General features: G+C 71.4%; 59 protein-coding genes and 1 pseudogene (2 of these 60 only partly in view). 21 read left to right on the top strand and 39 right to left on the bottom strand.

What is annotated here, in order from left to right; translation table 11 throughout:
- The 3 genes from BJ982_RS02595 to BJ982_RS02605 form a co-directional block, all read right to left on the bottom strand.
- Positions 1–55, bottom strand: partial view of an NADH-quinone oxidoreductase subunit A gene (locus tag BJ982_RS02595; protein WP_036325316.1) — the start only. 305 nt of this gene lie to the left of the window's left edge; only the first 55 of its 360 coding nucleotides appear in the window; the start codon lies at positions 53–55; the stop codon falls past the left edge of the window.
- Between the two features lie 93 nt (positions 56–148).
- Positions 149–1423 carry a geranylgeranyl reductase family protein gene (locus tag BJ982_RS02600; RefSeq protein ID WP_184876195.1) on the bottom strand — a complete coding sequence of 425 codons (1275 nt, stop codon included), beginning with the start codon at positions 1421–1423 and terminating at the stop codon, positions 149–151.
- A gap of 127 nt (positions 1424–1550) precedes the next feature.
- Positions 1551–2282 (bottom strand): demethylmenaquinone methyltransferase, encoded by a 732-nt coding sequence (locus tag BJ982_RS02605; protein ID WP_184876197.1) that lies wholly within the window; start codon positions 2280–2282, stop codon positions 1551–1553.
- Positions 2283–2360: 78 nt separating this feature from the next.
- Here BJ982_RS02605 and BJ982_RS02610 point away from each other — a divergent pair, with 78 nt between their 5' ends.
- Positions 2361–3653, top strand: coding sequence for a delta-60 repeat domain-containing protein (locus BJ982_RS02610; RefSeq protein ID WP_184876199.1), 1293 nt, complete (start codon positions 2361–2363; stop codon positions 3651–3653).
- Here the strand turns inward: BJ982_RS02610 and BJ982_RS02615 are convergent.
- Positions 3650–3850 (bottom strand): DUF4229 domain-containing protein, encoded by a 201-nt coding sequence (locus tag BJ982_RS02615; RefSeq protein WP_184876201.1) that lies wholly within the window; start codon positions 3848–3850, stop codon positions 3650–3652. The genes BJ982_RS02610 and BJ982_RS02615 overlap by 4 nt on opposite strands.
- A 292-nt stretch (positions 3851–4142) precedes the next feature.
- Here BJ982_RS02615 and BJ982_RS02620 point away from each other — a divergent pair, with 292 nt between their 5' ends.
- Positions 4143–4382, top strand: coding sequence for a BldC family transcriptional regulator (locus BJ982_RS02620; protein ID WP_184608804.1), 240 nt, complete (start codon positions 4143–4145; stop codon positions 4380–4382).
- A 276-nt stretch (positions 4383–4658) separates the two neighbouring features.
- On the opposite strand, the gene BJ982_RS02625 is transcribed toward BJ982_RS02620, so the two are convergent.
- Both BJ982_RS02625 and BJ982_RS02630 read right to left on the bottom strand, forming a co-directional pair.
- Positions 4659–4907 (bottom strand): hypothetical protein, encoded by a 249-nt coding sequence (locus tag BJ982_RS02625; RefSeq protein WP_184876203.1) that lies wholly within the window; start codon positions 4905–4907, stop codon positions 4659–4661.
- Between the two features lie 10 nt (positions 4908–4917).
- The gene (locus BJ982_RS02630) at positions 4918–5994 is read right to left on the bottom strand and encodes a hypothetical protein (protein ID WP_239123585.1); all 1077 of its coding nucleotides are present in this window, start codon (positions 5992–5994) and stop codon (positions 4918–4920) included.
- Between the two features lie 122 nt (positions 5995–6116).
- Between BJ982_RS02630 and BJ982_RS02635 the strand changes: the two genes are divergently transcribed.
- Positions 6117–6425 carry a PLDc N-terminal domain-containing protein gene (locus tag BJ982_RS02635; RefSeq protein ID WP_203959407.1) on the top strand — a complete coding sequence of 103 codons (309 nt, stop codon included), beginning with the start codon at positions 6117–6119 and terminating at the stop codon, positions 6423–6425.
- Positions 6426–6539: 114 nt separating this feature from the next.
- Here BJ982_RS02635 and ccsB read toward each other — a convergent pair whose 3' ends face one another.
- From ccsB to BJ982_RS02700, 13 genes are all read right to left on the bottom strand, one after another.
- The gene (ccsB, locus tag BJ982_RS02640) at positions 6540–7529 is read right to left on the bottom strand and encodes a c-type cytochrome biogenesis protein CcsB (RefSeq protein WP_184876207.1); all 990 of its coding nucleotides are present in this window, start codon (positions 7527–7529) and stop codon (positions 6540–6542) included.
- Positions 7519–9108, bottom strand: a complete 1590-nt coding sequence (resB, locus tag BJ982_RS02645) for a cytochrome c biogenesis protein ResB (RefSeq protein WP_184876209.1) — start codon at positions 9106–9108, stop codon at positions 7519–7521. Before resB ends, ccsB begins: the two co-directional genes overlap by 11 nt.
- Entirely contained in the window at positions 9108–9839 is a 732-nt protein-coding gene (locus BJ982_RS02650; RefSeq protein ID WP_184876211.1) for a cytochrome c biogenesis CcdA family protein, read from the bottom strand. Before BJ982_RS02650 ends, resB begins: the two co-directional genes overlap by 1 nt.
- Before the next feature lie 33 nt (positions 9840–9872).
- A complete protein-coding gene (locus BJ982_RS02655) occupies positions 9873–10454 on the bottom strand; it encodes a TlpA family protein disulfide reductase (protein WP_307784661.1) in 582 nt (193 codons plus the stop codon).
- Positions 10455–10551: 97 nt separating this feature from the next.
- The gene (locus BJ982_RS02660) at positions 10552–11193 is read right to left on the bottom strand and encodes a histidine phosphatase family protein (RefSeq protein ID WP_184876213.1); all 642 of its coding nucleotides are present in this window, start codon (positions 11191–11193) and stop codon (positions 10552–10554) included.
- Positions 11194–11206: 13 nt separating this feature from the next.
- The gene (locus BJ982_RS02665; RefSeq protein WP_184876215.1) at positions 11207–12136 is read right to left on the bottom strand and encodes a LysR family transcriptional regulator; all 930 of its coding nucleotides are present in this window, start codon (positions 12134–12136) and stop codon (positions 11207–11209) included.
- Between the two features lie 48 nt (positions 12137–12184).
- A complete protein-coding gene (gene hemL / locus BJ982_RS02670; RefSeq protein WP_184876217.1) occupies positions 12185–13498 on the bottom strand; it encodes a glutamate-1-semialdehyde 2,1-aminomutase in 1314 nt (437 codons plus the stop codon).
- A 44-nt stretch (positions 13499–13542) separates the two neighbouring features.
- A complete protein-coding gene (locus tag BJ982_RS02675) occupies positions 13543–14196 on the bottom strand; it encodes a bifunctional DNA primase/polymerase (RefSeq protein ID WP_184876219.1) in 654 nt (217 codons plus the stop codon).
- Between the two features lie 92 nt (positions 14197–14288).
- Positions 14289–15278: a porphobilinogen synthase gene (hemB, locus tag BJ982_RS02680; RefSeq protein WP_184876221.1), complete on the bottom strand. Its 990-nt coding sequence runs from the start codon at positions 15276–15278 to the stop codon at positions 14289–14291.
- Positions 15279–15354: 76 nt separating this feature from the next.
- On the bottom strand, positions 15355–16887 hold the full coding sequence (locus BJ982_RS02685; RefSeq protein WP_184888366.1) for a bifunctional uroporphyrinogen-III C-methyltransferase/uroporphyrinogen-III synthase: 1533 nt from the start codon (positions 16885–16887) through the stop codon (positions 15355–15357).
- A gap of 161 nt (positions 16888–17048) precedes the next feature.
- The gene (gene hemC, locus BJ982_RS02690; protein WP_239123580.1) at positions 17049–17984 is read right to left on the bottom strand and encodes a hydroxymethylbilane synthase; all 936 of its coding nucleotides are present in this window, start codon (positions 17982–17984) and stop codon (positions 17049–17051) included.
- On the bottom strand, positions 17981–19321 hold the full coding sequence (locus BJ982_RS02695; RefSeq protein ID WP_184876223.1) for a glutamyl-tRNA reductase: 1341 nt from the start codon (positions 19319–19321) through the stop codon (positions 17981–17983). Before BJ982_RS02695 ends, hemC begins: the two co-directional genes overlap by 4 nt.
- The gene (locus BJ982_RS02700) at positions 19318–20013 is read right to left on the bottom strand and encodes a redox-sensing transcriptional repressor Rex (RefSeq protein ID WP_184876225.1); all 696 of its coding nucleotides are present in this window, start codon (positions 20011–20013) and stop codon (positions 19318–19320) included. The genes BJ982_RS02695 and BJ982_RS02700 overlap by 4 nt, the downstream gene beginning before the upstream one ends.
- A 231-nt stretch (positions 20014–20244) precedes the next feature.
- Here BJ982_RS02700 and BJ982_RS02705 point away from each other — a divergent pair, with 231 nt between their 5' ends.
- Entirely contained in the window at positions 20245–20493 is a 249-nt protein-coding gene (locus tag BJ982_RS02705) for a glutaredoxin family protein (RefSeq protein WP_184876227.1), read from the top strand.
- A gap of 57 nt (positions 20494–20550) precedes the next feature.
- On the opposite strand, the gene BJ982_RS02710 is transcribed toward BJ982_RS02705, so the two are convergent.
- The gene (locus BJ982_RS02710) at positions 20551–22185 is read right to left on the bottom strand and encodes a putative quinol monooxygenase (RefSeq protein WP_184876228.1); all 1635 of its coding nucleotides are present in this window, start codon (positions 22183–22185) and stop codon (positions 20551–20553) included.
- A 172-nt stretch (positions 22186–22357) separates the two neighbouring features.
- Between BJ982_RS02710 and BJ982_RS02715 the strand changes: the two genes are divergently transcribed.
- The 3 genes from BJ982_RS02715 (at position 22358) to BJ982_RS02725 (ending at position 24767) form a co-directional block, all read left to right on the top strand.
- A complete protein-coding gene (locus BJ982_RS02715) occupies positions 22358–23011 on the top strand; it encodes a sigma-70 family RNA polymerase sigma factor (RefSeq protein ID WP_184876230.1) in 654 nt (217 codons plus the stop codon).
- A 162-nt stretch (positions 23012–23173) separates the two neighbouring features.
- A complete protein-coding gene (locus tag BJ982_RS02720; RefSeq protein ID WP_184876232.1) occupies positions 23174–23818 on the top strand; it encodes a DUF5667 domain-containing protein in 645 nt (214 codons plus the stop codon).
- An 82-nt stretch (positions 23819–23900) separates the two neighbouring features.
- Positions 23901–24767 carry an HAD family hydrolase gene (locus BJ982_RS02725; protein WP_184876234.1) on the top strand — a complete coding sequence of 289 codons (867 nt, stop codon included), beginning with the start codon at positions 23901–23903 and terminating at the stop codon, positions 24765–24767.
- A 31-nt stretch (positions 24768–24798) separates the two neighbouring features.
- Here the strand turns inward: BJ982_RS02725 and BJ982_RS02730 are convergent, their stop codons facing one another.
- The 10 genes from BJ982_RS02730 to BJ982_RS02775 all read right to left on the bottom strand — a co-directional run bounded on the left by BJ982_RS02730 (position 24799) and on the right by BJ982_RS02775 (position 34649).
- Positions 24799–25695: a lysophospholipid acyltransferase family protein gene (locus tag BJ982_RS02730; protein ID WP_184876236.1), complete on the bottom strand. Its 897-nt coding sequence runs from the start codon at positions 25693–25695 to the stop codon at positions 24799–24801.
- A 53-nt stretch (positions 25696–25748) separates the two neighbouring features.
- A complete protein-coding gene (locus tag BJ982_RS02735; protein ID WP_184876238.1) occupies positions 25749–26789 on the bottom strand; it encodes an NAD-dependent epimerase/dehydratase family protein in 1041 nt (346 codons plus the stop codon).
- Between the two features lie 98 nt (positions 26790–26887).
- Complete coding sequence (locus BJ982_RS02740) at positions 26888–26986, bottom strand: 30S ribosomal protein bS22 (RefSeq protein ID WP_018654693.1); 99 nt, start codon at positions 26984–26986, stop codon at positions 26888–26890.
- A gap of 361 nt (positions 26987–27347) precedes the next feature.
- The gene (locus BJ982_RS02745; RefSeq protein WP_114029719.1) at positions 27348–27551 is read right to left on the bottom strand and encodes a helix-turn-helix domain-containing protein; all 204 of its coding nucleotides are present in this window, start codon (positions 27549–27551) and stop codon (positions 27348–27350) included.
- 321 nt (positions 27552–27872) lie between these two features.
- Positions 27873–28685: a phosphatase gene (locus BJ982_RS02750; RefSeq protein ID WP_184876240.1), complete on the bottom strand. Its 813-nt coding sequence runs from the start codon at positions 28683–28685 to the stop codon at positions 27873–27875.
- An 88-nt stretch (positions 28686–28773) separates the two neighbouring features.
- Positions 28774–29937, bottom strand: a complete 1164-nt coding sequence (locus BJ982_RS02755) for an acetoin utilization protein AcuC (RefSeq protein ID WP_184876242.1) — start codon at positions 29935–29937, stop codon at positions 28774–28776.
- 149 nt (positions 29938–30086) lie between these two features.
- On the bottom strand, positions 30087–31271 hold the full coding sequence (locus BJ982_RS02760) for an ABC transporter permease (protein ID WP_184876244.1): 1185 nt from the start codon (positions 31269–31271) through the stop codon (positions 30087–30089).
- Positions 31268–31978, bottom strand: coding sequence for an ABC transporter ATP-binding protein (locus BJ982_RS02765; RefSeq protein ID WP_184876246.1), 711 nt, complete (start codon positions 31976–31978; stop codon positions 31268–31270). The genes BJ982_RS02760 and BJ982_RS02765 overlap by 4 nt, the downstream gene beginning before the upstream one ends.
- Positions 31975–33393: an efflux RND transporter periplasmic adaptor subunit gene (locus tag BJ982_RS02770; protein WP_184876248.1), complete on the bottom strand. Its 1419-nt coding sequence runs from the start codon at positions 33391–33393 to the stop codon at positions 31975–31977. Before BJ982_RS02770 ends, BJ982_RS02765 begins: the two co-directional genes overlap by 4 nt.
- Before the next feature lie 65 nt (positions 33394–33458).
- A complete protein-coding gene (locus BJ982_RS02775; protein ID WP_239123575.1) occupies positions 33459–34649 on the bottom strand; it encodes an MFS transporter in 1191 nt (396 codons plus the stop codon).
- Between the two features lie 261 nt (positions 34650–34910).
- Between BJ982_RS02775 and BJ982_RS02780 the strand changes: the two genes are divergently transcribed.
- Positions 34911–35129 carry an EF-hand domain-containing protein gene (locus BJ982_RS02780; protein WP_184876252.1) on the top strand — a complete coding sequence of 73 codons (219 nt, stop codon included), beginning with the start codon at positions 34911–34913 and terminating at the stop codon, positions 35127–35129.
- Between the two features lie 30 nt (positions 35130–35159).
- Here BJ982_RS02780 and proC read toward each other — a convergent pair whose 3' ends face one another.
- On the bottom strand, positions 35160–35954 hold the full coding sequence (gene proC / locus BJ982_RS02785; protein ID WP_184876254.1) for a pyrroline-5-carboxylate reductase: 795 nt from the start codon (positions 35952–35954) through the stop codon (positions 35160–35162).
- A 183-nt stretch (positions 35955–36137) separates the two neighbouring features.
- Between proC and BJ982_RS02790 the strand changes: the two genes are divergently transcribed.
- The 10 genes and pseudogenes from BJ982_RS02790 (at position 36138) to BJ982_RS02835 (ending at position 48063) form a co-directional block, all read left to right on the top strand.
- Positions 36138–36563 carry a hypothetical protein gene (locus tag BJ982_RS02790; RefSeq protein WP_239123574.1) on the top strand — a complete coding sequence of 142 codons (426 nt, stop codon included), beginning with the start codon at positions 36138–36140 and terminating at the stop codon, positions 36561–36563.
- A 239-nt stretch (positions 36564–36802) separates the two neighbouring features.
- A complete protein-coding gene (locus BJ982_RS02795) occupies positions 36803–38365 on the top strand; it encodes an alpha/beta hydrolase (RefSeq protein WP_203959406.1) in 1563 nt (520 codons plus the stop codon).
- 130 nt (positions 38366–38495) lie between these two features.
- On the top strand, positions 38496–38960 hold the full coding sequence (locus BJ982_RS02800) for a hypothetical protein (protein ID WP_184876258.1): 465 nt from the start codon (positions 38496–38498) through the stop codon (positions 38958–38960).
- 303 nt (positions 38961–39263) lie between these two features.
- Positions 39264–41138, top strand: a complete 1875-nt coding sequence (gene dnaK / locus BJ982_RS02805) for a molecular chaperone DnaK (protein WP_184876260.1) — start codon at positions 39264–39266, stop codon at positions 41136–41138.
- Positions 41135–41788, top strand: a complete 654-nt coding sequence (gene grpE, locus BJ982_RS02810) for a nucleotide exchange factor GrpE (protein WP_184876263.1) — start codon at positions 41135–41137, stop codon at positions 41786–41788. The genes dnaK and grpE overlap by 4 nt, the downstream gene beginning before the upstream one ends.
- Before the next feature lie 35 nt (positions 41789–41823).
- Complete coding sequence (gene dnaJ / locus BJ982_RS02815; RefSeq protein ID WP_184876265.1) at positions 41824–43008, top strand: molecular chaperone DnaJ; 1185 nt, start codon at positions 41824–41826, stop codon at positions 43006–43008.
- A 19-nt stretch (positions 43009–43027) separates the two neighbouring features.
- Positions 43028–43280, top strand: a pseudogene (locus BJ982_RS02820) (heat shock protein transcriptional repressor HspR); the annotation flags it as partial.
- Positions 43281–43562: 282 nt separating this feature from the next.
- Entirely contained in the window at positions 43563–46154 is a 2592-nt protein-coding gene (clpB, locus tag BJ982_RS02825; protein WP_184876268.1) for an ATP-dependent chaperone ClpB, read from the top strand.
- A gap of 168 nt (positions 46155–46322) precedes the next feature.
- Positions 46323–47534 carry a cytochrome P450 gene (locus BJ982_RS02830; RefSeq protein ID WP_184876270.1) on the top strand — a complete coding sequence of 404 codons (1212 nt, stop codon included), beginning with the start codon at positions 46323–46325 and terminating at the stop codon, positions 47532–47534.
- Between the two features lie 145 nt (positions 47535–47679).
- Positions 47680–48063 (top strand): hypothetical protein, encoded by a 384-nt coding sequence (locus tag BJ982_RS02835; protein WP_184876272.1) that lies wholly within the window; start codon positions 47680–47682, stop codon positions 48061–48063.
- Positions 48064–48127: 64 nt separating this feature from the next.
- Here the strand turns inward: BJ982_RS02835 and BJ982_RS02840 are convergent, their stop codons facing one another.
- A complete protein-coding gene (locus tag BJ982_RS02840) occupies positions 48128–48673 on the bottom strand; it encodes a tetratricopeptide repeat protein (protein ID WP_203959405.1) in 546 nt (181 codons plus the stop codon).
- Between the two features lie 166 nt (positions 48674–48839).
- Here BJ982_RS02840 and BJ982_RS02845 point away from each other — a divergent pair, with 166 nt between their 5' ends.
- Positions 48840–49079 (top strand): hypothetical protein, encoded by a 240-nt coding sequence (locus BJ982_RS02845; RefSeq protein WP_184876274.1) that lies wholly within the window; start codon positions 48840–48842, stop codon positions 49077–49079.
- 40 nt (positions 49080–49119) lie between these two features.
- On the opposite strand, the gene BJ982_RS02850 is transcribed toward BJ982_RS02845, so the two are convergent.
- The gene (locus tag BJ982_RS02850) at positions 49120–49962 is read right to left on the bottom strand and encodes an alpha/beta fold hydrolase (RefSeq protein ID WP_203959404.1); all 843 of its coding nucleotides are present in this window, start codon (positions 49960–49962) and stop codon (positions 49120–49122) included.
- A 135-nt stretch (positions 49963–50097) separates the two neighbouring features.
- On the opposite strand from BJ982_RS02850, the gene BJ982_RS02855 reads away from it, so the two are divergent.
- Positions 50098–50556, top strand: a complete 459-nt coding sequence (locus BJ982_RS02855) for a MarR family transcriptional regulator (RefSeq protein ID WP_239123572.1) — start codon at positions 50098–50100, stop codon at positions 50554–50556.
- A 10-nt stretch (positions 50557–50566) separates the two neighbouring features.
- Here BJ982_RS02855 and BJ982_RS02860 read toward each other — a convergent pair whose 3' ends face one another.
- Positions 50567–51262, bottom strand: a complete 696-nt coding sequence (locus tag BJ982_RS02860) for a TetR/AcrR family transcriptional regulator (RefSeq protein ID WP_239123571.1) — start codon at positions 51260–51262, stop codon at positions 50567–50569.
- Between the two features lie 80 nt (positions 51263–51342).
- Positions 51343–52476, bottom strand: coding sequence for a CapA family protein (locus BJ982_RS02865; RefSeq protein WP_184876276.1), 1134 nt, complete (start codon positions 52474–52476; stop codon positions 51343–51345).
- 219 nt (positions 52477–52695) lie between these two features.
- On the opposite strand from BJ982_RS02865, the gene BJ982_RS02870 reads away from it, so the two are divergent.
- Positions 52696–54144, top strand: a complete 1449-nt coding sequence (locus tag BJ982_RS02870) for a catalase (protein ID WP_184876278.1) — start codon at positions 52696–52698, stop codon at positions 54142–54144.
- Between the two features lie 59 nt (positions 54145–54203).
- Here the strand turns inward: BJ982_RS02870 and BJ982_RS02875 are convergent, their stop codons facing one another.
- The 4 genes from BJ982_RS02875 to BJ982_RS02890 all read right to left on the bottom strand — a co-directional run.
- Positions 54204–55148, bottom strand: a complete 945-nt coding sequence (locus tag BJ982_RS02875; RefSeq protein ID WP_311772217.1) for a helix-turn-helix domain-containing protein — start codon at positions 55146–55148, stop codon at positions 54204–54206.
- 225 nt (positions 55149–55373) lie between these two features.
- Complete coding sequence (locus BJ982_RS02880; protein WP_311772218.1) at positions 55374–55610, bottom strand: DUF397 domain-containing protein; 237 nt, start codon at positions 55608–55610, stop codon at positions 55374–55376.
- Between the two features lie 49 nt (positions 55611–55659).
- A complete protein-coding gene (locus BJ982_RS02885) occupies positions 55660–55848 on the bottom strand; it encodes a DUF397 domain-containing protein (RefSeq protein WP_184876284.1) in 189 nt (62 codons plus the stop codon).
- A gap of 58 nt (positions 55849–55906) precedes the next feature.
- Positions 55907–56417, bottom strand: partial view of a helix-turn-helix domain-containing protein gene (locus BJ982_RS02890; protein ID WP_184876286.1) — the 3' portion only. The gene runs 350 nt beyond the window's last position; 511 of the gene's 861 nt are visible here — the last part of the coding sequence; its start codon lies off the right edge, out of view; the stop codon is at positions 55907–55909.

The raw sequence follows: 56417 nt of genomic DNA on the forward strand, positions 1-56417 counted from the left end.
CGGCGAATCCCGCCGCGAGGACCGCGAGCACCAATATTGGTACGTACAGTTCCATCGCTATGCGTCCCCTCTGAGCGCTGGCGCGTCGGTCAATCGGTTGCTGAGTCTAGGCAGGGCGATCATCGATCTTCGTTCCGGGTGCTGGATGTCATGCCGGTGGCGTGACCTTGGACAGGGCGTTGATGATCCGGTCTGACGCATCGCCCCGCCGGTCCGTGAGATTAGCAAGGAGTTTCAGAGCGAACCGCATCAGAGTGGGATGTGGCAGGCCGTGCCGCGTGAGAAAGCCCATCACGCCCGGCTTGCCGATGGCCTCGACGAACAGCCGCCCCAGAGTGAAGTAACCGCCGTAGGCGTCCTTGAGCGTCTTCGGGTAGGCGCGCAGCACGCGCTCGCGGCCCGCGGGGGCCGCGGCGGAGAGGGCGGTCGCGATGACGTCGGCCGCGATCCTGCCGGTCTCCATGGCGTAGGCGATGCCCTCGCCGTTGAAGGGGTTGATCATGCCGCCGGCGTCGCCGACGAGGACGAGGCCGCGGGTGTAGTGAGGCTGCCGGTTGAAGGCCATCGGCAGCGCCGCGCCGCGCACGGGGCCGGTCATGTTCTCTTCCGAGAACTCCCACTCGGCGGGCATGTTCCTGACCCACCGGCGCAGCAGGTCGCGGTAGTCGAGGTTCTGGAACGCCTCGCTGGTGTTGAGCAGGCCGAGCCCGACGTTGCTGGTGCCGTCGCCGACGCCGAACACCCAGCCGTAGCCCGGGAGCAGGCGTGCCGAGCCGTCCGGCTCGGTGTCCCACAGCTCCAGCCAGGACTCCAGCCAGTCGTCGTCGTGGCGCGGGCTGGTGAAGTACGTGCGCACGGCCACGCCCATCGGGCGGTCGTCGCGCTTGCGCAGGCCCATCGACAGCGACAGGCGCGAGGAGTTGCCGTCGGCGGCCACCACCAGGCGGGAGCGGGCGGTGAACGACTCGCCGTCCCGCTTGGCGGTCACGCCGGTGACGTGGCCGCTGCGCGCGTCCAGCACGGGGCCGGTGACGTTGACGCCCTGCAGGAGCCGGACGCCGCCGCGCTCGGCGTTGGACGCCAGGATCTGGTCGAAGTCCATGCGCGTGCGGACCAGGCCGTAGCCGGGGTAGCTGGACAGCTCGGGCCAGGCCAGTTCCAGGCGCATGCCGCCGCCGACGACGCGTAGGCCCTTGTTGCGTATCCACCCGGGGCCGTCGACGTCGACGCCCATGGCGATCAGTTCCTTGACGGCGCGCGGCGTCAGACCGTCCCCGCACACCTTCTCGCGCGGGAACCGGGTCTTCTCCAGGAGCAGGACGTCGTAGCCGGCCTGCGCGAGGTAGAAGGCCGTGGTCGAACCCGCGGGTCCGGCGCCGACGACGATGACGTCGGCGTCCGCCGCAGGGGTTGACTCGCTCACGGGACCTGTCCTGTCCTAGGTGCCGAGGGCCTGGGGACCGGGGCCTTCGTTCCTTTGTGAACCACTTCACAAACTTGTCGGCGGAAGTCTAACCCTTTTTCCCTGCCCGCTGTCAGATGGAGCTTACCTACTTGCCCACGGTTGGTTTAACCGCCCGATGCAGTGCCACGATGCCGAGCGAAAGATTGCGCCAGGCGACCCGTTCCCACCCCGCCTCGCGCACCAGCCGGGCCAGGCCGGCCTGGTCGGGCCAGGCGCGGATCGACTCGGCGAGATATTCGTAGGAGTCGGGATTGGAGCTGACCACACGGGCCACGGGAGGCAGCAGCCGCATCAGATATTGGCTGTAAACCAGGTCGAACGACTTGATCGTCGGCCGGGAGAACTCGCAGATCACGAGCCGTCCGCCGGGCCTGGTGACGCGCAGCATCTCACGCAGCGCCTCCACCGTGTCGTTGACGTTTCGCAACCCGAACGAGATGGTCGCGACGTCGAAGGTGTCGTCGGCGAACGGCAGGCGCAGGGCGTCCCCGGCGACGAAGGTGACACCGCCGGGGCCCGCGTCCAGGCCCGAGCTCCCGCGCCGGGCGGCGCCCGTGCGCAGCATGCCGAGCGAGAAGTCGCAGGCGATCGCGCGCGCCCCCAGGCCGGTGAACGACTCCGACGAGGTGCCCGTGCCGGCGGCCAGGTCGAGGACCAGCTCACCCGGGCCCGCGTCGACGGCGGCGGCGGTCGCTCTGCGCCAGAGGCGGTCTTGGCCGAGAGATAGGACATCGTTGACCAAGTCGTAACGCCGGGCCGTGCGATCGAACATCGCCGCGACCTCGTGCGGTCGCTTGTCCAGGGAAGCACGCGTCATGCGGACAAGCTTAGTGGCCACGCGTTCATCCACCCAAAGTAGTCGCTTCATCACCGAGCGTCTGCTAGGACTTGGGGAATGCCGACCCGAAAGCCGGCCGCCGCGGCCGCCTCTCTGCTCGCGGGGGCCATCGCCCTGCTCCCCTGCGCCGCCGCCCGCGCCGGGACCGTCCCGCACCCCCGCGTGGTCTCCCCCGACCCCGTCGACCACACCCCGCACGTGCTCGACGGCATCGTCAACGCCTTCGCCCTGGTGGGGAGGACGGTCGTGGTCGGCGGCGAGTTCACCCGGGTGCGCGAGGCGCGGGGCGGGGCCGCGCTGCGCAGGTCCAACCTGTTCGCCTACGACCTGCTCACCGGCCGGGTGGACCCGCGTTTCTCGCCCGAGGTGGACGGCCCGGTGCGCGCGCTGGTGGCGGGCCCTCGTGGAACGGTCTACGTCGGGGGCGGCTTCCTCTCGGCCGGGCGGCCCGGCGGCCGGGACGGCGCGGCGCGCGGCCTCGCGCGGTTGTCGCTGGCCGACGGCGCCCCGGCGCCGGGCTTCGCCGCGCCGGTGAGCGGCGGCGAGGTGCTGAGCCTGGTGCTCCGGGGCGGCAAGCTGTACGTCGGCGGCGACTTCGAGGGCGTGTCCGGCGCCTCGCGGCCGGCGCTCGCCCGCCTGGACGCCGCGACCGGCGGCCTCGACCCGTCCTTCACCGTCACGCCGGGCGGGGGGAGGGGAGGCTCGCCGAAGGTCTACGCGATGGCCGCGACCCGTGACCGTCTCGCCGTGGACGGCTCGTTCACCACGCTGGACGGCCTGCGCCGCCCTCAGCTGGGCCTGATCGACATCGGCATGGGCCGCCCGACCGTCGCCCCCTGGCACACCGAGGCGTACGCCCCCGCGTGTAAGGAGGCGTTTCCCTCTTACGTTCGGGGCCTGGATTTCTCACCCGACGGGCAGTATTTCGTCGTAGTGACGACAGGCGGCGCGAAGGGCACGGGCAAGCTGTGCGATTCCGCGGCGCGGTTCGAGACGTATTCACCGGGTTCACCGGGCCGCGCGATCCGGCCCACTTGGGTGAACTTCACCGGCGGCGACTCACTGTACTCGGTGGCGGTGACCGGCGCCGCGGTCTACGTCGGCGGGCATCAGCGCTGGCTGGACAACCCGCGGGGCTCGGACTCGGCCGGGCCGGGCGCGGTGCCGAGGCCGGGCATTGCCGCGATTCACCCCGGCACCGGCAAAGCCCTCACATGGAACCCGACTCGCGACCGCGGCATCGGAGTCAAAGCGTTCCTGGCTCACAAAGGCGGCCTTCTCGTCGGAAGCGACACCACGCACCTCGGACACGAGTACCATGCCCGGGTCGGCATGTTCCCGCTCCCTTAACCCTTGCGGCCCTTGCTGATCTGCTCACTCACCGCGTCACGCTGCTTGGACAGCAGCACGTAGCTGGCGACGCCACTGATCACGAAACTGATCACCAGCAGCCAGAACGCGTTGTGGATGCCGATCAGGTAGAGCACACCGAGGGTGACGGCGAACAGGCCGAGCCGTGACGCGGTGTAGACGATAAACGGTCGCACAGCGTCGAGGTTACGCCACCGGCCCGATGGAGCGGTCTAGGGCACCCCCGCACGGCCGCCGATTAAGACCCCGGAGCTTTACCGGCTCACTTCGCATCGGGCGCGAGCACTGCTAGTGTTCCCAACACGGCGCTTAAGTAAAGAAACACCCACGAGCGCCCCAAAGAGGCTCTATCATATAACAAACGGGCAGTCAGCTGATAACAACCCGTGATCTATCGATGTAAATCACGGATATATCAGATTTGGCTCGGCAAACTGGATACCTGTCCGCCCGCTTCAGGGACGCGGGATGCGAGGGGGAGAGATTGTGGAGAGTAGCAGCGAACGTCTGCTGACCCCCGGAGAGGTTGCCGCCCTCTTCCGGGTCGATCCAAAAACGGTGACGCGCTGGGCAGCGGCAGGCCGTATCAGCAGCATCCGTACCCCCGGAGGGCACCGGCGTTTCCGCGAGTCGGAGGTGCACGCTCTCCTGCGTGGCGAGGAAGTTCTCACGGCCGAACGGCCGGGCGGCGACTCGCCGCGTGTCTGATCCACTGGTGCGAGCTGGCCGGGCCTGGCGATCTTCGCGAGGCACGGTGAACTCCAACAGCGTGACGCGCCACCCGGTGATCCTGCGCGCCTCCCGGAAGCCGCAGGGTCACTGTTCTTTTTAGTCCATGTCATAAATGCATTTACGGATGTGATTGAACGTCGGCCGGGACGCCCACACGGCAGGGCACCAGATCCGGTACCGCGGGGAAGCCACGACCCGCGGCCCCGGCCGGCCCGGGATCCCCCCGTCCACGGCCGGCGTCTCAGCGGTCCCTCAGCGGTCATGGCCCGACTGGGACTCCTTGAACGCCAGGAACTCCCGCTCCAGCTCGTCGTTCCCCTCCCGCCAGCGCCTGCGCCGCTCGGCGTCCTGCTCCTCGGTGACGGCCTCGGGCAGCCACCGATCGTAGTCGGGGTCGCCCGGCTCGATCTCCACGTAGGCGTTGCCGATCAGGCGCCCGTCATCACTGGCCAGGGTCTGCGGTATCCGCAAGGTCCCGTCCGCGAGACGGATGACGTACATGACGGTTCACCTAGATTCCGTAGCGCCGGTTGAAGAAGAGCATGACATTGAGCGCGGCACGGGTGTCGCCGTTCAGCATGTCCACCAGGGCCGGGCGCTGCCGCGAGGCGATGGCGGCGAAGGCGTCGGCGAAGAACTCCTTGCGGCCGAGGCCGCCGGGCTGGCGGTGGAACGTCGAGGCGAACAGCGGCGCGCACTCCTCGTAGAGGGCCGTGAACTCCGGGGAGTCCGAAACCCATTCGCCCGGCGCCGCGTCGATGTCGTCGAGCGCGTGCCCGGTCTCGTGCATCATCACGTCGGGCGTCGGGGACGGCCGGTCGCCCACCACGATCTTGCGGTCGCCGTAGGCGCCGGCGCAGACGTCCCACGTCGCCTTGCCGGAGGGCAGCGGCGCGCCCCGCAGATAGCCCATGTCGTCCAGATCGGGCACGCCTCCGGCTCCGACATAGATGCCGTCGAGTCCGACCGCCAGGAGCGCTTTGAGACGCTCCGGCAGCCGGGACAGGCTGTCGACGGCGCGGACGGCGTCCGGCGAGGGCGGCCCGTCGGCCGCGTCCCACTGGCGGTACAGGATCTGCTCCAGCGGCCCGCAGTGCTTCAGGCCGTCGCGGAGGTCGGGGGTGTCGGGCGAGTTCGGCTGGGCCAGGGGCGGCTCGTCGTCCAGCTCGAAGTCCCGCCAGATGTACTGGGGCCGGTCCACGACCGGCGCGGTGACCGCCTGGGCGGAGTCCACGCGGGGCTGCTCGCCCTCCCAGAAGGAGTCGGCGCGGCGTCCGGCCCTGCGCCCGCCGTCGCGCGGCTCGGCCCGGTGGTCGCCGCGGCCCTCGCGCCCCTGGCGGCGGGAGTCCGCCCGGCCCTCCCGCGTGAGGTCGGCGAAGCCGGCGTCGGGACGGCGGGAGTCGGCGGGTTCCTGCGGGACCTCGCGCGAGGTCTCTCCCCGGAAGGCGTACGGCCCGCGCTGCCGCCAGCGCGACGCCCTGCGGTGCCGGCCCCTGTCGCCGGAGAACCCGGTCACGGCGACGGCCTGGGGGCCCGAGCGGGCGCGAAGATCTGCACGCAACCTCTCCCGTTCCGCGAGCGTGGTCACGGTCCACCGTACGACGTGGCCGCGCGGGAAGCCATGTGAAATGTCCTACGGAGATGGCTCCGGGGACCCCTGACGTCCCGCCCGGAGACACGATCTACCGCAGAATGGCTTACGCTGCGGACATGCCTAGCGTGCTTCTTGGCCTGGCGCTGTTGGCCTTCTGGCTCTACTGCCTGTTCGATGTGATAACCACCCCTGAGGAGGACGTCAGGAACCTGCCGAAGATGCTGTGGGTTCTCATCGTCGTGCTCCTGGTCGCGGTCGGCGGCGTGTTCTGGCTGCTCCTCGGCCGCCCGTTGAGTGAGCAGACCGTCCAGCGGCGGCGCATGGGCCGCCCGAGCGGCAACCGCCCCCCGGTGGTCCGCGGCCCCGACGACGACCCCGATTTCCTCCGCGACCTCGACCGGCGCCTCCGCCGCGAGGACGACTGACCCCGCGAGGGGCGCCTCAAGGGCGCCCCCGGCCGCCGAGCGCAGCGCGGCGAATCAGCAACATCCGCCCCGCCGTGCCGGTCGGCGACCGGCACGGGAGGACGACGGGGGCCGCTACGGAACCTGCGCGTAGGAGTGCAGGCCCGACAGGAAGATGTTCACACCCACCAGGTTGAAGATGAGGCAGCCGAAGGCGATGAGCTGGACGATCGTCGCGGCCCTGCCCCGCCACCCGGCGGTCGCCTTCGCGTGCAGGTAGGCCGCGTAGGCGATCCACGTGATGAAGGACCAGACCTCCTTGGGGTCCCAGCCCCAGTAGCGTCCCCACGCCTTGTCGGCCCACAGGGCGCCCGCGATGACGGCGAACGTCCAGATGGGGAAGGCGATCACGATGGCCTGGTGGGCGACCCTCTCCAGGACCTCCCGCGCGGGCAGCCGCGACGGGCCGTCCTTGCGCGCCAGGAACAGGATGCCGGCGACCCCGGCGACGATGAACAGACCCGCCGCGATGATCGCCGCCGACACATGGATGGCGATCCAGTAAGAGTTCAGTGCCGGAACGACAGGGCCGGCCTGTACGTGGAGGTAACGTACGGCGAACCCGAGCACCAGGGCCGCGGCCAGGCAGACGAACGCGCCGAGGAAGCGGACCGGCTGGCGGGCCTGCATCACCAGGAACGCGCCGACCGCGGCGATGCAGATCGCCACCACGAACTCGTACATGTTGGCCCACGGCCAGCGGCCCACCGCGAGGCCCCTGGTGATGAGGGCGGCCACGTTGCCGGCCAGGCCCAGCCAGCTCAGGGCGACCGCGACCGCGCCGGTGCGCGCCACCCATGGGGCAGGGCCGGGCGGCGTGGCGGCGGGGGCGTCCGCGGCGTCGTCGCCACGGTCGGCATGGTCGGCAGGGCCGGCGTCCTCGGCGGCCGGCGCGCCCGCGCCCACCGTGACCAGCTTGCGGGCCGGCGTGGCCGTCGCGGCCCTGATCCGGCCGAAGCCGAGGTCCAGCGCGTAGCCGATCATGGCGAGCACGTAGAGCAGGACGGTCGCCAGGATCAGCTGGTCGCTGAGCGCGGCGAGTCCGGAGTCGATCTCAGTGGGCATTGTTCGCTCCTTCACGCGAGGCGGCCTCGCCGGCCTCGGTCCCTCGAAGGGTCGTGACGATCGTGGAGAACTCGTCGGCGAAGGCGGCGCCGCCCTCGGTGCGGGTCAGGCCGCCGACCTCGACCGTCGCCTGCTCGCCCTCGGCGGCCTCGGCAACCCGGACGAACACCCGGCGGCGCCGCACGGTCAGCGAGAGCACGAGGCCGAGCACGGCCAGGGTGGCGGCCAGCAGCGCGGGGACGCGGCCGGGGTCGTAGGCGATCTGCAGGCTGATCCACTCCCGCACGCCGGTGAGCTGGACCGAGCCGGCCCCTCCGGGCAGCGGCAGCGTGTCGCCGACCGCGAGCGGCTTGGTCTTCAGCCCCATGACCAGGGGCTTGAGGTTCGTGGTGTCGAGCTGGTACACCGACTGCGGCTGCCCGTCCTTCAGCCCGAGGTCGCCGGAGAAGGCGAACACCTGGGCGGTGGGGTTGGCCGCGCCGGGGAACACCGACACCCACGAGCCGTCCGCGGCGGGCACCGTGGTCGGCAGGAACCGCACCAGGAACCCGAGCTGGGACGGCTCGGCGTCCGGCACCTTGATCACGCACTCGGAGGTGTAGGTCACCTGGTCGGCGGTCAGGCACGGCACCGGGCCCTCGAACGCCACCTGGCCCTTGCCGTCGAGCACCTTGAACGTCGGGGCGTAGCCGTGGCCGAGCAGGTAGGTCTGCGTGCCGTTCACGTCGAGCGGCTCGTTGACCTCCAGGTCGTAGGGCCGCTCGGCCGCGCCGGGACGGTCGGCGACCTTGAGCCGCGCCGAGAAGGTGAGCGGCTGCCCGCGCCGCTCCCCCGCCGCGACGTAGGTGGCCTGGAAGTCGTCCAGGGTGAAGGAGAACGGCTCCAGCGACTGGGCCGACACCCTCTGCCCGGGGATGTAGCGGTCGTAGGCGGCGACGGTGTTGGCGAAGCCGTTGCCCTCGACCAGCAGCACGTTGCCGCGATAGCCGTACAGGGCGCCGACGCCGACCGCGACCAGCAGGCCGAGCAGGGCGACGTGGAAGAGCAGGTTGCCGGTCTCGCGCAGGTACCCCTTCTCCGCGGACACCCAGCCGGGCCCGGTGACGGTGCGGAACCGCCTTCTCCGCAGCTCCGCCGCGACCCCTTCGACCGTGACGCCGGAAGCGGTGAAGGAGGCGTGCTGCGGCAGCCGGGACAGGTTGCGCGGGGCCGCGGGGGGCTTGCGCCGCAGCTCCCGCAGATGCGCCGTGGTCCTCGGGATGATGCACCCCGCGAGCGAGACGAACAGCAGCAGGTAGCTGGCAGCGAACCACGGCGCGGTGAACACGTCGAACAGCCACAGCCGGTCGAGCCATGCGGCCAGGCCGGGGCTGTCCTTGAAGTACTGGGCGACCTTGTCGGGGCTGATCGAGCGCTGCGGGTAGATCGAGCCGGGGATCGAGGCGAGCGCGAACAGGAACAGCAGGATCAGCGCGGTGCGCATCGAGGTGAGCAGGCGCCAGCCCCAGCGCAGCCATCCCAGGGGGCCGAGACCCACGGGGCGCACCGGGTCGGCCCGGACCTCTTCTGTCAGCGACATCAGATCACCGGCTCGAATCCGCCGACCCAGCCCTGCATGTTCGCGATCATCTGCCCCCACAGGCCGGTCACCAGCAGGACGCCCACCAGGACCAGCATGGCCCCGCCGACGCGGGTGATGAGCGGGGAGTGGCGGCGCACCGCGGAGAACGTCCTGATCGCCTTGCGGTAGGCCAGCGCGGCCAGCACGAACGGCACGCCGAGCCCGAGCGCGTAGGCGAAGGCCAGCGCGGCGCCGCGCACCGCGCTCGCCTGGTCCAGCGAGAGCGCGAGGACGGCGGACAGCGTGGGGCCGATGCAGGGAGTCCAGCCCAGGCCGAACACGATGCCGAGCAGGGGCGCGCCCGCGATCCCCGCCGCGGGCAGGCGGTGGATTCGCACGTCGCGCTGCAGGCCCGGGATCAGGCCCAGGAAGGCCAGGCCGAGCACGATCGTCAGCGCGCCCAGCACCCGGGTGATCACCTCGGCGTTGCCGTGCAGCGCCGAGCCGAGACCGCCGAACAGCGCGCCGCCGAGCACGAACACCAGCGAGAAGCCCAGCACGAACAGGGCGCTGCCGGCGATCATGCGGCCGCGCCGCGGGTCGCCGCTCATGCCGGTGACGTACGACAGGTAGCCGGGCACCAGGGGCAGGACGCACGGGGACAGGAACGACACCAGCCCGGCCGCAACCGCGACGGGCAGGGCCACCAGCAGCGAACCGGCCGCGATGGTGGTCGTGAGGTCGCTCACCGCGCGGCCCTCCGGCCGGCGTGGCGACGGACGCTACTTCTCATCGCTGACCTTGGTCACCACGTTCAGCAGGTCGGAGTGCCGCACCTCGCCGAGCGCGCGCGCCGCGACCCTGCCCTGCCGGTCGAGCACCAGCGTGGAGGGGATGGCGGCCGGGTTGACCATGCCGTGGAAGGCCAGCGCGACCTTGCCCGGCTGGTCGTACAGGCTGGGGTACCCCGGCTGCTGGGTGCGCTGGAAGGCGAGGGCCTGCGCCTTGTCGTCCTTGAAGTCGACGCCGAGGAAGGTGACGCCGCGGTCCTTGGTCTTGGCGGCGATGTCCTTGAGCACCGGGGCCTCGCTGCGGCAGGGGGCGCACCAGGACGCCCAGAAGTTGAGGACGAGGACCTTGCCCTTGTGGTCGGCGAGGGCGGCGGGCGCGCCTTCCAGGGTCTGGCCCTGGACCTCGGGGGCCGCCTGGCGCTGCCCGGCCGGGACGACCAGCATGCTTCCGTCGCCGGCGACGAACCGCGTGTCGCCCGACTGCGGCTGTGCGCCCTGCTGGGTTCCCGCGCAGCCCGCGAGAGCCGCCATGGCCAGCACGGCGGCGAGAAGGGCACGTGGCTTCGCGGACACCGAGAAGGGTCTCCTTGTACTACGACCGGTAGAGCTTCAAACCCTACCCAGCAGGAGGCACGCCCCCCAATTCGGGGCGGCGCCTGCACCGGGACGGCTATCGCCTGTTACCTGGTTTGAGCAGTTTAGGCGGTTTGATGAGCGCACCTGCCGGCTCGCTGTAGCCGATGCTCGCCAGCCGGTCACCGTCGAAAGTGAAGCTGGTCAGGCTGGCCAGCGAGCACTGGCGGCGCCGCGGATCGTGCCACAGCCTGCGGCGCTCGGCGGCCAGGCGGATGATCCAGATCGGGAGCTGGTGGCTGACCAGCACGACTTCGTGGCCGCGGGACTCTGCCCTGGCGGCGTTGACGATCGACCGCATGCGCTCGACGACCTGGAGGTACGGCTCGCCCCACGAAGGCCGGGCGGGGTTCCACAGATGACGGTAGTTGCCCGGCGCGCGGAACATGCCGCCGAGGGGCGCGCCCTCGAAGATGTTGTCGGCCTCGATCAGGCGCTCGTCGGTGCGGATCGGCAGCCGGAACGTCTGCGCGACCGGCGTGGCGGTCTCCTGGGCGCGCTCCAGCGGGGAGCTGTACACCGCGACGACGTCGCGGCCCGCGAGCGCCTTGGCCACCATCTCGGCCATGGAGCGGCCGTTGTCGGACAAGTGGTACCCGGGCAGCCTGCCGTACAGGAGGCCGTGCGGATTGTGCACCTCTCCGTGGCGGAGCAGGTGAACAACGGTGCTTTCAGTCATGACGGACACCAGCCTACTGGCCCGACCGCTCGACGGCCGTCAGGCCGGGCGGCGGTGTCATCTGGCGCAGCACCTCGACGGCGGCGCGGATGGCCGGGCGGCGCGCCGCGTCGGTGCGCCAGATCGCGAAGATGCGCCGCAGGGGCCTCGGCCGCAGCGGCACGGCCCTGACCTCGCGCGGCAGCTCCCCCCGGCCGAGGCGCGGGATGAGCGCCAGGCCGTGCCCGGCCGCGACCAGCGCGATCTGCGTCGGGTACTCGTCGGCGATGCAGGAGAAGTCCGGCTCCAGGGCGGCCGTCCTCAGCGTCAGCACGAGCCAGTCGTGGCAGACCATGCCCGGGGACGAGCCGATCCACCGCTCGCCGGTCAGCTCGGCCAGGTCGACCTCGTCGCGGACCGCCAACGGGTGCCCGGCGGGGAGGACGACGTCGGCCGGGTCCTCGAAGAGGGCCGCGCGGGACAGGCCCTCGGGCAGCGCCATCGGGCGGTTCAGCCAGTCCTGGACGATGGCCAGGTCCAGCTCGCCGCGGGCCACCTCGCGGATCTGACGCTCGGGTTCGCGCTCGTACAGCATCAGGTCCAGCTCGGGATGGCGCCGCTTGAGCTCGCCGAGCGCGACCGGCATGACGCCGCGGGCCGCGGTCGGGAACGCGGCGATCAGCAGGCGGCCGACGACGGTGCCGCGCAGCGCCTCGAAGTCGGCCTCCGCGGTCTCCACCAGGGCGAGGATGCGCTCGGCGTGCTCGGCGAGCAGACCGGCGGCGTCGGTGAGCTTGACGCCGCGCCCGCTGCGCTCAAGCAGCGTGGAGCCGGTCTCGCGCTCCAGCTTGGCGAGCTGCTGCGAGATCGCCGACGGCGTGACCATGAGCGCCTCGGCGGCGGCGCCCACCGAGCCGTACACGGAGACCGCGTGCAGGGCCTTGAGGCGGTGGAGATCCAACATACAGAAATGCTAAACGATGGCCGCCGCGCTGTCGCGTATCGCTGAAAACTACTGGTCGCCGAACTTCCCGGACGCCGCGGCGGCGGCCTTCGCGGCGGCCGGCAGCGCCTCGGCCACCCGGGCCACGGCCTCCTCGTCGTGGGCGGCCGACAGGAACCACGCCTCGTAGGCCGACGGCGGCAGGTAGACCCCCTGGTCGAGCATGGAGTGGAAGAAGGCCCGGTAGGCCCCGGCGTCCTGGGCGCGGGCGCCGTCGAAGTCGGTGACCGGACCGGCGGTGAAGAAGATCGAGAACAGGTTGCCCGCGCGCTGGAGGCGGTGCGGCACCCCGGCGGCGGCCAGCGCGTCGGAGGCGGCGCGCCCGATGATCAGCGCCGCGGCGTCCACGCGGTCGTAGACCTCGGCGTCGCAGGCCCGCAGCGTGGCCAGGCCCGCGGCGGTGGCCAGCGGGTTCCCCGACAGCGTGCCCGCCTGGTACACGGGGCCCTCGGGCGCGAGCCTGTCCATGACGTCGGCACGGCCGCCGAACGCCGCCGCGGGAAGCCCGCCGCCCATCACCTTGCCGAACGTCATCAGATCGGCCTCGACCGGGTCCAGGCCGTACCAGCCCGACGCGGAGACCCGGAAGCCGGTCAGCACCTCGTCCAGGATCAGCAGCGCGCCCGAGGCCGTGCACAGCTCGCGCAGCAGCGCGTTGAAGCCGGGCGCGGGCGGCACCACCCCCATGTTGGCCGGGCACGCCTCGGTGATCACGCACGCGATCTCGCCGCCGTAGGACGCGAACGCCTCGCGGACCACGTCCGGCGCGTTGTACGGCAGGACGATCGTGTCGGCGGCAGACGCGCCGGTCACGCCTGGCGTGTCGGGCAGGCCGAAGGTGACCACCCCCGAGCCGGCCGAGGCGAGCAGCGAGTCCACGTGCCCGTGGTAGCACCCGGCGAACTTCACCACGCGGGAACGGCCGGTGAAGCCGCGCGCGAGCCGCACCGCCGACATGGTGGCCTCGGTGCCGGAACTGACCAGCCGGACCTTCTCCACCGGGCCGACCCGCGCCACCAGCTCCTCGGCCAGCGCGACCTCGCCGGGGGTCGCCGTGCCGAAGGACGTGCCACGGGCCAGCGCCTCCGCCAGCGCCTCCACCACGGCCGGGTGACGGTGCCCGAGGATCATCGGACCCCAGGAGCACACCAGGTCGACGTACCGGTTGCCGTCGGCGTCCACGACGTACGGGCCCTCACCGGACTCCATGAACCTGGGAGTGCCGCCGACGGCGCCGAAGGCGCGCACCGGGGAGTTCACCCCGCCGGGCACCACCGCGCGGGCACGCTCGAACAGGGCCTCTGAGATCTTCGTACGGCTCACCCGTCCAGGCTAGTGGAGTGCCCAGGGGCCCTGCCGGTGCGGGCTCACTCGCAGGCGTCGGCCAGGTGGTCCAGGACGTGGAGGGGGTCGGGGAGGGGGAGGCCGTCGGGGGGGCGGAGCCAGCGGGCGTGGCTGCCGTCGGGCAGCGACGACGGCGGGGCCAGGACGTAGCTGTCACGGCAGTGCCAGCGCAGGCCGGGGGTCTCGTCGATGGTCTCGGGGCCGCAGTCCAGGTGGCAGGACCACCACTCGTCCTCGTCCTCGGGGGCGCCGCGGGTGGCCACGTAAAAAAGGACCCGGTCGCCTGTCGTGGCGACCGGGCCCGTCGCGAAGCCGGATTCCTCCATCGCGACCAGTGCGGTGTGGCCCGCCGTGGCGGGCACGTCGAACACGTCGAATACCCTGCCCGTGGGAAGGATGACGTTGGCCTCGGGGTTCTGCTCCCACCATCGGGTGAGCAGGGCGGTGTCCGTGGTCGCCATCATCTGCCAGGCCGGCGACAACGGATGCGCCCCGGGGTCGGGACAGCCGACGCGGTCGCACGAACAGGCCCGCCGCCCCTCGCGCATCGGATGCGCCCCGAGGACGCTCGCCCAGCCCAGCTCCGCGTACTCCAGCACCGAGGTGATCGTCTGCGCTCTGCCATGGGCCCGGCCTCGCTTTTTGGCCCGGCGAGCCGCCAGCGGCACCCCCACCATCGTGTTCCTCCCCCACCTCGCCTTTCCCCGATGATGCCCGATGGCGGCCGGGTGAGGTGAGCCGACCCCCGGAAACCACGGAAAATGACCCGTCAGGGTAGTCTTTTGGCCACTTCCGTAGCCCAATAGGTGAGGATCATGTCGGCGCCGGCGCGCTTGATCGCGACGAGCGACTCCATGATCACGCGGTCGCGGTCGATCCAGCCGTTGGCCGCCGCGGCCTCCACCATCGCGTACTCGCCGCTCACCTGGTAGGCCGCCACCGGCACGTCCACGGCGTCGCGCACCTGGCGCAGGATGTCCAGGTAGGCCAGCGCGGGCTTGACCATCACCGCGTCGGCGCCCTCGTCCAGGTCCAGGCGCACCTCGCGCAACGCCTCGCCCACCGGGCCCGCCGGGTCCTGCTGGTAGGAGCTCCTGTCGCCGAACCGGGGAGCGCACTCGGCGGCGTCCCGGAACGGGCCGTAGAACGCCGAGGCGTACTTGGCCGAGTACGCCAGGATCGGGACGTGCGGGAAGCCGGCCCCGTCCAGGGCGGCGCGGATCGCGCCCACCTGGCCGTCCATCATGCCGCTCGGCGCGATCACCTGCGAGCCCGCGGTCGCCTGGGCGAGCGCGACGGAGGCGTAGCGCTCCAGCGTCGCGTCGTTGTCGACCTCGCCCTCGGGGGTGAGCACGCCGCAGTGGCCGTGGTCGGTGTACTCGTCCAGGCACGTGTCACTCATGATCACGATGGCGTCGCCCAGGTCGGCGCGCAGCTCGGCCAGCGCCTGCTGCAGGATGCCGTCCGGGTCGTCCCCCGCCGAGCCGCGGGCGTCCTTCACCGCGGGCACGCCGAACAGGATCAGCCCGCCCACGCCCGCCTCGGCCGCCTCGTTGGCGGCCTTGCGCAGCGAGTCGACGGTGTGCTGCACCACCCCGGGCATGGACGCGACCGGTTGCGGCTCGCTCACGCCCTCCTTCACGAACATCGGGAGCACCAGTTCGGCCGGGTGCAGCCGGGTGCCCGCCACCATGCGCCGTATCGGCACGGTCGCGCGCAGCCTGCGAGGCCGCGCGACCGGAAAGCCCGCGTCGCTCATCGTCTCTCCCCTCCCTGACCTCGTGCCGGGCCGCCGCACGGGCGGGAACGTCACGATGGGGATGTCGGCTTGATGTTCACTTGGCCCGGCGGCGGGCTCCCCTGCGCGTCTGCGAGGGCCGCCGGGGGACGTCACCGGCGGCCAGCGCCGCCTGACGCTGCTTGGCGCCGTACTCCGCGAGGGCGGCGGCCAACGCCGTCGCCGAAGGGTTGTCGGCCATGATGTCCACCCGCAGGCCGAACTCCTCGGCGGTCTTGGCGGTCTGCGGACCGATCACCGCGATGACCGTCACGTTGTGCGGCTTGCCCGCGATGCCCACCAGGTTCCTGACGGTGCTGGAGGAGGTGAACAGCACGGCGTCGAAGCCGCCGCTCTTGATCGCCACACGGATCGCCTCGGGCGGGGGGGCGGCGCGGACGGTGCGGTAGGCCGTGACGTCGTCGCACTCCCAGCCGAGCTCGGTCAGCCCGGCGATGAGGGTCTCGGTGGCGATGTCGGCGCGGGGCAGCAGCACCCGGTTGATCGGGTCGAGCATCGAGTCGTACGGCGGCCACTCGGCCAGCAGGCCCTCCGAGGAGTGCTCGCCCACGGGCACCAGGTCCGGCTTGACCCCGAAGGCGATCAGCGCGCGCGCCGTGGCCTCGCCGACGGCCGCGACCTTCAGCCCGGCGAACGCCCGCGCGTCCAGGCCGTACTCCTCGAACTTCTCCCTGATCGCCTTGACGGCGTTGGCGGAGGTGAACGCGACCCACTCGTAGCGGCCGGTGACCAGGCCCTTGATGGCGCGGTCCATCTGCTGCGGGGTGCGCGGCGGCTCCACCGAGATCGTCGGGACCTCCTCGGGCACCGCGCCGTACGACCTGAGCTGCTCCGACAGCCCGGCCGACTGCTCCTTGGTGCGGGGCACCAGCACGCGCCAGCCGAACAGCGGCTTGTTCTCGAACCAGGACAGGCGGTCGCGCCCGGTCACGGCGTCGCCGACGACGATCACCGCGGGCTCGGAGATGTCGGCGTGCTTGAGGTCGGCGGCGAGCCTGCCGAGCGAGGACACCACGGTGTACTGCTCGGTGGTGGTGCCGCTCTGGGTCACGGCCACCGGCGTGGTGTCCGGCCTGCCCGCCGCGACGAGGGCCCTGCCGATCGGCACGGCCTCCGCGGCGCCGTTGTAGATCACCAGCGTGCCCTCGCAGGCGGCGTGGGGCGCCCAGTCGTCCACGCGGGTGGCGTCGACGATGCGGAACTCCGGCACGGACGCGGCCGGGGCGATGCCCGCGTAGGTGAGCACGCCGGTCGCGGGTGTCACGCCGGGCACGATCTCGAAGTCGACGTCGGCCTTGGCGCAGGCCGCGACCTCCTCGGCCACGGAGGAGAAGAAGCCGGGATCGCCCGCGCACAGGCGCACGACCCGGCGCCCGGCCTTGGCGTGCTGGACCGCCTTCAGCGACACCGCGCCGGTCTCGGCGGCCACGTCGACGACCTCGGCCTCCGGGGGGCAGTGGCGCAGCATCGCGCCGAACGCCGACCGGTCGAGGACGACGACGTCGGCGCGGGCCAGAAGGTCGGCCCCGCGCAGCGTGAGCAGGTTCTCGTCACCCGGCCCCGCTCCCACGAAGGCGACGAACCCGGACTGGCGTACCTCCTGAGTCTCCTGGCCCTCATGGGCCTCGTGCGCCTCCCGGGCGGCCTCCTCCGCCGCGCCGGCCTTCACGGCGGCGTCAGCGGCGTCTGCCCTGCCCGTATCGACGGTCTTACTGGTCTGGCTTCCGGAGCTCAATGGGTCCGCTCCCCCATCAACGTGCCGGCCCCCTCGGCGATCATGGCGGCCGCGAGGTCACGGCCGAGCTCCATGGCCGCCGAGGGATCCCCGGCGGTGGACTTGCGCACCGACCGCGTGCCATCGAAGGCCACAACGGCGGCGGTCAGGTTGAGAATGTGCCCCTCATCGGAGGCGTACGCACCTACGGGCGCGCTGCACCCGGCCTCGAGAGCGGCGAGCACGGCGCGCTCGGCGATGACCGCCGCACGCGTGCGCGCGTCATCGAGGACGGCGAGCAACTCGGCCAAGGCGTGGTCGTCGGCGCGGCACTCCACGGCCAGGGCACCCTGACCGGGGGCCGGCAGCACGTCGGCCACGTCGAACAGCTCGGAGATCTCGGCGGCGCGGCCCAGACGGCCGAGCCCGGCGGCGGCCAGCACGACCGCGGCCAGCTCGCCGGAGGTCACCTTGCCGATACGGGTGTCGGCGTTGCCGCGGATCGGGACGTAGTCGAGGTCCGGACGCAGCACGCGGAGCTGGGCGACCCTGCGCGGCGAGCCGGTGCCCACCTTGTCGCCGGGGCGCAGGTCGGCGAGCTTGGCCGCGCCGACCAGGGCGTCGCGCGGGTCGTCGCGCGGAGGGGTCGCGGCCAGGAGGATTCGGGGGTCGGAGGCGGTCGGCAGGTCCTTCAGGGAGTGGACCGCGAAGTCGATCTCGCCCTCGATGAGCTTGTCGCGCAGGGCGCTGACGAACACGCCGGTGCCGCCGAGCTGGGCGAGGTGCGCCTTGGTGACGTCGCCGAAGGTCGTGACGCCGACGAGCTCGACCGGGCGGCCGGTGAGCGCGGTCAGGCGGTCGGCGACGCGCTGCGACTGGGTGGTGGCCATCAGGCTGCGGCGCGTGCCGAGCCGGAGCACGCGCGGGCCCGCCTTCACCATGCTCTCGGTCATGCGTCCCCCTCGCGACCGGTCGCGTCGGTCTCCACTTCGGCGACCTCGGCTCTCGTCACCGCCTCCGGCACCTTCGGGTTCAGGTCGAACAGCTCACGCAGCGCCTCGGCATAATGATCGCCCGCCGGGGACGCCGCCAACCGCTTGACACGCACGGTCGGCTCGTGGAGCAGCTTGTCCACCACCCTGCGGACGGTCTGGGAGATCTCTCCCCGCAACCGCCCGTCGATCTCGGGCACCCGGGTCACCAGGCGTCCGATCTCGGTCTCGACGACCTCGGCGGCCTTGGCGCGCAGAGCGATCACCGTCGGCGTCACCTTGGCCGCGCGCTCGGCCCGGAGATACTCGCACACTTCCGTGGCCACGATCGAGCGGACCGCGGCGACCTCCTCGGAGGCGCCGCCGTCGCGCCTCTCGCCGCCGAGCCCGGCCTCCTGCATCGACTCAAGGTCGACGAGGGTGACGCCGGGCAGAGTGCGGACGCCCGGGTCGACGTCGTGCGGCAGCGCCAGGTCGAGCAGGAAAAGCGGCTTGTCCCGCACGGCCGACGCCACCATCTCGGTGCCGATGACAACGCTACCTGCTCCTGTGCAGGAGATGACCACATCGGCCGAGGCCAGCTCCCTTTCGACGTCCTTCAGCTCGACGGCGCGGCCCCCGACGCTCTGGGCGAGGCGCGCGGCGCGTTCGAAGGTGCGGTTGGCGACCACGATGTCGGTCACGCCGGCCCTGGCGAGCGTGACGGCGGACAGGGCGCTCATCGATCCGGCGCCCACGACCAGCGCGCGCCTGCCCTGGACGGGGCCGATGACCTTTCCTGCCAGGGTGAGGCCGAGCTCGACGAGGGAGGCGCCGGCGCGGTCGATGGCGGTCTCGGTGTGGGCGCGCTTGCCGACGCGCAGCGCGTGCTGGGCGAGCTCGTTGAGCGTCGAGCCCGCGGTGCCCTGTTCCTGGGCGAGCCGCAGCGACTGGCGTACCTGGCCGAGGATCTGGCCCTCGCCCACCGCCATCGAGTCGAGCCCGCACACGACGGTGAACAGGTGCTCGACCACGCGGTCCTCGTAGTGGACGTACAGGTGGCGTGTGAGCTGTTCCTGGGGGATGCCCGAATGCACGCTGAGCATCTGGGTGACCGCGGTGACGCCGCCGTGGAAGCGGTCCACCTCGGTGTAGACCTCGACCCTGTTACAGGTGGAGACGATCATCACCTCGGCCACGTGCGCGTCGCTTCGCACGTCGTGCAGCAGCTTGACCAGAGCGTCACCGGTGGCCGCCATGCGCTCCAGCAAGGCGACGGGCGCGGTTCTGTGGCTGAGGCCCACAGCCAGAAGACTCATGCGTCCATCGCCTCCGCCAGGTTCTCGGCCATGATCGGGCTCCCTGATTCACGATCCGCTTTGCGCTGCTCATGGAACGCAAGGATCTGCAATTCGGTCGATAGGTCTACTTTGCGGACATCGACTCCGTCAGGCACATTGAGCACAACGGGGGCGAAGTTCAAGATACTCGTGATCCCCGAGGTGATGACCCGGTCGGCGACCGCCTGGGCCGCCGCGGCGGGCGTCGCGATCACCACGATGGACACGTCGCGGGCCGCGATCACCTCTTCGAGCCTGTCGATGTGCTCGACGGCCATGCCGACCAGGTGTTCCCCCACCACGGAGGCGTCGGCGTCGAACAGGGCGGCCACACGGAAGCCCCGCGACACGAACCCGCCGTAGTTGGCGAGCGCGCGGCCGAGGTTGCCGACGCCGACGATCGCCACGGCCCAGTCCTGCGTGAGGCCGAGTTCGCGGGAGATCTGGTAGATGAGGTACTGGACGTCGTACCCGACGCCGCGGGTGCCGTAGGACCCGAGATGGGAGAGGTCCTTGCGGAGCTTGGCGGAGTTGACGCCGGCCGCGACGGCGAGATCCTCGGAGCTGACGGTCGCGGTGCCCCTCTCCGCGAGCCCGTTGAGGGCGCGCAGGTACAAGGGCAGCCTCGCGACGGTCGCATCGGGGATGCCACGTTCACGCGCTTGAGACATGCGGCGGGTCACTTCGGCCGGAACTCCAGGGGACGGGCGGCCGGTGCGCCCCGGCCGCGCTCGCGGTTGCGACGGATGTCGAGAAGGGCGCAGGCCTCCAGGTTAGTCCCTTTGTGAAGACATGCACAAAGTGCGAGCGCGCTCTCTCGGGTCCTTACTGTCCCAGGTAGGGGTGCCGGTCCGGGATCCGGCCCGTCGGCCACGCCCCCGCGGCACCGTTAGGCTGGGCACATGCCGCCGCGAGATCACATGATCACTCTGCTGGGCAAACCAGGATGCCACCTGTGCGACGACGCCAGGGCCGTCATCCGGCGCGTGGCCGCCGAGCTGGGCGTCTCTTGGGAGGAACGGGACATCACCGTCTCTCCGGAGGACCAGGCGGCGTACTGGGACATGATCCCCGTCACATTCATCGACGGCGTCCAGCACGACTTCTGGCGGGTGGACGAGGCGCGCCTGCGCGCCGCGCTCACGGCCTGACCGCCGTCCGGCCCTCTCCGTTCCGGCCAGGCCCCGCGGGACGGGCCCGTTGCGAGGTCAGACCCGGAAGGCCGACGGCAGCGGGACCACCTTGGCGGCGTTGACGTTGAGCTCTATCACGTTCGCCGCCAGCACGTGCGCCACCCTCTCGCGGGCGAAGCGCTCCATGTGCGCCTGCCGCTGGTGCTCGGTGAAGGCCACCTCGTCGCGGTAGATCTCGTACACGATGCGCTGCAGCGGCGCCGACTTCACCGAGTGGCAGATGAAGATCAGCGTGTCGGGCTCGCTGCGGCGCACCGCCTCCACCGTCTCCTCCGCCAGGCGGTCGAACGCCTCCCCCGCCCCGTCCATGAGCGTGAAGACGGTGAGAAGGCCGTAGATGCCGGAGGACGGCTTGACCGACCCCGCCGCGGGCGAGGCCGCCGGACGCCCGGCCGGGGGCGAATCGGGGTGGCCGAACATCCCGCCGCCCTCGCCGCCGGGGAACACCACACCGGTGCCGGGCATCGCGTAGTCGGGCGGGCCCGCCGCCCGCCGCCCGCCGTTCTGGCCGGGCAACCCGCCCTCGTGGAACGCGCCCGGCCCGCCCTGTTCACCGTGCTGCCCGTGCTGCCCGTGCTGGCCCTGCCGGCCCTGCTCCTGCTGGCCATGCTGGTGTTGGCCAGGTTGGCCAGGTTGGCCGGCAGGACCGTGCTGACCATGGCGCCCGACCGGGCCCTGCCGTCCCTGGTCCTGGTCGATGATCTCGCCGGTCCTCGGGCCGCCGCCGAACCCTCCCGGCTGCATGCGCGCCGCGTAGTCCACCTCGGCGGGATCGCCCGCCCGGTACTCCGCCACCAGATCGCCGAGCCCCGAGCGGCGGGGCGGCGGCATCGCGGGCGCCGGAGGCGGCAGCGGGGCCTCCCGCGTCGCCTCGGGCCGCTCGGGGGCCTGAAGAGGCCGGGAAGGCTCGGGGCCCCGGCGCCGGGCGGGGGCGGGGTCCTCCTCCCAGTCGTCGGAGTCGTCGCGCTCCTCGTCGTAGGGCGCGAGCGGCCGGGCGACGGCGTACCAGACGGCCCCCACCATCAGCGTGATCACCAGCGCCGCGAACACCCCCGGGATCGCGAACCGCACCGCGCCGACGATGGCCAGCCCGGTGGGCGTGAGCACCACACCGGCGTGCATGTTGTCGGCGTCGCTGTCGCCGCCCGCGCGCCACCGCAGGACCGCCACGATGAGGCAGCCGATGAGGATCAGGTACGTCAGGGCGTGGGCCGCGGTCAGCAGCGCCGTCGGGATGATCGTCCAGTGCGCGTCCCCGAGGGGGAGGACCTTCTTGGCGAGCGCCTCGGGCGCGCTGAGGGGGTCGACGGCCAGGATGACCACCGTGACCAGCGTGAAGGCGATGCCCAGCAGCCAGGCGGCGAACCGCCCCGCCACCCCGCGCGCGAGGAGCTGGACCATGCCGATGGAGAGCCAGAACGGCGCGAGGAAGGCGCCGGTGATCTGGTAGACGCGGAAGGTCACGGGGCCGAACCCGATGAGGTGCCCGACCGCGACGGCGCTGAGCGCCAGGCAGAGGGCCGCGGTGGTGACGGTCCAGGCGATCAGCCAGCCCGCGCGCTCGTCACGGAGACGCCTGGCCAGGATGCCTGTGGTGATGGCGGCGAACAACGCGCCGGCGAACGCGGTGACGGCAACGAGGGCTTCCATGATGGCTCAACTCTGCCGGACATTACCTCCAAACCGGTAGCCGGTGCCTGGAGTGCGACATGACTCCAGTTACGCGTGGTACCTGTTGAGGCAAAGTAGATTGTGCAAATTCCCGATGATTTCTAGAGTGTTCGAGCACGCGCCCTTCCCTTTTCCTCCCCAGGGATACCGGATGTCGAACTCATGGTCGGTCGCCGGGCTTTCCCCAGCAGGAGCGGCCGACACGGTGAACTCCACGCGCGCCGCCGACGAGCAGCGAGAGCGTTCCTCCCCGGACTTCGACGAGCTCCGGAGAGTGGTGCTCCGTGCCAAGACCGGTGACGCGGACGCCTTCGCGGCCCTGTACGACAGGTACGTCGATCTGGTGTACCGCTACGTCTACTTCCGGGTCGGCTGCCACGCGCTCGCGGAGGATCTCACCAGTGAAACGTTCCTCCGCGCGCTGGGCCGCATCGCGCACTTCACCTGGCAGGGCAGGGACGTCGGCGCGTGGCTGGTGACGATCGCCAGGAACCTCGTGACCGACCACTACAAGTCCGGCAGGTACCGCATGGAGGTGGCCACCGCCGAGGTGCTGGACACCCCCTTGGACGGCGCGCACATCCCGGAGAACGCCGTGGTGAACACGATGATCACCGAACGCGTGCTGCGGGCCGTGCGCGAGCTCAACCCCGAGCAGCAGGAATGCGTGGTGCTGCGCTTCCTGCACGGCATGTCCCTGGCCGAGACCGCGCTGATCATGGGTAAGAAGGCCGGCGCGATCAAAGCCTTGCAGTTCCGCGCGATCCGCGCCCTGGCCAGGGCGCTGCCGGACGACCTCGGCTGATCGCGCGCGGCGGCCGCCGGGAGGCCGTCACGGACCTGGGACGGGCCGTAACTTATCGGCTCCCCACGTCGTTGGGCATGTAGCACCTATGGATCATCGTAGTGCGTGCGGCAGGGAGCTTTCATGGGCAAGTGGGGGCCTACGCGGTGGCTTATCCGGCGCATGCCCGCCGTCGCGCGGCGCGAGCCCCGGCCCGATCTCGTCCGCAGGCTGAACGAGATCGGCGCCGACGCCGGACACGGCCCCGGCGCCGGCTTCCGGGAACGCCTGCGGGACGAGCTGCTGGCCGCCCGCCACGCCGAGCCCGTCCCCGAACCCGATCCGCCCGCCCCGCGCCGGTCCAGGCGCACGCGGCTGCGGCCCGCCGTCCTCGCCGTCGCCATGGCCATGGTCCTGATCTTCACGGGCATGCAGACCTACGCGTCGGTGCCGGGCGACCGCCTGTACGCGATCAAGCGGGCGGCCGAGGCGACGCTGCTCACCTTGACCACCGACGACACCGAGCGCGCCCGGCGCGAGCTGAACGTCGCCCACTCCCGGGCCACCGAGGCCGCCGCCCTGCTCGGCTACCCCGGCTCGGGGCGGGAGAAGCTGATCGGCAGGACGCTGGACGAGATGACGACGACCACGCGCTCGGCGCTCACCGCGCTCGGCCACGTCAAGCGCCACGGCAAGCCCACCCCGGCGCTGAAGAAGTTCACCGAGCAGCAGCGCGACGTGGTGGCGCCGATGATCCCGCAACTCGGCGGGGACGACCGCATGAAGGCCAGCGCCTACCTGGACATGATCGACGATCTCACGCCCTGACCTGGGCGTCGCCGGACGGTCACGCCACGCTAACGCCGCGTACACCCATTTCGCCCCCTCCACACGGTTAAGCTGATGTGCTATGAGGCGGTTACTACGACGGCGTACCGAGGCGGAGATCGCCGGCGAGGTCGCGGCCGCGGCCGCCGTGGCGGCCCCCATCGCCGAGCCCGATTCGACCGCCGCGGCGTTCTTCGACGTCGACAACACGATGATGCGCGGCGCGTCGATCTACCACTTCGCGCGCGGGCTCGCCTCGCGCGGGCTGTTCACCACCACCGACCTGCTGAGGTTCGCCATCGGCCAGGCGCTGTTCCGCGTGCGCGGCAACGAGAACCCCGAGCACATCGCCCGCGCCAAGGAGACGGCGCTCGCGTTCGTGGTGGGCCTCAAGGTGGACGAGGTCGTCCGTCTCGGCGAGGAGATCTACGACGAGGTCATGGCCGACCGCATCTGGAACGGCACCCGCGCGCTCGCCCAGGGCCACCTGGACGCGGGCCAGCGGGTGTGGCTGGTGACCGCCACGCCGGTCGAGTTGTCCCGGGTCATCGCCCAGCGCCTCGGCCTCACGGGGGCCCTCGGCACCGTCGCCGAGACCGAGCACGGCGTCTACACCGGGCGACTGGTGGGCGACCTGCTGCACGGGCCCGCCAAGGCCGAGGCCGTCAAGGCCCTGGCCCGGCGCGAGGGCCTCGACCTGTCGCGCTGCACGGCCTACAGCGACTCGGCCAACGACCTGCCCCTGTTGCGGCTCGTCGGAAACCCGTGCGCGATCAACCCCGACGGTGAGCTGCTCGAACACGCCAGGCGCAACGACTGGACGGTGCGCGACTTCCGCACCGGGCGCAAGGCCACCATGATCGGCCTGCCCATCGCGGCGGGCGCGGGCGCGCTGGCGGGCGGCGTGGCGGCGGCGATCGCGCTCAGGAAGCACTACCGCTCCCTGTGAGACCCGCCTCGGAGCCACGCGGGGCCCGCGGTCAGAAGAACGGCGGGAAGGCGTGGCCGCGCTGGAGGCGCAGGCGGTTCAGCTGCTGCTGGACCAGCTCTCTGACCTGGTCGGTGAGGTTGAAGACGAGCATGGGGTCGTCTGCCTCTTCGGGGTCGTACTGGTCGGTGCGGACGGGCTCACCGAACTCGATCATCCATTTGGACGGCAGCGGCACCAGGCCGAGCGGCCCCAGCCAGGGGAACAGGGGCGTGATGGGGATGTACGGGAGGCCGAAGAGGCGGGCCAGCGAGCGCAGGTCGCCGATCTTGGGGTAGATCTCCTCCGCGCCGACGATCGCGCACGGGATGATCGGCACCCCCGCGCGGATGGCCGAGGCCACGAAGCCGCCCCGGCCGAAACGCTGGAGTTTGTACCGCTCGGCGAACGGCTTGCCGACGCCCTTGAAGCCCTCGGGGAACACCCCGACCAACTCGCCCTTGCGCATCAGCCGGTCGGCGTCCTCGGGGCAGGCGAGGGTGTGGCCCGACTTGCGGGACAGGTGGCCGAGGACGGGGAGCTGGTAGACCAGGTCGGCGCCGAGCAGGCGCAGGGGCCGGTGTTTGGGGTGCTCGTCGTGCAGGGCGACCTGGAGCATCAGCGCGTCGACCGGGATCGTGCCCGAGTGGTTGGCGACGACCAAGGCGCCGGTCTCGTCGGGGACGTTGGCCAGGCCGAGGGTCTGGACGCGGAACCAGTGGCGGTACAGGGGGCGGATGAGTTCGAGGAGCACCTTGTCGTTCAGCTCGGGGTCGAAACCGAACTCGTCGACCTCGTACTCCCCCGCGAGGCGCCGCCGCAGGAAGGCCAGGAACTCGGCCAGACGGTCCTCGACGGGCGTGGCGCGGCTCTCGTCCTCCTCGCGCCGCGCCGAGGTGATCGGGATCACCCTCGCGGTCGCGCCGTCGTCTTCGCGAAAGTCACCGAATGAGTGTGTCTGCTTCACTTTTCCCTGCCCCCGCCGAGCACTGTTCCCAGCCAGTCGATCACAGGGAGTGGCGTACCGCCAAACAGGCCACGCGAGAGGAGGAAATCATCGAACGCGGCCGCGGTGGTGAACGTGGGACGCCGGCCGAGCTCGGCGGCGACGCGCCCGGCGTCCACGGCCCGGCCGTAGAGCATGAGCGAGATCTGCTCGGGTGAGAAGTCGACGCGGCCGAGACGGCGCAGGGCGTCGCCGAGGCCGCGGAACACGGGGGACGGCACCGGCATCGTCGGCCGGCCGCCGCGGCGCACGCACTGGGACAGGAGCATGACGCCGTCGCCCGCGACGTTGAACGTGCCGGGATGGTCCTCGACGGCCATGCGGCGCAGGATCTCGACCGCGTCGTCCTCGTGGACGAACTGCAGGCGCGGGTCGAATCCGAAGACGGTGGGGACGACGGGCTGGGCGAAGTAGCGGGTGAGCGGGGAGTCCACCCCTGGGCCCATGAAGTTCGCGAAGCGCAGCAGCGACACGGTGATGTCGGGACGCCGCCGCGCGAAGCCACGCACGTACGCCTCGACCTCGCAGGCGTCCTTGGCGTAGCCGTGCGCGGGGGCCTCGGCCGGCTCGGCGTCCTCGGTGAAGACGGCCGGGTCGCGCGGCGAGGAGCCGTACACCGCGGTCGTCGAACGGACGACCACGCGGCGCACGGTGGCGGAGCGCTGGCAGGCACCGAGCAGTTGCATGGTGCCGATGACGTTGTGCTCCTTCATCGAGGACCGCCCGGTGGTCCTCGATGGAGCGCTGACGAGGCTCATGTGCACGACCGAGCCGACGTCCGCCGCGGCGATCACGCGCGCGATGTCCGGGCTGCGCAGATCAACCCGGACGAACTCGGTGCGGCCCAGCGCGACGCCGCCGCCGCCCCGCGCGAGCGATGGCGGCGGCACGGTGTCCACACCGATGACCCGGTCGATGGCCGGGTCGGCCGCGAGGGCGCTCGCGACGCGCGCGCCGATGTACCGGGAGACCCCTGTGACGAGCACGGTGTGGGTCATCGGCGCCTCGCAGGAAGACGTGTCGTGGGTACCGCTCTGCTCGGAATGGTCGCCGGGCGTGTCACGCCCGGCCCGCCGCTCCGCGTCGCCGGTCCGCGCTACTTCTTGTTACGCCGCTGGATGCGGGTCTTCTTGAGAAGCTTGCGGTGCTTCTTCTTCGCCATGCGCTTACGACGCTTCTTGATCACAGAGCCCACGGGACCCCCAGGTGAAGGTAGGTTTGTCAAATCAGCGAGTGCCCTCCGGCGAGTGGCGCGCCGTCCGGGGCCGCGCGGGCGAGCCGTTCTCACGGCACACCTCGGCCCGGTTCCGGCGCATCGCCAAGGAGCACACCGAACCAACAGCCTACCGGCGATCCGCGGTCGCTCGCTCCTCGGGGGGAACGACGCTCCCTGGGGGGATCCCGCGTACCACGCCAGGGGACGCCCACGACCGGCCACGACGCGGGCGGTGAGCCGCCCGCCCCGGCCCGGCGGGGTGGTCCGCACCCTGGCGAACCGCCGCGCTCGTTATCGAACGGTTGCCGGCCGCCAACCGCCGTAGTCGCTACTGATCACTTCAACCCGCCTCGATGAACGCATCCCTGAGGTAGTCGTGCACCGCCTGCTCGGGCACTCTGAAGGACCGCCCGACCCGGATGGCCGGCAGCTCACCCGAGTGCACGAGCCGGTAAACCGTCATCTTGGATACCCGCATGACGGTGGCAACCTCTGCCACCGTCAGGAACTTCACCTCACTGAGAGGTCTTTCGCCTGCAGCCATCGGACGCCTCTTCCGCACGTGTTTCCGGGTTATCCCCACTGGTGCCATTGCTCACGCACGTGTACTGCTGTCAGCGTAGAACGCGCCTCCGATCGCGCAAACCCCCTATTCCACCAGTCGGAGGAGGCGCCTGCCACCAGAATGGATAAAGTGGCTGGCCAGCAGCCAGGCCAAGCCCTCTTGCCGATCTTGTGAGTGGTCTGACCACGTCCCATTAGAGCCGCCGAGGATCAGAAAAAAGTTGGCAAACGGTCGATGCCGAGGCCACAAGGCACGTACCTAACGCGCCTTAGAGCGCGGCCGGATCACGCCGCAGGCGTCTCAGAGACCACTCTCGACCCTCGCGACCAGATACTCGGTCATCGGACCGTAGTACCGGGGCAGGACGTTGTCGTCCAAGGGCACGGTCACGGCGATCTTGCCCTCCGCCTCGCCGACGAACAGGCCGGGGTCGTTGCTGTCGGCGAACCCGACGGTCTCGACGCCCGCCTCCCCGGCCGCGCCGGCCCACCCGTGGTCGGCGATCACCAGGTCGGGGCGCTCGGCGCCGGACGCGTCCAGTTCGGCCAGCTCGGCCAGCATCGCCTGCATCGGGGCGGGGTCGTGGGTGTGGACGAGGGCGCCGCCATCGTCCAGCATCGCCACGTCGTCCAGGTAGCGGATGCGGCGCTTGCGGCCGAGGCCGCCGGTGAACGACCGCGTCTCGGCGGGCGTGAGCAGGCGGGCGCCGTGCCGCCTGGCCAGCCGCGCGAGGGCCAGGTGCGTGGTGAGCAGGCCCGTGGGGTGGCCCGTCGCCACCACGATCTTGGGGTTCTCGCGCCTCAGGGCGGCGGCGATGCGGTCGCCCATGGCCTCCAGCGCGTCGATGGTGCGGTCGGGGTCGATGGTGTCCTGGCCGGTGTGGAAGTCCGGGTCGGCCACGACGCCCGCGGACTTGGCCATCAGGGCCAGGATGTCGCGGAAGGTCCAGTCGCCGTCCATGGTGAGACCGAACATGTAGTGGGGGTCGCGTACGGCGAGGGAGCGGTAGTGGTCAAGGTTGTTCTCCCGGCTGGTCGCCACGTCGCCGGCGATCCTCGTCCGGACCAGGTGGTCTCTCAGCTCTTCCCGCGAAGGAGGGGTCGCGGTCTCCATCGTTCACTCCGTCCACTCGGCAGGTCGTGCGGCCCTCGCGCGACCGTCACACGTCACGCACGGGCGGCCGCCACGCCATGCGGCCCCCTCAGGGCTCGGGATCCAGCCCGTGCGAGGGGAAGATCGCCTTCCGCGTCGCCATGATCGCCCGGTCTATGGAGTCCCCGGGGTCGTAACCCCGCGACAGATCGTGAAATTCCGGATCACGGCCATCGGTCATGCTCAGCGGAGGCAACTCGCCCGTACGTTCGGTGGCGAACGCGCGCCAGCTCGGCGGCGTCTCGGTGGCGGGCTCGATCGGGTCGCCCGCGGCCTCGGCGATCAGGTGGGTCCACGCGCGCGGCACCACCTGCACCAGCTCGTAGCCGCCGCCCCCCGTGGCCAGCCACCGGCCGCCCGCCGTCTCGTGGGCCAGCGCATGCAGCTCGGCGTACGCCCGGCGCTGGCCGTCCAGGCTCAGCATCAGATGCGCCAGAGGGTCCAGGGCGTGGCTGTCGCACCCGTGCTGGGTGACCAGGACGTCCGGCGCGAACTCGCGCAGCAGCGGCGGCACCACCGCGTGGAAGGCCCGCAGCCACCCCGCGTCGCCGCACCCGGCCGGCAGCGCCACGTTGACCGCCGTGCCCTCGGCGCCGGTCTCGCTCGGGAAGCCGGTGCCGGGGAACAACGTCCGCGGGCTCTCGTGAAGGCTGATGGTCAGCACCCTCGGGTCGTCGTAGAACATCGCCTGCACGCCGTCGCCGTGGTGGACGTCGACGTCCACGTACGCGATGCGCCGCGCGCCCTGTTCCAGCATCCAGGCGATGCCGACGGCCGGGTCGTTGTAGACGCAGAAGCCGCTGGCCGTGCCGGGCATGGCGTGGTGCAGGCCGCCGGCCACGTTGAGCGCGTGCTCGGCCTCGCCCGTCCACACCGCGCGGGCGGCGGCCAGCGTGGCCCCCGCCACCAGCGCCGACGCCTCGTGAACGCCGGCGAAGGCGGGGTTGTCCGGGGTGCCGAGCCCGTGGAAGACGTCGGGCGCCCCGGAGGCGGACACGCGCCTGACCGCCGCGATGTAGTCGCGCGCGTGGACCAGGGCCAGCTCGTCGTCGGTCGCCGGGACGCAGCCCGTCACCGTGACCTTGTCCAGCACCCCGAGTTCGCGGGCGAGCGCCATGGTCAGCTCGACCCGGACGGGCGCGAGCGGGTGGCCGGGGCCGAAGTCGTAGGAGATCAGCCGGTCGTCCCACACCACCTGAACGGATCGGCTCACGCGGTCACCTCGCCCGCCTACGGATGGGGCGCGGGGTCACCGGCTCGCCGCACACGCTCATGAGAACGACCGTACCGCAAGGCGTGTCACCGGCCCGCGACGGCCAGGGGGGAACGGGCACGTTAGGGGATGTCTCCGGGCGTTCCCGCTCACTCCGCGCGCAGGGCGATGACCGGGTCCAGGCGGGCCGCCCTGCGCGCGGGGGCGACGCCGAAGAAGACCCCCACCCCGGCCGACACCCCGAAGGCCAGCGCCACCGACCACCAGGTGATCACCGCGGGCACCGGGGACAGCGCCTGGATCGCCAGCGACCCGCCCACGCCGATCAGGATGCCGATCATTCCGCCGATCGTCGTGAGCAGCACGGCCTCGATGAGGAACTGGCCGAGCACGTCGCGCGCGCGGGCGCCGAGCGCCTTGCGCAGGCCGATCTCGCGGGTGCGCTCGCGCACACTGACCAGCATGATGTTGGACACGCCGACCCCGCCGACCAGCAGCGAGATGCCCGCGATGGCCGCGAGCACGCCGGTGAGCATGCCGAGGACGGTGCCGATCGTGCCGAGGAGGCGGGTCTGGGTGACCCCGCTGAACCGCTCGCCCGGGTAGCGCGCGCGCAGCGCCTCCAGGACCGTGCGCCGCAGCGGCTCGACCTCGTCGGGGCCCGACGCGCCGACCGCGATGCCGTTGATCCGCGACAGCCCCACCAGGCGCTGGGCCGTGGTGACCGGGATGTGCACCTCCTGGTCCCTGGCGACGCCGAACGTCGCGCCCACCGGCTCGTACAGGCCGACGACGCGGAACCGCACCCCGGCGATCGCGACCTGGCGGCCGATCGGGTCCACGTCCCCGAAGAGCTTCTGCCCCACCTCCGACCCGAGGACGGCGACCCTGCGGCGCGTGTCCACGTCGGTCCCGCCGAGGTAGCGCCCGCGGCGCAGCGGGCGGTCGAAGATGTTGGACATGTGCTCGTCGGTGCCGGTGATCGTGGCGAACACCGCGGTGCCCCCGACCCGCACCAACTCGCCGGAGTTGACGGCGACCGTCACCTTGGCCGGGTCGCCGACGAGGCGGCGGACGAAAGCGACGTCGTCCAGGCCCAGGCGGCTCTGCGTCGGGGCGGTGCCGAGCCCGACCTCGCCGGGGACCACGAGGATGATGTTGCTGCCCAGCCCGGCGATCTCGCGTTCCACCGCCTCCTTGGCGCCCGTGCCGATGGCGACGAGGATCACCACGGCCGACACGCCGATCACGACGCCGAACATGGTCAGGGCGCTGCGCAGCCGGTTGACGCGCAGCGCCTCCAGCGCCATCCGGGACGCCTCGGCGGTCCTCACGGCGCGGCCCCGGTGTCCCGCTCGATGACGCCGTCGCGCACGTGGATCTGGCGGCGGGCGGCGTCGGCGACCTCGCGGTCGTGCGTGACGAGGACGACCGCGACGCCCCGCTCGGAGTTCAGCGCGGCGAGGATGCCCATCACCTCCTTGCCGTTGCGGGAGTCCAGGTTGCCGGTCGGCTCGTCGGCGAGCACCACCTTGGGGTCGCCGACCAGCGCCCGCGCGATCGCCACCCGCTGCTGCTCGCCGCCGGACATCTGGGACGGCCGGTGGTCCAGGCGGTGGCCGAGGCCGACGGCCTGAAGGGCACGCCTGGCGCGCTCGCGCCGCTCGGCCCCGCCCATCCCCCGGTACACCAGCGGCAGCGCCACGTTGTCCAGCGCCGAGGTGCGGGCGAGCAGGTGGAAGGACTGGAACACGAAGCCGATGGCCTTGTTGCGCAGCTCGGCGAGCCCCGCGTCGTCCAGCGTGGCGATGTCGGCGCCGTCGACGCGCAGCGTGCCGCCGGTGGGACGGTCCAGGCAGCCGAGCAGGTGCATGAGCGTCGACTTGCCCGACCCCGAGGGGCCGACGATGGCGACGAACTCGCCGTGGTGGACGCGCAGGCTCACCCCGCGCAGCGCGTCCACCGACACCCCGTCCAGGTGGTAGGAGCGGGTCAGGTCGACGGCCTCGAAGGCGGGGACGCCGGCCGGCGAGCCGGTCACGGGAGCGTCTGGCCCGGCCGGACGCTGTCGGCGCCCCTGACCACGACGCGCTCGCCGACGCTGAGCCCGCGCGTGACCTCCACCATCGCCTCGCCCTGGGCCCCGAGCGTCACCACCCTGCGCTCGGCCGTGCCGTCGCCGCGCACCACCCACAGGACGGTCTCGCGGCCGCTGGTGACGACGCTGGAGGCGGGGACGGCGACCGCGTCGGGCGATTCGCGCACGGTGAGCCTGACGACCGCGCTCATGCCCGGTTTGGGGGCCGGCGCGGCGTCGCCGCCGTCGTAGGCGCCCGCGCCGAGCCTGAGGCGCACGGGGTAGCTGACCCCGCCGGTCGTGCCCTCCTTGGGGGTCACCCCGACGCCGGTGACCGTCGCCTTGTAGGTGGCGCCGGTGACCGCGTCCAGCTCGGCCTCCGCCCGGACTCCGGGGCCGACGAGCAGCACGTCGGTCTCGTCCACGTCGGCCGACAGCGACAGCTTGGAGACGTCGGTGACGGTGACCAGCGCGTCCCCCGCCGACACCGGGACGCCGGAGGCGATCGTGCCCCCGGCGGCGGCCGGCGCGGCGCCGCCCGGCGATCCGCCCGCGGCGGCGCCCGCCTGCCCGGCGAGCTCCGGGGGCAACTGGCCGAGCAGCGCGCCGAGGTTCGCCCCGCCGCCTCCCGCGGCGCCGCCCAGCGTGACGATCCCGCCGAACGGCGCCTTGACCACCAGGCCGTCCACGGTGGCCTGGGCGGCCTTGGCCACCGCCCTGGCCTGGGAGGCGGAGGCCGAGCGCAGCGAGGCCATGGAGGCGGTCAGGCCGCCGAGACCCGCGCCGATCTGCCCGCTCATCTGGGAGAGCGACCGGTTCACCGACCGGGTGAGGTCGCGGGTGATCTGGTTGAGCGCGGCGCTCTGGGCGCGGTGCTGGGTCTGGGCGGCGTCGATCGCGGCGAGCAACTGGGCGCGCACCCGCCTGTCCTGGACCTTCCTGGCGGCGGCGCGTGCCCGGGCGAAGCCGCGGGCGACCTCGCGGTCCAGGGACGCGGTGAGGTTCGGGGCGGGCAGCCGGAGCCCGGGCGCCGCGGCGACGCTCATGGCGCGCGGGGACGCGGACGCCTGCCGCTCGGCCCTGCGCGCCTGGGCGAGCCGGTCGCGGGCCTGCGGGGAGCCGACCCTGACCAGGATCTGCCCCTTGGTCACCTTGTCGCCGTCCTGGACGTACACCTTGGCCACGGTCCCGGCGGCCGGGGAGCGCAGCGTGGCGGTGGCGCGGGCGCCGACCCTGGCCGGGGCCTCCACGACCTCGCTGACCGGGGCGCGCGCCACCGTGGCGATGTGGACCTTCGGCGCCTCTTCCGATGTGCAGGCCGCGGCGAGGACGGCCACCAGGGACAGCAGAAGCGGAGGGAGACCGCGACAAATCGTCACAAGACCATCGTAGGAGGGAGATCACCCGCCCGCCGGGGTCCTTCGGCAAGTCGGCGGGCCGGACCTCACGAAGTAGCGGCGACGCGGCGCAGGCGGCGGACGGCGGGCACCGCCAGCAGCACGACGCACCCGGTGACCGAGATGACCGACGACGCCCCGAGCAGTTCCTGGGGGCCGACCACCGCGGCGACCGGCCCCGCGAGCGCCTGCCCGATCGGGAGCGCCATGATCGACCCGGCGACCTCGTAGGCGTGGACGCGGTTCAGCACGCCCGGCGCGACCTGCGTCTGGACGCTCGTCATCCACATGACGCCCCAGAACGCCATCGCGACGCCCGCCGCGACGTGGCAGGCCAGCATGAGCGGCAGCGGCAGCCCGAGCGCGATCGACAGGGGCTCCAGGGCGTAGAGGAGCATGGCCGTCGCCCCGGCGGCGAGGGGGCGTACCGGCTTGATCCGCATGGCGACGAGCCCGCCGAGGATCGTTCCAGCGCCGTGCGCGGACATGACGAAGCCGTACGCCTGCGCGTCGTAGGCGGCCGAGATGATCGTGGCGCCGAGCGGGAGGATCGGGCCGAAGACGGCGATGCCCATGACCGACCAGACGATGATCACACCCCACATCCAGGTGCGGGAGCTGAACTCGTGCCACCCTTCCTTGAGGTTGTGCCAGACCGACCCCTCCTGGGCCGGGGGCGGGGCGCCGGTGAGCCGCAGGAGCGCCAGGCACACGGCGCTGACGGCGAACCCGGCCGCGTCCATCAGGAAGACCACGCCCACGTCGGCGGCGCCCACGAGGATGCCGGCGACCGAGGGGCCGAGCAGGAGCATGAACGACTCGGAGGTCCGCTGGGTGGCGACGGCGGCCTGCACGTCGGTGGCGATCCTCGGGATGAGGCTGGCCAGGCCGGGCTGGAACATGGCCGCCGCCGTGCCGTTGACGGCGGAGATCACCATCAGGTGCCACAGGACCGGGGTGCCGGTGAGGAAGAGCACGGCGGTGGTGGCCTGTGACAGGACGCGGGCGATGTCGGCGCCGACCATCATGCGGCGCGGGGTGAACCGGTCGGCGAACACGCCGCCGAACAGCACCAGCAACGCCATCGGGACCACGGAGGACGCCAGCGTGAGGCCCACGCCGGTGGCGCCGTACCCGGCCTGGATGACGCCGAGGGACATCGCGACCGGCACCATGCCCGTGCCGAGCGTCGAGACGGACCGGGCGGTGAAGAACAGGCGGAAGTCTCGCGTCCACACGGCGGGTTCGCCGCGCCTCCCGTCCTCGGGCCCCGACCTCGATTCGGACGCGTCCGACACTTCCCCGCACCCCGCCACAATGACCCCATTCAGCCAGATTTCGCCCGCCGATAGGATGGCATCTGATTAGCAAAGGTTCCTAACCATTTACCCGTGGGGCGCATTTCCGGTCCGGGGACCCTGGTGGGCACCGGCGCTGATCGCCCGGACTATGGTGTTCGGCGTAGTTCGTGACCTTCGCACGCCGGGAGGCGGATCTCCGTGACGGCAGAACCCACAGACGAGCGCCTCGCCGAGCTCAGGAGGCGCTTCGCGGAGATCGACGCCGATGGCGACGGGTACGTCACGCACGCCGAGTACCGGCGGCACTTCCCCGATCTGCCGGCCGAGGCGATCGGCGCGCTCGACCAGGCCGCCGACGCGGACGGCGACGGCCGCGTCTCGTTCGAGGAGTTCGTCCGCCTCAGCGCCCTGGGCTGAGCCCGCCGGGGTCCGCGGGCCCGGACGGCGTCAGCCGGAGGCGAGCTGGCTGCTGCGGTCGCGCGCCGCCTCGATCGCGGCGAGGAAGGCCGCGCGGACGCTGTGGCGCTCCAGCTCGGCGATGGCGGAGATCGTGGTGCCCCCCGGCGAGGTGACGGCCTCGCGCAGGATCACCGGGTGCTCCCCCGAGTCGCGCAGCATGATCGCGGCGCCGACGATGGACTGGGTCACCATGTCGAGCGCGGCCGCCCGCGGCATGCCCAGCAGGATGCCCGCGTCGACCATGGCCTCGACCAGGTAGAAGAAGTACGCCGGGCCGCTGCCCGACAGCGCGGTCGCGGCGTCCTGCTGGGACTCCGGGATGCGCAGCACCTTGCCGACCGGGCGCAGCAGCTCCTCGGCCAGCTCCAGGTGGGTCTCGCCGGCGTGCGCCCCGGCGGAGATCACGCTCATGGCCTCGTCGACGAGCACCGGCGTGTTGGACATGACCCGCACGACCGGCACGTCGTCGCCCAGCCTGGACTCCACGAACGACGTGGTGATGCCCGCGGCCACGGTGATGACGAGCCTGCCCGCGGGCACGTGGGCGGCGATCTCGTCCAGCAGGGCGGCCATGTCCTGCGGCTTCACCGCGAGGATCAGCGTGTCGGCGATCTTGGCGGCCTCGGTGTTGGGCACGACACGTACGCCGTGACGCTCCCGCAGGGCCGCGGCGCGCTCCGGGCGGCGGGCCGTGGCGATGATCTCGCCGGGCGCGACGCCCGCGCGCAGCAGCCCGGACAGCAGGGCCTCGCCCATCTTGCCCGTCCCGAGAATCGCGATCATCTCAAGGCACCTCGCGTTACGTGTGGAAACCCTCGCAGCCTACCGACTCCGGAAGTGCTCGCCCGACCCGAGTCGCCGTGGCCGTTCCGTCCGGCGAGCCGCCGTCATTCCCTCCGGGGAATTGAGGGCCGCCGCCCGCTCCCGCAAGGTTTACGGCGTACCCGAACACATGACCGAGGGGGAATGATGATCGACATCTTCGCGCGGGACCTGGCCGCCCGCTACGTGGCGCTGTGGAACGAGCCGGACGCCGGGCTGCGGCGCGCGGCGATCCGGGAGCTGTGGGCGGAGGACGGCGCCCACATCCTGCACCCGCCCCAGGAGGCCAGGGAGGCCGCCGCGCGGGTGGGCTTCGCCGCGTCCACGTTCGAGGCGCACGGGTACGACGAGCTGGAGCTGCGGGTGACCCGGGCCTACGAGGACTTCGTGGCGCCCGGCGTGTACGTGTTCCGCCCCGGGCCCGATGTCGTGCGGCTGCGGGACGTGGTGAAGTTCACCTGGGAGATGGCGCCCGCGGGCGGCGGTGACGCGGCGGGCGGCGGCGTGGAGTTCCTCGTCCTCGGCCGGGACGGCCGCATCAAGGCCGACTACCAGTTCCCGGGGCTCTGAGAGGCGGGCCAGGCGGGCGGGGCCGGCGCGGCCCGGCGTGCCGGGCGTCCGCGCGGGACGGGCCATAGGGTGCACGCGGGGGCGTGCCCGGGCGCGGAGCGCGAAGCGCCAGGCCGCATGTTGCGGTTTGGCAACTCCTGTGGAGTCATGTCGTCAGATACCGCTTTTATCCGGAGGATCTACCCGATGGTGCTGGTATGTCGGTTCCAGCCGGAGCCACCGGCGCCGAAAGGGTTGACGTGAAAAAGATCCTCATAGCGCTGGCCACCGCCGGCGTGGGTCTGAGCACCGCACTGGTCGCGACACCCGCGACGGCAGCGGCTCCGCAGGCCCCCGACCACTCGCCGCCCGCTCCGGAGTGGACGCAGTGCGCGACCCTCCCGGCGGGCATCGAATGCGCGTTCGTGACGGTCCCCCAGGACTACGACCGGCCGTGGGGCAAGAAGATCAAGATCGCCGTCTCGCGCAAGAAGGCGACCGACCTGGCGAACTATCAGGGCGCCATCCTGTTCAACCCCGGCGGCCCGGGCGGCAGCGGCCTCGGATACCCGGTGAGCATGCAGACCCGCCTCGGCGCCGCGCTCGCCGCCCAGTACGACCTGGTCGGGTTCGACCCGCGCGGCGTCGGCGCCAGCGAGCCCGCCCTGCGCTGCGACCCGACCTACTCGAACCCGGTGCGCCCCGACTACGTCCCCGGGAACCTCCGCGAGGAGCTGGCCTGGGTGAAGAAGGCGCAGGGATACTCCCGCGCCTGCGACCAGAAGTACGGCGACCTGCTGCGGAACATGACCACGGTCGACGTGGCCAAGGACCTCGACCAGATCCGCAAGGCGCTCGGCCAGGAGCAGATCAGCTACGTCGGCTACTCCTACGGGACCTACCTGGGCGCCACCTACGCCACCCTCTTCCCGTCGAAGGTGCGCCGCCTGGTCCTGGACAGCATCGTCAACCCCGAGCGGGTCTGGTACGAGGCCAACATCGACCAGAACCACGCCTTCGAGGCGCGGCAGAAGGACTTCTACGCCTGGGTCGCCAAGTACGAGCCCACCTACCACCTCGGCACGACCCCGGCCGAGGTCGAGAAGGCCTTCTACGGCGCCCGCGCCAAGCTCAAGGCGACCCCCGCCGGAGGCAGGGTCGGCCCGTCGGAGCTCGACGACACCTACCTCGCCGGCGGCTACCTGAAGAGCCGGTGGCCGTTCCTCGCCAACGCCCTGTCGAAGTACGTCAACGACGGCGACAACGCCGCCATGGCGACCGCCTACGCCACCTACGGCGACAGCAGCGACGACGACAACACCCTCGCCGTCTACTCGGCCGTGGAGTGCAGCGACGTCCGCTGGCCGCGCGACTGGGGCACCTGGCACCGCGACTGGTGGGAGTCCTACCGCAGCGCCCCCTTCCTGAGCTGGGGCAACGCCTGGTTCAACGCGCAGTGCCAGTCCTGGCCCGTGCGCGGGCAGCAGCCGCCGCGCGTCAACGGCAAGGCGATCAGTAGCGCCCTGCTCTTCCAGGACACCAAGGACGCCCCCACGCCGTACCCGGGCGGCGTCGAGATGCACAAGCGCTTCCCGACCTCGCGCCTGGTCGTCATGGACGGCGGCGGCAACCACGGCCTGACCGGCCGGGGCAACGCCTGCATCGACAACATCTGGAAGGCGTACCTGACCGACGGATCCCTGCCGGCGAGCGTGCCCGGCCCCGACGTCCACTGCCCGCCGTTCCCCGACCCGGTGCCGCCGCCCGCCACGCTGCGCGTCGCGCCGACCCCGCAGGACGACTGGGCGCCCGGCGAGCGGTGACCTCCGCCCGCGCCCGCTGAACCCGCGCCCCGCCGGTCCACGAGACCGGCGGGGCGTTCTGCTTCACGCGAGCCGGGCGCCGCGGGCGTCCGAACCCGGATGACGCGGGGTACGTCTTAGGTGTATGCGGATGATGACGGCGATTCTGGCGACCGGCACCGTGCTGCTGGCCGCGGGGTGCGGTGACGCCCCGACGGCCGCCGACCCCGACCAGGCCGCGAGCTCGGCCATCGTCAGGACGAGCGGCGTCACGACACCGGGCTCCTCCCCCACCCCCGCCACCGGCGGGGCGAAACCCACCCGGCCGAAGGGCCACACGGTCGGCACGCGCAAGGTGCGCTGGGAGTCGGCCAAGCCGTCCAAGGACGGCCGCAGGATCACGGTCGTGTGGTGGTCGGGGGTCGAGCCCTGCCACACGCTGGACCGGGTGAGGGTCCGCGAGACCTCCAGGCGCGTCACGATCACCCTGTACGAGGGGCAGGCCGCGAAGGCGCGCGACGTCGCCTGCATCGAGATCGCGCTGAAGAAGAGCACGATCGTGAAGCTGAAGGCGCCCCTCGGCGCACGCGAGATCGTGGACGGCGCGCGCTCCTAGGCCCGCCCCCCGGGAACATCCCGGACGTCCCACCCGTTGCCGCCATGTGGCCTGGCGCCACCGGCGGGTCACCCCGGCCCGCGGCCGGGCTCCGGCGCCCCGGGGGACGGTGTGCCCACCGGCGTCCTCCCACGTCAGGAGCGGCGGGTCGTGCCTCCCCGCGCCGCCGACACCCCCCGATACGACGGAATAGAGACGCCCGCCATAGGGTTGAGCCCAGTAGACTCAAGTCGCTTGACAAAGATGCAAGCGAGACACATGATTGAGTCACACAGACTCAACTTTGACTACAAGGACGTACTCATGGCACGTGCGGTAGGTATCGACCTGGGGACGACCAACTCCGTCGTCTCGATCCTTGAGGGCGGTGAGCCCACGGTCATCGCCAACGCGCAGGGCTCGCGGACCACGCCGTCCGTGGTCGCCTTCGCCAAGAACGGCGAGGTGCTGGTCGGCGAGGTCGCCAAGCGGCAGGCCGTCACCAACGTCGACAGGACCATCCGCTCGGTCAAGCGCGAGATGGGCACGAACTGGAACGTCGAGATCGACGGCAAGAAGTTCTCCCCCCAGCAGATCAGCGCCTTCGTGCTCCAGAAGCTCAAGACGGACGCCGAGGCGTACCTCGGCGAGAAGATCACCGACGCGGTGATCACCGTTCCGGCGTACTTCAACGACGCCCAGCGTCAGGCCACCAAGGAGGCCGGCCAGATCGCGGGCCTCAACGTCCTGCGCATCATCAACGAGCCCACCTCGGCCGCTCTGGCCTACGGGCTCGACAAGGAGAAGGACCAGACCATCCTGGTCTTCGACCTCGGCGGCGGCACCTTCGACGTGTCCCTGCTCGACGTCGGCCAGGAGGACGGCCACGGCTTCGTCGAGGTCAAGGCCACCAGCGGTGACAACCACCTGGGCGGCGACGACTGGGACCAGCGCGTCGTGGACGAGCTGGTGACCCGCTTCAAGAACGCGCACGGCGTCGACCTGTCCAAGGACAAGATGGCGCTGCAGCGGCTGCGCGAGGCCGCGGAGAAGGCCAAGATCGAGCTGTCCGCGCAGACCGAGACCTCGGTCAACCTGCCGTACATCACGGCCTCCGCCGAGGGCCCGCTCCACCTTGAGGAGAAGCTGACCCGCTCGGAGTTCCAGCGCATCACCTCCGACCTGCTCGAACGCTGCAAGGGCCCGTTCCACCAGGTCATCAAGGACGCGGGCATCAAGGTCGCCGACATCGCGCACGTGGTGCTCGTGGGCGGCTCCACCCGCATGCCGGCCGTCAGTGAGCTGGTCAAGGAGCTGACCGGCGGCAAGGAGCCCAACAAGGGCGTCAACCCGGACGAGGTCGTGGCGATCGGCGCCGCGCTGCAGGCCGGTGTCCTCAAGGGCGAGGTCAAGGACGTCCTGCTGCTGGACGTCACCCCGCTGAGCCTGGGCATCGAGACCAAGGGCGGCATCTTCACCAAGATCATCGAGCGGAACACCACGATCCCGACCAAGCGGTCCGAGGTCTTCACCACCGCCGAGGACAACCAGCCGTCGGTCCAGATCCAGGTCTTCCAGGGCGAGCGCGAGATCGCGGCCTACAACAAGAAGCTGGCCACCTTCGAGCTCACCGGCATCGCCCCGGCGCCGCGCGGAATCCCGCAGATCGAGGTCACCTTCGACATCGACGCCAACGGCATCGTCAACGTCGGCGCCAAGGACCTCGGCACCGGCAAGGAGCAGTCGATGGTCATCACCGGCGGCTCGGCGCTGCCGAAGGACGACATCGCGCGCATGATGCGCGAGGCCGAGTCCTACGCCGAGGACGACAAGAAGCGCCGCGAAGAGGCCGAGACGCGCAACAACGCCGACGCCCTCGCCTACCAGACCGAGAAGTTCCTGCGCGAGAACGACGAGAAGGTCCCGGCCGAGGTCAAGACCGAGGTCGAGGAGTCGCTGGCCGAGCTGAAGAAGACCCTTGAGGGCACCGACTCCGCCGCCATCCGCGCGGCGGCCGAGAAGCTCGCCACCGTCAGCCAGAAGATGGGCTCGGCGATCTACGCCCAGTCGCAGGGCGCCGCCGACGCTCCGCAGGACGCCGCGGCCGGTCAGGGCGCGGGCGCCAAGGCCGACGAGGACGTCGTCGAGGCCGAGATCGTCGACGACGAGCCGAAGAAGCGGGAGGGCGGTGCCGCGTGACGTCCCCGAACTCTGGGAGCGAGCACGAGGGCCTGGTCATCCGCGACAACCGGCGCATCGATCCGAAGACCGGGGAGGTGCGTGAGGGGGCGGGGAAGACGCCGGGCCAGGCGTCCCCCGCCGCCCCGGCCGAGGAGACCAAGCACGACGAGGGTCTGGCCACGCAGCTCGCCGAGCGCACGGCCGACCTCCAGCGGCTCCAGGCCGAATACGCCAACTACCGCAAGCGGGTGGAGCGCGACCGGGTCACGGTCCGCGAGCAGGCGGCCGCCAACGTGCTGACCGAGCTGCTGCCGGTGCTCGACGACATCGGCAGGGCCCGCGACCACGGCGAGCTGACCGGCGGGTTCGCCAAGGTCAGCGAGGCGCTGGACGCGGCGCTCGGCAAGCTCGGTCTGGTGGCCTACGGCACCAAGGGCGACCCGTTCGACCCGACCGTGCACGAGGCCCTGATCCACAGCTACTCGGCCGACGTCACCGAGACCACCTGCGTCGAGATCCTCCAGCCCGGCTACCGGCTCGGCGAGCGCGTCCTGCGCCCGGCCAGGGTCGCGGTGGCCGAGCCCGAGGAGCCGGCGGCGGGCGGCGGGTCCGGTCCGGCCACTTCGGGCGAGGCGGGCGAGGCCGCGGCCGACCCCGAGGACAATTGAACGACCACCCCCTTGGCGGACGAAGGAAGCGATAGATGAGCACCAAGGACTACCTGGAGAAGGACTACTACGCGGTCCTTGGTGTGCCGAAGACCGCCACCGCCGACGAGATCAAGAAGGCGTACCGGAGGCTGGCCAGGAAGTACCACCCGGACGCCAACCAGGGCAGCGCCGAGACCGAGGCCAAGTTCAAGCAGGTCTCGGAGGCCTACGACATCCTGTCCGACACCAAGCGCCGCAAGGAGTACGACGAGGCGCGCACGCTGTTCGGGTCGGGTCTCGGCGGGTACGCGGGGGGCGGCGCCCCCCGCGGCGGCGGTGGCGGCGGCTTCCCGTTCGACTTCGGCGACCTCTTCGGAGGCACGTCCCAGGGCAGTGGCACGGGCGAGCGGATCGGCGACCTGTTCGGCGGTCTGTTCAACCGCGGCGGGCGCACCTCCACGACCACCACGCGTCCCCGCCGCGGGCAGGACATCGAGTCCGAGGTCACCATGTCCTTCTCCGAGGCGGTGGAGGGCACGACGGTCGCGCTCCGGCTGACCAGCTCGTCGGCCTGTCCCGTGTGCAGCGGCACCGGGGCCAAGACCGGCACGACCCCGCGGGTCTGCCCGACCTGCGAGGGCACCGGAGCCGCCAGCCGCAACCTCGGCAACTTCGCCTTCTCCGAGCCCTGCCGCGACTGCAAGGGCCGCGGGCTGCTCATCGACGACCCCTGCCCCGTCTGCGAGGGCAGCGGGCGCGGCAAGAGCACCCGCACGCTTCAGGCGCGCATCCCGGCCGGGGTGGCCGACGGCCAGCGCATCCGGCTCAAGGGCAAGGGCGCGCCGGGCGAGAACGGCGGCCCCGCGGGCGACCTGTACGTCCAGATCCACGTCAAACCACACGCGATCTTCGGCCGCTCCGGCGACAACATGACGGTCACGGTCCCCGTCACGTTCACCGAGGCGGCGCTCGGCGCCGAGATCAGGGTCCCGATCCTGCACGGCCAGCCGGTCACCCTGCGCATCCCCGAGGGCACGCCCAACGGGCGCACGTTCCGCGTGCGCGGCCGGGGTGTCACCCGCAAGGACGGCACGAAGGGTGATCTCCTGGTCACCGTGGAGGTCGTGGTGCCCCAGCAGCTCGACGACAAGGAAAGGTCGGCGCTGGAAGAGTTCCGCGCGGTCTCCGACGGCGCCGACATCCGTGCCGACCTGCTCAGACAGGCCAGTAGCGAGTAACCGGAAGGAGGCGACGCCGATGGACGCCAACTACTTCGACCTGTCCGACGACACTCCGGTGTACGTCATCTCGGTCGCCGCCCAGCTTTCCGGGCTGCACCCGCAGACCCTCCGGCAGTACGACCGTCTCGGCCTGGTCAGCCCGGGCCGTACGGCCGGCCGGGGCAGGCTCTATTCCACGCGCGACATCGTGATGCTGCGCGAGGTCCAGCGGCTCTCCCAGGAGGAGGGCATCAACCTGGCCGGCATCAAGCGCATCCTGGCCCTGGAGACCGAGAACCTCCGCATGCGCGAGGAGATCGGACGGCTCCGGAGCGAGATCGCGATGATCCGCGCGCTGATCCAGTACCAACTGCCGCCCGCGTGATCCCCGCGCCGTCGCGCGAGGGCCACGCGGATCCCGGATCCCGATCACGCCGCCACCCGCGGCGTACACAGACGCCCACGCCGGCGCCCGCGCACCGGCCGGGGCGGACATATGCCGAGTCGGCCGGACGCCAGCGTCCCAGGGGAGGGCACCCGGCGCGCCGACATGCGAGGAAGGCGAGACCAGCGTGGACTACAAGCTGACGCGTAAGAGCCAGGACGCCCTGTCGGGGGCCATCCGCAGGGCCGCCGCGGAGGGCCACCCCGAGGTCGGACCGGCACACCTGTTCACCAGCCTGCTCACCCAGACGGACGGCACCGCCGTGCACCTGCTGGAGGCGGTCGGCGCCGACTGGAAGAAGCTGCGCGCGGACGCCGAGCAGCAGCTCGAACAGCTTCCGAAGGCCCAGGGCGCGACCGTCAGCGCCCCGTCGTCCTCCCGGCAGCTCCTGGTCGTGCTCAACACCGCCGCCGCCCGGGCCAAGCAGCTGGAGGACGAGTACGTCTCGACCGAGCACCTGCTGGTCGGCCTGGCCGCCGACGGCGGGCGCGTCGCGGAGCTGCTGAAGGCGCAGGGCGCCGGCCCGAACGCCCTGCTGGAGGCGTTCGAGAAGGTGCGCGGCCACGCCCGCGTCACCAGCGAGGACCCCGAGGACACCTACCGCGCGCTGGAGAAGTACGGCGTCGACCTCACCGAGCTGGCCCGGGCGGGCAGGCTCGACCCGGTGATCGGCCGGGACAACGAGATCCGCCGCGTCGTCCAGGTGCTGAGCCGCCGCACCAAGAACAACCCCGTGCTGATCGGCGAGCCCGGCGTCGGCAAGACGGCCGTGGTGGACGGCCTGGCGCAGCGCATCGTGGCCGGCGACGTGCCCGAGAGCCTGCGCGGCAAGCGGCTGGTCTCGCTGGACCTCGGCGCGATGGTGGCGGGCGCGAAGTTCCGCGGCGAGTTCGAGGAGCGTCTCAAGGCCGTCCTGAACGAGATCAAGGAGAGCGACGGCCAGGTCGTCACGTTCATCGACGAGCTGCACACGATGGTCGGGGCGGGCGCGGCCGAGGGCGCGATGGACGCCGGCAACATGCTCAAGCCCATGCTGGCCCGGGGCGAGCTGCGCATGATCGGCGCGACCACCCTGGACGAGTACCGCGAGCGCATCGAGAAGGACCCGGCGCTGGAGCGGCGCTTCCAGCAGATCTACGTCGGCGAGCCCAGCGTCGAGGACACGATCGCGATCCTCCGCGGGCTCAAGGGCCGGTACGAGGCCCACCACAAGGTGCAGATCTCCGACGGCGCCCTGGTGGCCGCCGCCACCCTGTCCGACCGCTACATCACCGCCCGTTTCCTGCCCGACAAGGCCATCGACCTGGTCGACGAGGCCGCGAGCCGGCTGCGCATGGAGATCGACTCCCGTCCCGTGGAGATCGACGAGCTGCAGCGCGCCGTCGACCGCCTCAAGATGGAGGAGCTGGCGCTGGCCAAGGAGACCGACGAGGCGAGCGTGCAGCGCCTGGAGAGGCTGCGCAAGGAGCTCGCCGACCGCCAGGAGGACCTGGACCACCTGGTCGTCCGCTGGCAGAAGGAGAAGTCGGGCCTCAACCGGCTCGGCGAGCTGAAGCAGCGCCTCGACGAGACCCGCTCGGCCGCCGAGCGCGCCCAGCGCGACGGCGACTTCGAGGCCGCCTCCCGGCTCATGTACGGCGACGTGCCCCGGCTGGAGAAGGAGCTGGAGGAGGCGTCCGCCCAGGCGCAGCCGGAGGACCCGATGGTCAAGGAGGAGGTCGGGGCCGACGACATCGCGCAGGTGATCTCGTCCTGGACGGGCATCCCGGCCGGGCGCCTGCTGGAGGGCGAGTCCGCCAAGCTCCTGCGCATGGAGGACGAGCTCGCCGCGAGGCTGGTCGGCCAGGGCGAGGCCGTGCGCGCGGTGTCGGACGCGGTGCGGCGCGCCCGCGCGGGCGTGGCCGACCCGGACCGTCCGACCGGTTCCTTCCTGTTCCTCGGCCCGACGGGTGTCGGCAAGACCGAGCTGGCCAAGGCCCTGGCGGAGTTCCTGTTCGACGACGAGCGGGCCATGACCCGCATCGACATGAGCGAGTACGGCGAGAAGCACAGCGTCGCGCGGCTCGTCGGCGCCCCGCCCGGGTACATCGGCTACGAGGAGGGCGGCCAGCTCACCGAGGCCGTCCGCCGCAGGCCGTACACGGTGGTGCTGCTGGACGAGATCGAGAAGGCGCACCCGGAGGTCTTCGACATCCTGCTCCAGGTGCTCGACGACGGCCGGCTCACCGACGGCCAGGGCCGCACGGTGGACTTCCGCAACACGATCCTGATCCTGACCTCCAACATCGGGTCGCAGTACCTCGTCGACCTCACGCTCGACCCCCTCGCCAAGCGGGACAAGGTCATGCAGGCGGTCAGGTCGTCGTTCAAGCCGGAGTTCCTGAACCGGCTCGACGACGTGATCCTGTTCGACGCGCTCGGCTCGGAGGAGCTGGCGCAGATCGTCGACCTGCAGGTCGCGCGGCTGGCACGCCGGCTGGCCGACCGCCGCCTCACGCTCACCGTGACGCCCGAGGCCCGCGACTGGCTGGCCCTCACCGGCTACGACCCGCTGTACGGCGCGCGCCCGCTGCGGCGGCTGGTGCAGTCGGCGATCGGCGACAAGCTGGCCAAGAGCCTGCTGGCCGGGCAGATCCACGACGGCGACACGGTCACCGTCGACCTGGACGCGGCCCGCGACACCCTCACCGTCGGTTCCACGGCGGGCACCGGAATATGAGCGGACCGATAATGGGCAGACGACCATAATTAAATAACGGCAGATACCGTTATATATGGATCTTTCCCATCATAAGGAAAGACAGTGCTTACTTTCCCCGGACTTGACGCAATCGCCGCGCCGGGCGTCGGATCTACATAGACATGACGATCCGGCGGAGGGAAGAGCATGTCCACGTCAGCAGGCTCGACAGGCGGCACCGTGCCGTACCTCGACGTCCTCGACCCGGCGTTCGATTTCCATTCTCCCGAGGCGATCGCGGCCCAGGAGGAAAGCTGGCACGCGGAAAGCCCGCTGGGCCCGCTCGTGCTGCGGTACGCCGAGGCGCAGGAGATTCTGCGCGACCGCGGTTTCGACCACAACGGCAAGGGTTTTCTCGCGCAGAACGGGGTGGTGGACGGTCCCGTGTACGACTGGTTCGTGCCGATGATCGTCAATCACGACGGGGAGGAGCACCGCCGCCTGCGCGGCCTGGTGAACAAGGCGTTCACCCCGCGCATGGTCGAGGGCTTACGCCCCTTCATCCGGGCGTGGGCGGAGGAGCTCACCGAGCGCCTGCGTGCCGAGGAGGTCTGCGAGTTCGTCGAAGACTTCAGCGACCCGCTGCCGCTCGCGGTGATGTGCCGGCTGCTCGGCGTCCCCGCCGAGGACTACGAGTTCTTCCGCAGGTGGAGCCCGGAGATCGGCCTGGTCTTCGGCCTCGCGAACGGCGGCGACGTCGCCGCGCGCGTGGAGCGGGCCGTGGTCGCGCTGAACGACTACGTCGACGGCCTGATCAAGGACAAGCAGGCCCACCCCGGCGAGGACCTCAGCTCGGCGCTGGTGGCGGCGTGGGAGGGCGGCGGGCGCGTCACCCGGGACGAGCTGCGGAACCTGCTGGTGACGCTGGTGTTCGCCGCCCACGACACGACCCGCCACCAGCTCGCCAACGCGATCGTCGCCTTCGCCGAGCACCCCGGCCAGTGGGAGCTGCTCGCCCGCGACCCCGGCCTCGCGCCCCGCGCGGTCGAGGAGCTCTTCCGGTACCGGCCCTCCACCACGATTCTTTTCCGGTACGCGATCGAGGATCTGGAGTTCCACGGGCTGGGCATCGCCAAGGGGATGCCCCTGACGGTGCTCATCCCCACCGCCCAGCGGGACCCGCGCGTCCACGAGAACGCGCACGCCTTCGACATCACGGCCCCGAGGACCGCGACGCCGCTCCAGTTCGGCGGCGGCCCCCACCACTGCCTGGGCGCCGCGCTGGCCCGCGCCGAGCTGAGCGAGGCGCTTCCCGCGCTCGCCGCCCGGCTGGGCCCGCCGTCCCTCGCCGGCCCGGTCGCCTGGACGCCCCCCATCGGCATCTACGGCGCCCTGACCGTCCCCCTGCGCTTCGCCTGAGGCCTCCTTCGCACTCGGTTCGCCGGACCCGATCGGGAGCCCCCGTAAGGGAATGCTCATGGTTGGGTCAACGAAACGCTCGCCGAGGACCCATCCGGATACGTTCGGTGCACAAGAAGCAACCGAGTGTTACCAGGGAGTCTTCATGCGCACTTCATTCGCCGCCCGGGGCCTCGTCGCCCTGGCCGTGGTCGCCGGAGCGGGCTGGGCCGGGACCGCGGGCGCGTCGGCCGCCGTCCCGTGCGGGGAGGGGACGATGACGCCGCTGAACTCGCCGACCACGGTGTACTGCGAGCACACCTCCCCCGGCGTCACGGAGCCCGGCGTGTACGGCGTCACGGAGCCCACCCCGCCGCGCTACGCCGCGCCCGGGGGCCTGGACGGGTACGGCGGCGGCGTACCCGCGGGGTTCGAGAACGCCGGGCGGCCGTCGCGACTGCTGTCGGGGAGCGCGGCCGTGGCCGGGCTGGCCGGCATCTCCGACCTGTCCATAGAGACGCCCCTGCTCAGCGGTCTCGGCGTCCGCTGACCCGCCCGCGGCCCGTGACGTCCCCGGAGACGTCATGGGCCGCCGCGCGGGACTCGGCAGGCACTCAGCAGGGGACGTCGAGCAGGGCGTCCAGATCGTCCTCGGGGAGGCCGAGGTCCACGCGGATGCGGTAGCGGGTCCGCAGGAGGGCGTCGCGCGTGTCGTGGGCGTCGTGGGCGCCGCCGGCGAGGACGCCCTCGGTCGCCCAGTCGTGCGCCCCGTTGAGGTCGCCGTAGGCCAGAAGGGTCTCGGCGACGTGGAGCGCGGTCATCGGATCGACGCGCCCCTCGGCCTTGATCGAGTCCACCAGCTCGCGGGCCTCGTCCGGGCGGTCGAGCTCGAAGAGGGTGTCGGCGATACCGGCCCGTGGATCGACGCCGACCTCGCCGCCGTCCTCCAGCGCCCGCTGGAAGCATTCGAGCGCCCGGGCCGGCTGCCCCGCCTGCCGCCATTCCTCGGCGGCCAGCACGAGGATCGCGGCACGGGACACGTCTCCGGACCCGTAGCCGCGCGCCAGAGCATCGAGCCGCCCGGCCAAGGCTCCGTGGTCGTCGTCCAGGAGCGCCTGTTCGAGCAGACGATCAAGCTGCTCACGCGTCACATGTGCCACAAGACGAGATTACCGAGCGACGCTCCACTATGCGGGGACAACGGGGGGCATTGCTTCGGCCCCGATTCGCACACGTTTGACTACGCACCGCGTGTCGCACGAGCTGAGAGGGCATATCCGCCCTGCCTGGAAGGTCACCACGCCGTTCTAGGGAGCCGCGATGGACATGTCCTGGCAGACGGCCCTCGCCCTGAGCTGCGCCGCCGTGCTGGCCGCCGCCGTCCCCGGAACCCTCGGGTACGCCACCGCCCGGCTGGAGAGGGCCGACAGCCAGCACGCGGAGGTGCTCCGCCTGCGGGCCGAGATCCAGTCGGTGCGCAGGACCGACCGGCAGATCCCCACCCCCTGCATGGACGGACGCGTGAGGAACGGGGGCCGCACCGGTGCCGAAGATCTGCCGGGCTAGGCCCGATTTATCCGCATAAAAGATGATCCCCTGCCGCCGGTCAGCCGGCCGCGTCGAAGACCTCGCGCAGCCGGGCCGCGAACGCCTTCGGGTGCGAGGTCAGCCCGTTGTGGCCGCCGGGGAACTCCGCCACCTCCGTTCCGAGCAGCAGCGCCAGCTCCTCGGCGCAGGCGTGGTCGAAGAAGCCCCGCGCGGTCGTGCGCCCGGCGGCCGGCACGACGCGGGTCGAGGTGCCCTTGAGCGCGGCGACGGCCGGGACGTCCAGCTCGCAGTGGCGCGTGGCGGGGATGTCGTGGGTGAAGAAGAAGTGCATGTTGGCGATGCGCTCGCGGGACACCGGCGGCGGCAGCTCGACGTCGGGCTCCCTGTCGGCGAACCCGGCCCCGGTGACCTCGGCCAGCATCTTGAAGGCCGCGCCCCAGCCCTCGTCGCGGTAGGTCTCCTGCAGCCGGGCCAGCACCGCGTCGGCGTCGGCGCGCGCGCCGGGCGTCAGAAGCGACAGCGCGGGCGGCTCGTGCGCGACGAGCGTGCCGACCTGCTCCGGGTGCCGGACGGCGAGGGCCAGGCCGATGAGCCCGCCGTAACTGGAGCCCAGCAGTAGCGCGGGCTCGGTCGTGAGCGCGGCCAGCAGGCGGTGGACGTCGTCCGCGTGCGTCTCGACCGAGATGGCGGCATCGGGATCGCCGGGGACGCTCCTGGACAGGCCCCTGCGGTCGTAGGTGACGACGGTGTGGTCGCCGTCGAGGCGCGCGACCAGGCCCTTGGTGCGCTCGGCGTCGCCCTCGCCGCCCTGGAGCACGAGCAGCAGCGGGCCCGAGCCGCGGACCTCGTAGTACAGGCGCGCGCCGGGCACGTCCAGCATGTCGCTTCTCAAGGCGCTCATCGATCTTCCTCCCCCGCGGTGCCTACCCACCGCGATCACTGCGGACACGGATGCGTCCTTGCGGATACATCCAGAAAGATACATCCTTTCGGATGCATTCACAAGGATGCATCCGAAAGGATGTATCGTGGTCGCGTGAACGGAGTCGAGTTGTTCCTGCTGGGACGCACGTTGATGAAGATCGGCGAAGACGCCATGCCCACCGAGGGCATCGGCGACCACACGACCAGCGTCCGCACGGTGCTGATCGTCCGCGTCGACATCGCCGAGCACCCGGACAGCGCGATCGGCGAGATCGCCGCCAGGACCGGCCTGCCGCAGAGCCGGGTGTCCGAGGCCGTCGCCCGGTTGCGCGCGACCGGCGTCGTCGAGACCACGCCCGACCCCAGGGACCGCCGGCGCATGCTCGTCCGTCAGTCCTCCGAGATCTCCCCGCGGGCGGCGCAGGTCGCGGCGACCCCGGTGGACGACGCCCTGGCCGCGGCCCTCGGCACCGACGATCCCGAGCGGGTGGCCCGGGTGCTCACCCTCCTGGAATCACTCGCCGGGCAGCTCACGCCCGAGGCGCTGCGGCGCATGCGCCCGGCACGCTGATCGCGGGAGGTCAGCCCGTCGCGGCGGGAGCCTCGCCGCGCGTGCCGGACAGCGCGTCCCGCTGGGCGCGCAACTGGCTCGACAGGTACTCGCGGATCAACCGCTTGGCCTCCTCGATCAGCGGCGCGTGGCCCCGCGGGTCGCGGCGGAAGGCCAGCGCCAGCACCGCGCCGCCCGCCTCGACCGCGACGGTGAGGCTGAGATCCAGCTCCTCGCTGTCGGCCATGCCGAACTCCTGGAGCAGCAGGCCGCGCAGCCGCCCCGCGATGACGGTGTTGTTCTCCGAGGCCGAGTCGAGCAGGTTGAGATCGACGGCGTCGCCGAATCGGAGGGACCGGAAACCTGGAACGGTCCTGTGCATGTCGACGTACTCGTCGATGATGGCGTCCACCGCGTGCCACCAGTCGGGGTACTCGTCCTCCATGAAGCGGCGGCCGACCCGCGAGATGAACATCTCGACGTTGCGCTGGGTCAGCGCCTGGGTGATCGCCCGCTTGTCGGGGAAGAACTGGTAGACCGATCCGATCGCGACATCGGCCCTCGCGGCGATGCGCGTCGTGGACAGGGCGTCGTAGCCGGCCTCGTCGAGCAACTCGGCACAGGCGTCGAGCATGCGCTCGACCCGGCGGGCGCTACGACGTTGCGCGGGTTTACGGCGCAGGGGCACCTGCTCGCCGTCGGGTTGGGGAGAGGAGAAGCCGGGCACATGCCCATCTTGCCCTCTCCGCGCCGACGGGTCAGTCCTTCCCGGCCAGTCGTCCTATATCGGAATGCGTTACCGGGCGGCTACGGGGTGGAGGCCAGGCCGGCGCAGCCGCGCAGGGACTTCCAGTTCGTCACGGCGCTCTGCCGGGCGGCGCCGGTGAGCGGGACGGGGATGCCGCCGGTGATGCGCGCCGGGGTCCACTGGTCCTTGAGCACCTTGCGGCCGTTGACGGTCAGCGTGAGCACGCCGGTGGCGCCGGTCTCGGGGCCCGAGTTGTAGAAGACGAAGTTGCCCATGCCGTAGTTGACGTACCGGCCCTTGAGGTAGCCGCTGCCGAGCAGGATGTGGGCGTGCCCGCCGACGATGACGTCGGCCCCTGCGGCGATCAGCTTGGGCGCGAGGGAGAGCTGGGCCGGGTTCGGGCACTTGCGCAGCTCGGTGCCCCAGTGCAGGTGCACGATGACGGTGTCGGACGTCCTGCGCGCCTGCCGCACGGCCTGGATCAGCCGCTCCTCGTTCTTGGCCGAGGCCAGCCCGCCCTGCGTGGAGGTGGCCGTCCAGGACTGGATGAACTCCGAGTCCAGCACCTGGGTGGCCCCGATGATCGCCACGCGGTTGCCGTTGACCGTCTTCCTGAACGGCTTGTACGCCTCCGCGGCGTTGGCGCCGATGCCGACGACCGGGAACTTCGCGCGGCGGATCGCGGCCAGCGAGTCGCGCAGGCCGCCCTGCATGTAGTCCATGCCGTGGTTGTTGGCCATGGAGGCGACGTCGACGCCCGCCGCCTTGAGCGCGGTCAGGGCGCTCGGCGGCGCGCGGAAGGTGAACTGCTTGCCCGGCGCGGGCGTGCCGCCCTGGGTGATCGCGGTCTCCAGGTTGACCATGGCGAGGTCGGCCTTGCGCAGGACCCCGGAGATCGGGCCGAGCGCCGTGCGCGGATCGGCCAGCCGGCCGCGCAGCATGCCCTCGAAGTGGACGTCCCCGCCGAAGGAGATCGTGAACGGCTTGCGCGCCGGCTTGGCGGGCTCGGCCTCCGGCTTGTTCTCGGGGGACGACTTGGCGCCGGACGTGGACGAGGGCGACGCCGACTCCGCGGCGGAGCAGGCCACGACGGCCGGTCCGGCGATCACGGCCGCCAGCAGCGCGAGGGCGGACCGCCGGGCGCGGGCGGGACGGGCAGGGGACAGGACGCGGACGGCGGGCTGGCTTCTCATCGTCGCAAAAGCATGCCATCTCCGGCTCCCGGATGGACACCACCACCCGGCGGAAAACATCTCACTTGAATGACTCTCTAACTTGAATCATTCGTGTTTAGTGCCTAGGGTGCAGTTCGTGGGGGATGTGGACCGGCTCCCGGGCCGGACGGGCGTCCCTCCAGTCGGAGTCAATGGCCCCGGCCGCACTCCAGCGACGACGATACGGAGGACCACGCGATGACCACCCGGCCCTACACGACGACGGACGCGGGCGTCCCCGCCCCGAGCGACGAGTTCTCGCTGTCCGTGGGCCCGAACGGCCCCCTGCTCCTGCAGGACCACTACGTCATCCAGAAGATGGCGCAGTTCAACCGCGAGCGGGTGCCCGAGCGCGTCGTGCACGCCAAGGGCGGCGGCGCGTACGGCGTGCTGCGGATCACCGAGGACGTCAGCCAGTTCACCAAGGCGGGCCTCTTCCAGAAGGGCGCGGAGACCGATCTCTTCCTGCGCTTCTCCACGGTCGCCGGCGAGCTCGGCAGCCCGGACACCCAGCGCGACCCGCGCGGCTTCGCGATCAAGTTCTACACCGGCGAGGGCAACTACGACCTCGTCGGCAACAACACCCCGATCTTCTTCATCCGCGACCCCTCGAAGTTCTCCGACTTCATCCACAGCCAGAAGCGCCGCGCGGACAACAACCTGCGCGACCACAACATGCAGTGGGACTTCTGGACCCTGTCCCCCGAGTCGGCGCACCAGGTCACCTTCCTGATGACCGACCGCGGCACGCCGAGGAGCTGGCGGCACATGCACGGCTTCGGCTCGCACACGTTCCTCTGGTACAACGCGGCGGGCGAGAAGTACTGGGTGAAGTACCACTTCAAGACCGACCAGGGCGTCGAGAACTTCACCGACGCCGAGGCCGGCGCGGTCATCGCCCAGGACGCCGACTACCACATCCGCGACCTGTTCACCGCGATCAAGAACGGCGACCACCCGTCGTGGACGGTGAACGTGCAGATCATGCCCTTCGAGGCGGCGGCGGACTACCGGTTCAACCCGTTCGACCTCACCAAGGTCTGGCCGCACGCCGACTACCCGGAGATCACGATCGGGAAGCTCACCCTCACCCGGAACCCGGAGAACTACTTCGCCGAGGTCGAACAGGCCGCCTTCGAGCCCGCCAACCTCGTCCCCGGCATCGCGGCCTCGCCGGACAAGATGCTCCAGGGCCGCCTGTTCTCCTACCCGGACACCCACCGGTACCGCATCGGGGCCAACTACCTGCAGCTCCCGGTGAACCGGCCGAAGGCGCCCGTCCACAGCTACAACAAGGACGGCGCGATGCGCTACAGCAACCCCGGCGACCCGGTGTACGCGCCGAACTCGGCGAACGGCCCCGCCGCCGACCCGTCGTTCTTCGCGGGCGAGAGCTACCAGGTCGCGGGTGAGATCATCCGCAGCGCCTACCGCAAGCACGCCGAGGACGACGACTTCGTCCAGCCGCGCGCCCTCTGGGAGAACGTGCTGTCGGACACCGACCGGGACCACCTGGTGGGCAACATCGTGGGCCACGCCTCCGCGCCCGAGGTCACGGGCGACATGAAGAAGCGCGTGGTGGAGTACTGGACCAACGTCCACAAGGATCTCGGCCACGGCGTCGCCGCCGGCCTCGGGCTCGCCTGACCCGCTCGCCGGTCCTCGGAACGGCCCGCGCCGCACGCCGGCGCGGGCCGTTCGCCGTCTCAGGGACGGCGCCCGCCGCCGGCGAGGTCACGGATCAGCAGGCGCGAGTCCGCCTCGTCGAGGGCGACGGCGCACAGGTGGTCGAAGGCGCGCTCGTAGCCGCGGACCTGGCCGGCGTCGGAGACCAGGCGCGTGCCGAGGATCTCCTCCAGGTAGACGACCGCGGGAAGGTCGGGGAACCGCAGGTGGACGAACGGGCCCGCCGTCATGGGATGCGGGGACTCCTGGGCGAGGACCCGGAGCCTCACCTGCTCCGACCGGCTCATCTCGGCCAGGTGGCAGAGCTGGTCGCGCAGGACCCGGGCGTCGCCGAGCGAGCGCCGCAGCGCGGACACGTGCACCACGGCCGCGAGGGTGAACGGGCGCGACCCGTCGAGCAGATATGCCTGCCGCGCCTTCAACGCCTCCAGCCGCCGTGCGACGGTGGTCTCGGCGACCGGCTCGATCGCGTGCATGCCCCTCATCACCAGCCGGGCGTAGTCATGCGTCCGTAACAGGGCCGGGATCACCTGCGGCTCCCACACCCACGCCCGTTCCGCCTCGGCCTCCCGGTCCAGCACCTCCAGCGCGGGAGCGGCCAGCACCCCCCGGTACTCGTCGTACCACCGGCGCCGCCCGGCGTCCCGGTACAGGCCGAACACCTCCTGCCGCACGCCCGGAGCGGCCTCGTACAGCGCCATGAGGTCCTCGACGTCGGCGACGGAGGGGAACGTCCTGGCCGTCTCGATCCTGCTGACCTTCGCCGCCGACCATCCGAGCCGGGCCGCGGCCGCGTCCCCGACCATCCCCGCGCGCTCCCGGAGCCTCCGTAACCGCAGCCCTAGTCGCACCCGCCGAACCGAGGGATTTCCGTGCTGCACCACTGCGGCCTCCCGTCCCGGGACATCAGGGGATCGCGCACCCTCGTCCACATGGCGGGGAATCAGCGATCTTGCAACTTGCACGTGTACTTACATCGCAAGGTCGCAGTGCCTATACCCCTGAACTTGCCATGTAATCGGATTCGCAAGGAGTCGTCACGTCTGCGCAAAGCCGCCCAGAGACCCCGTTCAGGTCGCCGGCGGCCGGGTCCCTTCCGCCCCGGCGGGGGGCACAGGCCACGCGTTCATCAGAGAACACGAATAAAGGGCCCCGCCCTGTGACGGACGGGACCCTCCGGAGCTGGGGCGTCAGCCCGCTTTTATGCTGCGGACGAAATCGTTCCACGCCACCCTCCCGCAGGCCACGACGGCGCCGCGCGGGTTCTTGGTATCGCGCACGAGGACCTGCGCGCCGGCACCGAAGCCGACCGCTACGCAATTACCGTTGGTGCTGTAGGAGCTTTTACGCCAGTCCCTACATCCGCTGCCCGTAACGGACATTCGTGACCTCCACCCCAGAAGACAGCAAAGGAGTACTTGCATCATGGGCTTCGGGGGGACGGGACGCAAGATTACACCGGGGTAGCCTGCCGGATCAGGCTTTCAGCTCGGCCATGAAAGCCATCATTTCCCGGCGCGGAACGCGTAGCTCGGGCCCGTCCGGGTTCTTGCTGTCCCGGACGCCGACGAGATCGGCGCCCACCGCCGCGATCTCCACACAGTTGCCGTTCGAGCTCCGCCTGCTCTTGCGCCATACGAGGCCGGCGCCGTCGGTCGTTTGCATAGTGTTCCCTTTCCGGGCATGTGCCGGCATCTCGCCGCCCCCCGATGAAGCGTTTCACTCAGTGCCAGCGTTCGGACAGTGTCTTTTTGATCAACTCACGGGATGTGGGTTCGTCCAGCGCCAGATTGAGCAGATGATCGAAGGCCCGTGCGTACGCGAATACCTGTTCCGTGTCCTGGACCATGCGCGACCCGAAGTACTCTTCGAGATAAACGACGTCCGGGAAGTCAGGGAACTGGAGATACAGGAACGGGCCCGTCGGCATCAGGGGAGGCGTCCCCTGCGCCAGGATCCTCATCTCCACGTGCGGAAGCTCCGAGATCTCGATCAGGTGTTCCAGCTGCTCCCGCATCACCTCGGGGCCCCCGAACTGGCGCGTCAGCACCGAGTCCTCGAACACGGCGAAGAAGCCGACGGGATTGGACTCCAGCAGGAGAGTCTGCTTGCGCCGCATCCGCGCCGCCGCCCGGTCGCGCTGCCATTTGGGGGGAATCTGGATCACCGGCTGCCACGACTCGAACAGCGCCCGCGCGTACGCCTCCGTCTGCAGCAGCCCCGGCACAACCTGG

It is taken from the genome of Sphaerisporangium siamense (assembly GCF_014205275.1).
Classification (GTDB): domain Bacteria; phylum Actinomycetota; class Actinomycetes; order Streptosporangiales; family Streptosporangiaceae; genus Sphaerisporangium; species Sphaerisporangium siamense.

Bases quoted from the DNA above. Each gene is read 5' to 3' on its own strand.
- ccsB (WP_184876207.1), bottom strand. From the start codon at position 7,529: ATGCCCACTGAGATCGACTCCGGACTCGCCGCGCTCAGCGACCAGCTG.
- BJ982_RS02665 (WP_184876215.1), bottom strand. From the start codon at position 12,136: ATGTTGGATCTCCACCGCCTCAAGGCCCTGCACGCGGTCTCCGTGTAC.
- BJ982_RS02715 (WP_184876230.1), top strand. From the start codon at position 22,358: ATGTCGAACTCATGGTCGGTCGCCGGGCTTTCCCCAGCAGGAGCGGCC.
- BJ982_RS02830 (WP_184876270.1), top strand. From the start codon at position 46,323: ATGTCCACGTCAGCAGGCTCGACAGGCGGCACCGTGCCGTACCTCGAC.
- BJ982_RS02610 (WP_184876199.1), top strand. From the start codon at position 2,361: ATGCCGACCCGAAAGCCGGCCGCCGCGGCCGCCTCTCTGCTCGCGGGG.
- BJ982_RS02605 (WP_184876197.1), bottom strand. From the start codon at position 2,282: ATGACGCGTGCTTCCCTGGACAAGCGACCGCACGAGGTCGCGGCGATG.
- BJ982_RS02880 (WP_311772218.1), bottom strand. From the start codon at position 55,610: ATGATGCAAGTACTCCTTTGCTGTCTTCTGGGGTGGAGGTCACGAATG.
- BJ982_RS02660 (WP_184876213.1), bottom strand. From the start codon at position 11,193: ATGACTGAAAGCACCGTTGTTCACCTGCTCCGCCACGGAGAGGTGCAC.
- BJ982_RS02625 (WP_184876203.1), bottom strand. From the start codon at position 4,907: ATGTACGTCATCCGTCTCGCGGACGGGACCTTGCGGATACCGCAGACC.
- BJ982_RS02790 (WP_239123574.1), top strand. From the start codon at position 36,138: ATGATGATCGACATCTTCGCGCGGGACCTGGCCGCCCGCTACGTGGCG.
- dnaK (WP_184876260.1), top strand. From the start codon at position 39,264: ATGGCACGTGCGGTAGGTATCGACCTGGGGACGACCAACTCCGTCGTC.
- BJ982_RS02725 (WP_184876234.1), top strand. From the start codon at position 23,901: ATGAGGCGGTTACTACGACGGCGTACCGAGGCGGAGATCGCCGGCGAG.
- BJ982_RS02700 (WP_184876225.1), bottom strand. From the start codon at position 20,013: ATGTCTCAAGCGCGTGAACGTGGCATCCCCGATGCGACCGTCGCGAGG.
- BJ982_RS02870 (WP_184876278.1), top strand. From the start codon at position 52,696: ATGACCACCCGGCCCTACACGACGACGGACGCGGGCGTCCCCGCCCCG.
- BJ982_RS02635 (WP_203959407.1), top strand. From the start codon at position 6,117: ATGCCTAGCGTGCTTCTTGGCCTGGCGCTGTTGGCCTTCTGGCTCTAC.
- BJ982_RS02750 (WP_184876240.1), bottom strand. From the start codon at position 28,685: ATGGAGACCGCGACCCCTCCTTCGCGGGAAGAGCTGAGAGACCACCTG.
- BJ982_RS02835 (WP_184876272.1), top strand. From the start codon at position 47,680: ATGCGCACTTCATTCGCCGCCCGGGGCCTCGTCGCCCTGGCCGTGGTC.
- BJ982_RS02845 (WP_184876274.1), top strand. From the start codon at position 48,840: ATGTCCTGGCAGACGGCCCTCGCCCTGAGCTGCGCCGCCGTGCTGGCC.
- proC (WP_184876254.1), bottom strand. From the start codon at position 35,954: ATGATCGCGATTCTCGGGACGGGCAAGATGGGCGAGGCCCTGCTGTCC.
- BJ982_RS02710 (WP_184876228.1), bottom strand. From the start codon at position 22,185: ATGGAAGCCCTCGTTGCCGTCACCGCGTTCGCCGGCGCGTTGTTCGCC.
- BJ982_RS02735 (WP_184876238.1), bottom strand. From the start codon at position 26,789: ATGACCCACACCGTGCTCGTCACAGGGGTCTCCCGGTACATCGGCGCG.
- BJ982_RS02850 (WP_203959404.1), bottom strand. From the start codon at position 49,962: ATGAGCGCCTTGAGAAGCGACATGCTGGACGTGCCCGGCGCGCGCCTG.
- BJ982_RS02620 (WP_184608804.1), top strand. From the start codon at position 4,143: ATGCGAGGGGGAGAGATTGTGGAGAGTAGCAGCGAACGTCTGCTGACC.
- BJ982_RS02705 (WP_184876227.1), top strand. From the start codon at position 20,245: ATGCCGCCGCGAGATCACATGATCACTCTGCTGGGCAAACCAGGATGC.
- BJ982_RS02800 (WP_184876258.1), top strand. From the start codon at position 38,496: ATGATGACGGCGATTCTGGCGACCGGCACCGTGCTGCTGGCCGCGGGG.
- BJ982_RS02885 (WP_184876284.1), bottom strand. From the start codon at position 55,848: ATGCAAACGACCGACGGCGCCGGCCTCGTATGGCGCAAGAGCAGGCGG.
- BJ982_RS02720 (WP_184876232.1), top strand. From the start codon at position 23,174: ATGCCCGCCGTCGCGCGGCGCGAGCCCCGGCCCGATCTCGTCCGCAGG.
- BJ982_RS02695 (WP_184876223.1), bottom strand. From the start codon at position 19,321: ATGAGTCTTCTGGCTGTGGGCCTCAGCCACAGAACCGCGCCCGTCGCC.
- dnaJ (WP_184876265.1), top strand. From the start codon at position 41,824: ATGAGCACCAAGGACTACCTGGAGAAGGACTACTACGCGGTCCTTGGT.
- BJ982_RS02675 (WP_184876219.1), bottom strand. From the start codon at position 14,196: ATGGTGGGGGTGCCGCTGGCGGCTCGCCGGGCCAAAAAGCGAGGCCGG.
- hemC (WP_239123580.1), bottom strand. From the start codon at position 17,984: ATGACCGAGAGCATGGTGAAGGCGGGCCCGCGCGTGCTCCGGCTCGGC.
- BJ982_RS02745 (WP_114029719.1), bottom strand. From the start codon at position 27,551: ATGGCTGCAGGCGAAAGACCTCTCAGTGAGGTGAAGTTCCTGACGGTG.
- resB (WP_184876209.1), bottom strand. From the start codon at position 9,108: ATGTCGCTGACAGAAGAGGTCCGGGCCGACCCGGTGCGCCCCGTGGGT.
- hemB (WP_184876221.1), bottom strand. From the start codon at position 15,278: ATGAGCGACGCGGGCTTTCCGGTCGCGCGGCCTCGCAGGCTGCGCGCG.
- BJ982_RS02865 (WP_184876276.1), bottom strand. From the start codon at position 52,476: ATGAGAAGCCAGCCCGCCGTCCGCGTCCTGTCCCCTGCCCGTCCCGCC.